Annotated in this window: 50 protein-coding genes, 1 rRNA gene and 2 pseudogenes; 24 read left to right on the top strand and 29 right to left on the bottom strand. The window is 69.9% G+C overall.

Going from position 1 to position 53,682, the window contains the following annotated elements; translation table 11 throughout:
* Positions 1-90, top strand: a 5S ribosomal RNA gene (gene rrf, locus ACFY0T_RS47400); the annotation flags it as partial.
* 406 nt (positions 91-496) lie between these two features.
* On the opposite strand, the gene ACFY0T_RS47395 is transcribed toward rrf, so the two are convergent.
* Complete coding sequence (locus ACFY0T_RS47395; protein ID WP_388884792.1) at positions 497-1,258, bottom strand: CDP-alcohol phosphatidyltransferase family protein; 762 nt, start codon at positions 1,256-1,258, stop codon at positions 497-499.
* Positions 1,259-1,381: 123 nt separating this feature from the next.
* Between ACFY0T_RS47395 and ACFY0T_RS47390 the strand changes: the two genes are divergently transcribed.
* On the top strand, positions 1,382-1,948 hold the full coding sequence (locus tag ACFY0T_RS47390) for a GNAT family N-acetyltransferase (protein WP_388884790.1): 567 nt from the start codon (positions 1,382-1,384) through the stop codon (positions 1,946-1,948).
* Here the strand turns inward: ACFY0T_RS47390 and ACFY0T_RS47385 are convergent.
* From ACFY0T_RS47385 to ACFY0T_RS47340, 10 genes are all read right to left on the bottom strand, one after another.
* On the bottom strand, positions 1,945-3,579 hold the full coding sequence (locus ACFY0T_RS47385; RefSeq protein ID WP_388884788.1) for a type VI secretion protein: 1,635 nt from the start codon (positions 3,577-3,579) through the stop codon (positions 1,945-1,947). The genes ACFY0T_RS47390 and ACFY0T_RS47385 overlap by 4 nt on opposite strands.
* Positions 3,580-3,592: 13 nt before the next feature.
* Positions 3,593-5,017, bottom strand: a complete 1,425-nt coding sequence (locus tag ACFY0T_RS47380) for an ATP-binding protein (protein WP_388884786.1) — start codon at positions 5,015-5,017, stop codon at positions 3,593-3,595.
* Between the two features lie 14 nt (positions 5,018-5,031).
* Positions 5,032-6,591, bottom strand: a complete 1,560-nt coding sequence (locus ACFY0T_RS47375; protein WP_388884784.1) for an SCO6880 family protein — start codon at positions 6,589-6,591, stop codon at positions 5,032-5,034.
* On the bottom strand, positions 6,588-7,901 hold the full coding sequence (locus ACFY0T_RS47370; RefSeq protein ID WP_388884782.1) for a hypothetical protein: 1,314 nt from the start codon (positions 7,899-7,901) through the stop codon (positions 6,588-6,590). Before ACFY0T_RS47370 ends, ACFY0T_RS47375 begins: the two co-directional genes overlap by 4 nt.
* Positions 7,891-8,742 carry a hypothetical protein gene (locus tag ACFY0T_RS47365; protein WP_388884780.1) on the bottom strand — a complete coding sequence of 284 codons (852 nt, stop codon included), beginning with the start codon at positions 8,740-8,742 and terminating at the stop codon, positions 7,891-7,893. Before ACFY0T_RS47365 ends, ACFY0T_RS47370 begins: the two co-directional genes overlap by 11 nt.
* Positions 8,743-8,918: 176 nt before the next feature.
* The gene (locus ACFY0T_RS47360) at positions 8,919-9,227 is read right to left on the bottom strand and encodes a hypothetical protein (RefSeq protein ID WP_028804304.1); all 309 of its coding nucleotides are present in this window, start codon (positions 9,225-9,227) and stop codon (positions 8,919-8,921) included.
* Positions 9,228-9,763: 536 nt separating this feature from the next.
* On the bottom strand, positions 9,764-11,113 hold the full coding sequence (locus ACFY0T_RS47355) for a peptidase S8 (protein WP_388884778.1): 1,350 nt from the start codon (positions 11,111-11,113) through the stop codon (positions 9,764-9,766).
* 318 nt (positions 11,114-11,431) lie between these two features.
* The gene (locus ACFY0T_RS47350) at positions 11,432-11,668 is read right to left on the bottom strand and encodes a DUF397 domain-containing protein (protein ID WP_388884777.1); all 237 of its coding nucleotides are present in this window, start codon (positions 11,666-11,668) and stop codon (positions 11,432-11,434) included.
* A complete protein-coding gene (locus tag ACFY0T_RS47345) occupies positions 11,661-11,855 on the bottom strand; it encodes a DUF397 domain-containing protein (RefSeq protein WP_388884776.1) in 195 nt (64 codons plus the stop codon). Before ACFY0T_RS47345 ends, ACFY0T_RS47350 begins: the two co-directional genes overlap by 8 nt.
* 11 nt (positions 11,856-11,866) lie before the next feature.
* Positions 11,867-12,712, bottom strand: a complete 846-nt coding sequence (locus ACFY0T_RS47340; protein ID WP_388884775.1) for a helix-turn-helix domain-containing protein — start codon at positions 12,710-12,712, stop codon at positions 11,867-11,869.
* Positions 12,713-12,945: 233 nt separating this feature from the next.
* Here ACFY0T_RS47340 and ACFY0T_RS47335 point away from each other — a divergent pair, with 233 nt between their 5' ends.
* The 3 genes from ACFY0T_RS47335 (at position 12,946) to ACFY0T_RS47325 (ending at position 15,028) form a co-directional block, all read left to right on the top strand.
* A complete protein-coding gene (locus ACFY0T_RS47335; RefSeq protein WP_388884774.1) occupies positions 12,946-13,386 on the top strand; it encodes an ATP-binding protein in 441 nt (146 codons plus the stop codon).
* Between the two features lie 207 nt (positions 13,387-13,593).
* Complete coding sequence (locus ACFY0T_RS47330) at positions 13,594-14,181, top strand: Uma2 family endonuclease (RefSeq protein WP_388884773.1); 588 nt, start codon at positions 13,594-13,596, stop codon at positions 14,179-14,181.
* 79 nt (positions 14,182-14,260) lie between these two features.
* Positions 14,261-15,028, top strand: a complete 768-nt coding sequence (locus ACFY0T_RS47325; protein WP_388884772.1) for a trypsin-like serine peptidase — start codon at positions 14,261-14,263, stop codon at positions 15,026-15,028.
* Here ACFY0T_RS47325 and ACFY0T_RS47320 read toward each other — a convergent pair.
* Complete coding sequence (locus ACFY0T_RS47320; RefSeq protein WP_388884771.1) at positions 15,012-15,686, bottom strand: hypothetical protein; 675 nt, start codon at positions 15,684-15,686, stop codon at positions 15,012-15,014. The two genes, ACFY0T_RS47325 and ACFY0T_RS47320, sit on opposite strands and share 17 nt — an antisense overlap.
* A gap of 89 nt (positions 15,687-15,775) precedes the next feature.
* Between ACFY0T_RS47320 and ACFY0T_RS47315 the strand changes: the two genes are divergently transcribed.
* The 4 genes from ACFY0T_RS47315 (at position 15,776) to ACFY0T_RS47300 (ending at position 20,212) form a co-directional block, all read left to right on the top strand.
* Positions 15,776-16,783, top strand: a complete 1,008-nt coding sequence (locus ACFY0T_RS47315) for an NlpC/P60 family protein (protein ID WP_388884770.1) — start codon at positions 15,776-15,778, stop codon at positions 16,781-16,783.
* A gap of 211 nt (positions 16,784-16,994) precedes the next feature.
* On the top strand, positions 16,995-17,696 hold the full coding sequence (locus ACFY0T_RS47310; protein ID WP_388884769.1) for a phosphatase PAP2 family protein: 702 nt from the start codon (positions 16,995-16,997) through the stop codon (positions 17,694-17,696).
* A 300-nt stretch (positions 17,697-17,996) separates the two neighbouring features.
* On the top strand, positions 17,997-19,007 hold the full coding sequence (locus ACFY0T_RS47305) for a DUF1259 domain-containing protein (RefSeq protein WP_388884768.1): 1,011 nt from the start codon (positions 17,997-17,999) through the stop codon (positions 19,005-19,007).
* Positions 19,007-20,212 (top strand): cytochrome P450, encoded by a 1,206-nt coding sequence (locus ACFY0T_RS47300; protein ID WP_388884767.1) that lies wholly within the window; start codon positions 19,007-19,009, stop codon positions 20,210-20,212. The genes ACFY0T_RS47305 and ACFY0T_RS47300 overlap by 1 nt, the downstream gene beginning before the upstream one ends.
* A 115-nt stretch (positions 20,213-20,327) precedes the next feature.
* On the opposite strand, the gene ACFY0T_RS47295 is transcribed toward ACFY0T_RS47300, so the two are convergent.
* Positions 20,328-21,890 (bottom strand): FAD-dependent oxidoreductase, encoded by a 1,563-nt coding sequence (locus tag ACFY0T_RS47295; protein ID WP_388884766.1) that lies wholly within the window; start codon positions 21,888-21,890, stop codon positions 20,328-20,330.
* 149 nt (positions 21,891-22,039) lie between these two features.
* Positions 22,040-22,210, bottom strand: a complete 171-nt coding sequence (locus ACFY0T_RS47290) for a hypothetical protein (RefSeq protein WP_388884765.1) — start codon at positions 22,208-22,210, stop codon at positions 22,040-22,042.
* Between the two features lie 119 nt (positions 22,211-22,329).
* Between ACFY0T_RS47290 and ACFY0T_RS47285 the strand changes: the two genes are divergently transcribed.
* Both ACFY0T_RS47285 and ACFY0T_RS47280 read left to right on the top strand, forming a co-directional pair.
* Positions 22,330-23,181 carry a hypothetical protein gene (locus tag ACFY0T_RS47285; protein ID WP_388884764.1) on the top strand — a complete coding sequence of 284 codons (852 nt, stop codon included), beginning with the start codon at positions 22,330-22,332 and terminating at the stop codon, positions 23,179-23,181.
* 93 nt (positions 23,182-23,274) lie between these two features.
* The gene (locus ACFY0T_RS47280) at positions 23,275-23,478 is read left to right on the top strand and encodes a hypothetical protein (protein ID WP_388884763.1); all 204 of its coding nucleotides are present in this window, start codon (positions 23,275-23,277) and stop codon (positions 23,476-23,478) included.
* 123 nt (positions 23,479-23,601) lie between these two features.
* On the opposite strand, the gene ACFY0T_RS47275 is transcribed toward ACFY0T_RS47280, so the two are convergent.
* Complete coding sequence (locus tag ACFY0T_RS47275) at positions 23,602-23,958, bottom strand: metal-sensitive transcriptional regulator (protein WP_388884762.1); 357 nt, start codon at positions 23,956-23,958, stop codon at positions 23,602-23,604.
* Positions 23,959-24,161: 203 nt separating this feature from the next.
* On the opposite strand from ACFY0T_RS47275, the gene ACFY0T_RS47270 reads away from it, so the two are divergent.
* A complete protein-coding gene (locus ACFY0T_RS47270) occupies positions 24,162-24,782 on the top strand; it encodes a DUF47 domain-containing protein (protein ID WP_388884761.1) in 621 nt (206 codons plus the stop codon).
* Positions 24,783-24,789: 7 nt separating this feature from the next.
* Positions 24,790-25,788: an anion permease gene (locus tag ACFY0T_RS47265; RefSeq protein WP_388884760.1), complete on the top strand. Its 999-nt coding sequence runs from the start codon at positions 24,790-24,792 to the stop codon at positions 25,786-25,788.
* Between the two features lie 264 nt (positions 25,789-26,052).
* On the opposite strand, the gene pstB is transcribed toward ACFY0T_RS47265, so the two are convergent.
* The 11 genes from pstB to ACFY0T_RS47210 form a co-directional block, all read right to left on the bottom strand.
* Positions 26,053-26,829, bottom strand: a complete 777-nt coding sequence (gene pstB / locus ACFY0T_RS47260) for a phosphate ABC transporter ATP-binding protein PstB (protein WP_388884759.1) — start codon at positions 26,827-26,829, stop codon at positions 26,053-26,055.
* Between the two features lie 38 nt (positions 26,830-26,867).
* Positions 26,868-27,932, bottom strand: a complete 1,065-nt coding sequence (gene pstA / locus ACFY0T_RS47255) for a phosphate ABC transporter permease PstA (protein WP_388884758.1) — start codon at positions 27,930-27,932, stop codon at positions 26,868-26,870.
* Entirely contained in the window at positions 27,929-28,936 is a 1,008-nt protein-coding gene (pstC, locus tag ACFY0T_RS47250) for a phosphate ABC transporter permease subunit PstC (RefSeq protein WP_388884757.1), read from the bottom strand. The genes pstA and pstC overlap by 4 nt, the downstream gene beginning before the upstream one ends.
* A gap of 108 nt (positions 28,937-29,044) precedes the next feature.
* Complete coding sequence (gene pstS, locus ACFY0T_RS47245) at positions 29,045-30,172, bottom strand: phosphate ABC transporter substrate-binding protein PstS (RefSeq protein ID WP_388884756.1); 1,128 nt, start codon at positions 30,170-30,172, stop codon at positions 29,045-29,047.
* Positions 30,173-30,578: 406 nt separating this feature from the next.
* Entirely contained in the window at positions 30,579-30,992 is a 414-nt protein-coding gene (locus tag ACFY0T_RS47240; RefSeq protein ID WP_388884794.1) for an NUDIX hydrolase, read from the bottom strand.
* A 34-nt stretch (positions 30,993-31,026) separates the two neighbouring features.
* Positions 31,027-32,232, bottom strand: a complete 1,206-nt coding sequence (locus tag ACFY0T_RS47235; RefSeq protein WP_388884755.1) for a CHAD domain-containing protein — start codon at positions 32,230-32,232, stop codon at positions 31,027-31,029.
* Entirely contained in the window at positions 32,213-34,444 is a 2,232-nt protein-coding gene (locus ACFY0T_RS47230; RefSeq protein ID WP_388884754.1) for an RNA degradosome polyphosphate kinase, read from the bottom strand. Before ACFY0T_RS47230 ends, ACFY0T_RS47235 begins: the two co-directional genes overlap by 20 nt.
* Before the next feature lie 319 nt (positions 34,445-34,763).
* Complete coding sequence (locus tag ACFY0T_RS47225) at positions 34,764-35,777, bottom strand: hypothetical protein (RefSeq protein WP_388884753.1); 1,014 nt, start codon at positions 35,775-35,777, stop codon at positions 34,764-34,766.
* Complete coding sequence (locus tag ACFY0T_RS47220) at positions 35,774-36,802, bottom strand: ABC transporter permease (protein ID WP_388884752.1); 1,029 nt, start codon at positions 36,800-36,802, stop codon at positions 35,774-35,776. The genes ACFY0T_RS47225 and ACFY0T_RS47220 overlap by 4 nt, the downstream gene beginning before the upstream one ends.
* Entirely contained in the window at positions 36,799-37,698 is a 900-nt protein-coding gene (locus ACFY0T_RS47215) for an ABC transporter ATP-binding protein (RefSeq protein ID WP_388884751.1), read from the bottom strand. The genes ACFY0T_RS47220 and ACFY0T_RS47215 overlap by 4 nt, the downstream gene beginning before the upstream one ends.
* Complete coding sequence (locus ACFY0T_RS47210; RefSeq protein WP_388884750.1) at positions 37,695-38,105, bottom strand: GntR family transcriptional regulator; 411 nt, start codon at positions 38,103-38,105, stop codon at positions 37,695-37,697. The genes ACFY0T_RS47215 and ACFY0T_RS47210 overlap by 4 nt, the downstream gene beginning before the upstream one ends.
* A gap of 126 nt (positions 38,106-38,231) precedes the next feature.
* Between ACFY0T_RS47210 and ACFY0T_RS47205 the strand changes: the two genes are divergently transcribed.
* The 5 genes from ACFY0T_RS47205 (at position 38,232) to ACFY0T_RS47185 (ending at position 43,179) form a co-directional block, all read left to right on the top strand.
* Positions 38,232-38,774, top strand: a complete 543-nt coding sequence (locus tag ACFY0T_RS47205; RefSeq protein WP_388884749.1) for an RNA polymerase sigma factor — start codon at positions 38,232-38,234, stop codon at positions 38,772-38,774.
* Between the two features lie 128 nt (positions 38,775-38,902).
* Positions 38,903-39,745 carry a zf-HC2 domain-containing protein gene (locus tag ACFY0T_RS47200; RefSeq protein ID WP_388884748.1) on the top strand — a complete coding sequence of 281 codons (843 nt, stop codon included), beginning with the start codon at positions 38,903-38,905 and terminating at the stop codon, positions 39,743-39,745.
* A gap of 328 nt (positions 39,746-40,073) precedes the next feature.
* Positions 40,074-40,934 (top strand): ABC transporter ATP-binding protein, encoded by an 861-nt coding sequence (locus ACFY0T_RS47195; protein ID WP_388884747.1) that lies wholly within the window; start codon positions 40,074-40,076, stop codon positions 40,932-40,934.
* Positions 40,931-42,502: an ABC transporter permease gene (locus ACFY0T_RS47190; RefSeq protein ID WP_388884746.1), complete on the top strand. Its 1,572-nt coding sequence runs from the start codon at positions 40,931-40,933 to the stop codon at positions 42,500-42,502. The genes ACFY0T_RS47195 and ACFY0T_RS47190 overlap by 4 nt, the downstream gene beginning before the upstream one ends.
* A complete protein-coding gene (locus ACFY0T_RS47185; RefSeq protein ID WP_388884745.1) occupies positions 42,499-43,179 on the top strand; it encodes an ABC transporter in 681 nt (226 codons plus the stop codon). The genes ACFY0T_RS47190 and ACFY0T_RS47185 overlap by 4 nt, the downstream gene beginning before the upstream one ends.
* Here ACFY0T_RS47185 and mshD read toward each other — a convergent pair.
* Positions 43,139-44,065 (bottom strand): mycothiol synthase, encoded by a 927-nt coding sequence (gene mshD / locus ACFY0T_RS47180; RefSeq protein ID WP_388884744.1) that lies wholly within the window; start codon positions 44,063-44,065, stop codon positions 43,139-43,141. The two genes, ACFY0T_RS47185 and mshD, sit on opposite strands and share 41 nt — an antisense overlap.
* A gap of 221 nt (positions 44,066-44,286) precedes the next feature.
* Here mshD and ACFY0T_RS47175 point away from each other — a divergent pair, with 221 nt between their 5' ends.
* The 4 genes from ACFY0T_RS47175 (at position 44,287) to ACFY0T_RS47160 (ending at position 49,589) form a co-directional block, all read left to right on the top strand.
* Positions 44,287-46,086: a bifunctional metallophosphatase/5'-nucleotidase gene (locus ACFY0T_RS47175; RefSeq protein WP_388884743.1), complete on the top strand. Its 1,800-nt coding sequence runs from the start codon at positions 44,287-44,289 to the stop codon at positions 46,084-46,086.
* Between the two features lie 58 nt (positions 46,087-46,144).
* Entirely contained in the window at positions 46,145-47,365 is a 1,221-nt protein-coding gene (locus ACFY0T_RS47170) for a DUF2993 domain-containing protein (protein ID WP_388884742.1), read from the top strand.
* Positions 47,366-47,600: 235 nt separating this feature from the next.
* A complete protein-coding gene (locus ACFY0T_RS47165) occupies positions 47,601-47,738 on the top strand; it encodes a hypothetical protein (protein WP_388884741.1) in 138 nt (45 codons plus the stop codon).
* A 93-nt stretch (positions 47,739-47,831) separates the two neighbouring features.
* Positions 47,832-49,589, top strand: a complete 1,758-nt coding sequence (locus ACFY0T_RS47160) for an ABC transporter ATP-binding protein (RefSeq protein WP_388884740.1) — start codon at positions 47,832-47,834, stop codon at positions 49,587-49,589.
* On the opposite strand, the pseudogene ACFY0T_RS47155 reads toward ACFY0T_RS47160, so the two are convergent.
* Together ACFY0T_RS47155 and ACFY0T_RS47150 are read right to left on the bottom strand one after the other, a co-directional pair.
* Positions 49,565-50,163: pseudogene (locus tag ACFY0T_RS47155) on the bottom strand (response regulator). The gene ACFY0T_RS47160 and the pseudogene ACFY0T_RS47155 overlap by 25 nt on opposite strands.
* Before the next feature lie 97 nt (positions 50,164-50,260).
* Positions 50,261-52,315 (bottom strand): pectinesterase family protein, encoded by a 2,055-nt coding sequence (locus tag ACFY0T_RS47150; RefSeq protein ID WP_388884739.1) that lies wholly within the window; start codon positions 52,313-52,315, stop codon positions 50,261-50,263.
* A gap of 175 nt (positions 52,316-52,490) precedes the next feature.
* On the opposite strand from ACFY0T_RS47150, the gene ACFY0T_RS47145 reads away from it, so the two are divergent.
* Both ACFY0T_RS47145 and ACFY0T_RS47140 read left to right on the top strand, forming a co-directional pair.
* Complete coding sequence (locus tag ACFY0T_RS47145; protein ID WP_388884738.1) at positions 52,491-53,147, top strand: RNA polymerase sigma factor; 657 nt, start codon at positions 52,491-52,493, stop codon at positions 53,145-53,147.
* Positions 53,144-53,682 (top strand): annotated as a pseudogene (locus ACFY0T_RS47140) (hypothetical protein); the annotation flags it as partial. The gene ACFY0T_RS47145 and the pseudogene ACFY0T_RS47140, both read left to right, overlap by 4 nt.

Raw genomic sequence — 53,682 nt, 5'->3', positions numbered from 1 at the left:
CCCGGTTACATTCCGAACCCGGAAGCTAAGCCTCACAGCGCCGATGGTACTGCAGGGGGGACCCTGTGGGAGAGTAGGACGCCGCCGAACTAATTTTGAGAAGAAGCCCCAATTCCTGGGTATGCACCAGGAATTGGGGCTTCTTCGCGTTCACTGTGCAGTCATGCCCACGTCAACAAGGGGTGTTGTCGCCCGACAAAGGACAGTCCGCGGGCGAGCGGGGCGGTCGTACCACGGCGGGTCGGGGAGAAGTCGCCGATCAAGCACGTCATTTACGTGGTCAAGGAGAACCGGACGTACGACCAGGAGTTCGGCTCGCTGAGCCAGGGCAATGGGGCCGCCACGCTCAACCTCCGTGCCGAATGATCAGGCGGAGGAACTGGATGACGACGACTGAGTGACGGGTGGCGGCCCCCTCCCCCGTGCGGGGAGGGGGCCTCTCAGCGAGTGGCTATTGCACCGGTAGCTACTGCACCAGTAGCTACCGCACCAGTGGCTACTTCAGGCGTGACGACGCGACGATCGAGACGATGTGGGCGGGGACGAGCAGCCAGACGATCGCCGTCACGCCCACCGTCGCGATCTTCGTCGCCGTCAGGTCGCCGAGCGCCACGTCGACGATCGCGGTCACCAGCAGCAGGATGGTGCACTCGATGCCGTTGACCAGGCGGTGGAGGCCGACGGCCGAGGTGAGGCGGCGGACCCGGGCCAGGCCGCTGGAGCGCGGGACGACGGACTGGTCGGTGGCCTTCTCCATACCGCTGTCGGAGCGGGCCACGTGGACCAGGTCGGAGGACGACTTCAGGAGCAGGACGCCGATGGCCGCGGCCAGGCCGGCCACCAGGTAGGGGTCCAGGCCGAGTTCGGAGGCGCGGATGCCCATGCCGACCATGACGGCGGCATCCGCGAGGTAGGCGCCGAGGCGGTCCAGGTAGACGCCGAGCGGGCTGAACTGCTTGCGCCAGCGGGCCACTTCGCCGTCCACGCAGTCCAGCAGCAGATACAGCTGCATGAAGAGGACGGAGAGTACGGCGCCGCCCAGGCCGGGGACGATCAGGGCCACTCCGGAGAGGACGCCCGCGAAGACCATCACCGTCGTGATCTGGTTCGGCGAGACGCGCGTGCCCAGCATCAGGCGGGTCACCCGCAGGGAGAGCGCACGCATGTAGAGGCGGCCGGCCCAGTGTTCCGCCCTGCTCTGCAGTTTGCCCGCAGGGTGGATGACCTCGCGGAGTTCCTCAAGTTGGACCTTGGTCATGCGGCTTTCTCCCCTGGGATCAATGTGCGTACAGGGAAGAGCATGACGGGGGCCCGGACGCAGGGCGTCGGCAGGGTGGATATCCGGTGGGGGATGTCGTACGCGCGTATTACGGTGGCCCGCATGAAACACGCGATCCGTTCCATACGTTCCGACGAGTGGGCCAAGGTGAAGGAGCTGCGGCTCGCGGCCTTGCGGGATCCGGTCGCGCATCTCGCGTTCCTGGAGACGTACGAGGATGCCGCCGCCAAGGCCGACGCGTTCTGGCAGGAGCGGGCGGCAGGAGCGGCCGAGGGGACTACCGAGCGGCAGCAGTTCGTCGCCGTGGGTGAGGGCGGGGCGTGGATCGGCTCCGTGACCGTGCTGGTCGAGAAGGCCGGGTCGCAGGACCCCTTCGGGAGCGTGGTCGAGCGGAACCAGGGGCATCTGGTGGGGGTCTTCGTACGGCCCGAGCACCGGGGGAGCGGGGCCGGGGTGACCGGGGCGCTCTTCGACGCCGCCCTCGAGTGGTCCTGGGGGATCGGGCTCGATCGCGTACGGCTGTTCGTGCACGAGAAGAACGGTCGCGCCGAGGCGTTCTACCGCAAGGCGGGGTTCGTGCCGACCGGCGGGACCGCGGAGGTGCCGGGGGCCCCGGGGGAGCGGGAGCTGGAGTTCGTGATCACTCGGGCGAGCACACAGCGGGCTTAGAGCGGGAGTTCGTACTGGGGCCAGCGGGACCTTGCCTGTTCGCGGGAGCGGAGCAGGGCCAGGGTTGGCAGGCCCCGGGCCGCTCCGGTGGTCAGGAGGTCCGGGAGCTGGGGGAGCGGGGCCACGGCCGCGACGTCGTCCAGGACGAGCGTGAGTGGTGGGTCGAGGCGACCGGAGGATGACCGTTCGGCCATGCGCCGGCCGCGCTCGACCACGCTTGAGGCGAGGGCCGTCAGGAGCGGCATCGCGCCGGGGTTCGCCTTGGGGTCCTCGATGGGTTCACCGACCACATAAAGCGTGCCCCCTTCGTTGACGAAGGAATCCAAGGCGAGGCTGTCATTTCGGTTCGGAGTGCAGGCTTCGCGGATGTTGACCGTGAAGAGGGAGGAGAGGGCGCGGGCCGTCAACTCCTGGGCGATATCGCGGCGTTCGGGGTGCGAGGTGAGGGCAGCCTCGAGTTCGCCGGCGGCGCCGGACGCGGCCTTGGGGTTCGTACGGAGGGCTCGTACGGCGTCCTGCACCTGGGTGCCCTGGGCCCAGCGGTGGACGTGGCGGAAGGGTTTGCCCTCCACGGCGGCGGCGTGCAGATAGCTGCGCAGGAGCGTTTCCGCTACGTCTGCCATCGGCTGGTCCACCTTGGCGGTGGGGCGTAGCGGGGCGAGGATCGCGGCCGCTCTTGCTGCTGCTGTGGGCTTGTCCTCGCAGCCGGAGGCCGGGGACCAGTGGAGGCGGGCCGGGGTGTCGCACAGGTGGGAGGGGTCGTAGAGGAGGACGGGGCCGAGCTTGGCTCGGGCGTCCTTGGTCTCCGACCAGGTTCTTGGGTTTGAGGTGACTACCAGGGCTGGGCCCTCCGCGTCCCGTACAGCTTGGGTTGCTGTGGTGTGGCGGGACTCGGCGGGGGCCAGGAGGACCGCGCCCGCGGTTTCCAGCGGCTGCGCCGCCACTGTCGGCAGGACCGCACCTGCGGTTCCCTGCGGCTGCGCCGCCACTGTCGGCAGAACCGCGCCTTCGGCGCGGATGTGTTCCCGCCCGCCCGTCCGTTCACCGTCAGCTGCCAAAGGAGCCGTCGGCATCGGCTGCTGCGCCGTTGTGGGCTCCGACGCCGCGGCTTCGGCGCGGATGTTTTCCCATCCGCCCGCCCGTTCATCGTCAACTGCCAAGGGAGCCCTCGAAGGGGCCGTCGTCGGCTGGGGTGCCGACGGCGTCTGCGGCTCTCTCCCCTGCCTCGGCACCTCCACCGCCCTGTCGGCCTGCGCCTTGCGTCTCGCCCTCCCCGCCCGCCACCGCGCCACTGTCCCCATCACGAACACCGTCAGGACCAGCAGGACCATCAGCTGCCCGATGAACAGGCCCCAGAAGAGGCCGTAGCCGGAGAGTTGGGTGGCGGGGGCGTCCGGCCAGGCTCCCGTGATGTCGTGCGGCTGTCCGATCAAATGCCGCATGGCCAACGGCGTGCGGGCGAAGGTGACCGCGTCCGGCCAGGTGCCGCGGGCGAACCAGGCCGCGAGTCCCGTGGCCGTCCACACCATGAGGGTCATACCGAGGAGGAAGGCCAGTACCCCGATCAACAGGCCGTCGGGGATACCGCCTTCCCCCTCGCGCCGGGGGGCTCTCTGATCGTCCTGTCTCATCTCAGGCCACCTCTCACGCCACCGTGGACTCGGAGGAGTCGTCGAGATCGCTGAGGTGTTGTTCCATGAAGGCCGCCGCCCGTTCCTCGGCCTCCAGCTCCGCGGCGCGCAGGGCGTCGTCGGAGAGGTGGTCGGCGGAGGACTCGGTCATCGCGCGGTCGGTGAAGACCAGCGGGCGTTCGGTCTCCGTGATCAGGTGTTTGACCACCTGGACGTTGCCGTTGACGTCCCACACCGCGATGCCGGGGGTCAACGTCGGGATGATCTCCACCGCCCACCTCGGCAGGCCCAGCACCCGTCCCGTCGAACGCGCCTCGTCCGCCTTCTGGGCGTAGATCGTCCTCGTCGACGCCATCTTCAGGATCGCCGCGGCCTCCTTCGCCGCCGCTCCGTCCACGACGTCCGACAAGTGGTGGACCACCGCCACGAACGACAGGCCGAGGCGTCGGCCGAACTTCAGCAGGCGCTGGAAGAGTTGGGCCACGAAGGGGCTGTTGATGATGTGCCACGCCTCCTCGACCAGGAAGATGCGCTTCTTCCGGTCGGGGCGGATCCATGTGTGCTCCAGCCACACACCCACGATCGCCATCAGGATCGGCATGGCGATCGAGTTGCGGTCGATGTGGGACAGGTCGAAGACGATCAGGGGGGCGTCCAAATCAATCCCCACCGTCGTGGGACCGTCGAACATGCCCCTCAGGTCGCCGTCGACCAGGCGGTCCAGGACCAGGGCCACGTCCAGGCCCCAGGCCCGTACGTCGTCCAGGGCGACGTTCATCGCCTCGGCCGACTCCGGTTCGGGGTGGCGTAGTTGCTCCACGATGTCGGTCAGCACCGGCTGGCGCTCGACGATCGTCTCGTTCACGTACGCGTGGGCGACCTTGAGCGCGAAGCCGGAGCGCTCGTCGAGGCCGTGGCCCATCGCGACCTCGATGATGGTCCGGAGCAGCGCCAGTTGACCCGTCGTGGTGATCGCCGGGTCGAGCGGGTTGAGCCGGATTCCCATGTCCAGGGCCGCTGTCGGGTCCAGGCGGATGGGAGTTATTCCCAGCTCCTCCGCGATGAGGTTCCATTCGCCGACGCCGTCCTCGCCCTGGGCGTCGAGGACGACGACCTGGCGGTCGCGGAACCTCAACTGACGTAGCACGTACGTCTTTTCCAGCGCCGACTTGCCGTTGCCGGACTCGCCGAGGACCAGCCAGTGCGGGGCCGGGAGCTGCTGCCCGTACAGCTGGAAGGGGTCGTAGATGTACCCCTTTCCGGAGTACACCTCGCGTCCGATGATGACGCCCGAGTCGCCGAGGCCGGGCGCGGCGGTCGGCAGGTAGACCGCCTGGGCCTGGCCCGTGGACGTGCGCACGGGGAGGCGGGTCGTCTCGACCTTGCCGAAGAGGAAGGACGTGAAGGCATCCGTGAGGACGGACAGCGGATCCCGCATCAGTGCATCAGCCCCTACCTGCGGATTCCGGTGGCGAACGGCAGTGTGTTGACGAAGGCCCGGTGGTGCTCGCGGTCGCACCACTCCAGCTTCAGATACGACTTGCCGGCCGAGGCGCGGATGGTGCGCTTGTCGCGCGCCAGGGCTTCGGGGGAGCGGGCGGAGACGGTGATGTAGCCGACGAGGTTCACACCTGCCGCGCCGCTCGCGAGGTCCTCGCCGCGCTGGTCGAGGCGGTTGTGGGAGGCGATGTCACGCGGGTCCACGGTCCGGTTCATCTTGGCGGCGCGGCTGGCCTCGGCCTCGTCGTTCGTCTTCTCGGTGAGCATGCGCTCGATGGCGACCTCGGTGGGTTCGAGGTCCATCGTGACGGCGACCGTGCGGATGACGTCCGGGGTGTGGACCAGGAGGGGCGCCAGGAAGTTGACGCCCACCGGGGTCATCGGCCACTCCTTGACCCAGGCCGTGGCGTGGCACCACGGCGCGCGGGTGGAGGACTCGCGGGTCTTCGCCTGGAGGTAGGTGGGCTCCATGGCGTCGAGCTCGGCGGGCCAGGCGTTGCGCTTGGTCATCGCCTGGATGTGGTCGATGGGGTGGTCGGGGTCGTACATCGAGTGCACGAGGGAGGCCAGTCGGCCCTGGCCCAGCGGCTGTCGTACGCGGATGTCGGCTTCCTGGAGACGGGAGCAGATGTCCGTGAGCTCGCGTGCCATGACGACGGCGAGGCCGGCGTCGCGGTCCAGCTTGCGGCCGCTCTGCGGGCGGGCCGCGCGCGCCATCGCCTGTGCCTCGGCGGCCAGTTCGCGCGAGTAGTGCATGCACGCGACGAGATACGCCCGGTGCTGCTCGCTGCTCGTGGACACCATGGACTGCAGCTGGTCGTACGACTGCTGCAGCCAGCCGGGGGCTCGCTCGTCCCCTCGTACGGCGACGTCCTTGGCGTGGGCGTCCGGGTCGGCGGGGAGGGTGCGCGCGAGCATCTGCAGGCGGGTCACGAAGCCGTCGCCGTTCGCGACGTGCTTGAGGAGCGTGCCGAAGCGGTCGACGAGGGCCTCCTGGTCCTCGCTGTCGCGCAGGCCGACGCCGGGGCCCTCGATCTCGATCGCGGCCGTCACCGTGCGGCGGTCCGCGTGCAGGAGTACGGCGATCTCGTCGGGGCCGAAGGGCGCCGCGAGCCAGGAGATCCGGCCGATACCGGGGGGCGGACCGATCTCGACCTCACGGCCGTCGAGGCGCGTACCGGCCTCCATGACGTTCGACCGGTACGTGGTCCCCTGGCGCAGGGTCCGCTTGTAACTGCGGTTGATCTCGAACCACTTGTAGAACGTACGGCGCTTGTACGGGACGTACACCGCCGCCAGCGCCAGCAGCGGGAAGCCCATCAGCAGCACGATCCGCAGGGACAGGACGGGGACGAGCAGGCCGCACATCATGCCGAGGAACGCGCCGGCGATGATCAGCGCGATCTCACCGGATTCGCGGTTCCGGCCGACGATCGCGTTCGGCCGGGCGCGGCCGATCAGATATGTACGGCGGGGCGTGACCGGATGGGACACATGGGACTCGGTCGTCAACGCCCTTCACCTCCCGTGCGGTTGGTACTGCTGTTGCGGGTGCTGCTCGCGTGCGGGGTGTTGGCCGGGCTCGTCCGCGGTGGGGGCGCGGAGGGGACGGATCCGCCGCCTCCGTTCGACGTACGGGTGCTGTGCGCGGCCACACCGCCGGACGCGGGGTTGGCGGGGCGGGGCTGGTTGCCTCCGCCTCCGCCGCCGTTGTTGTCGGCGCGGGAGCTGTGGGTCTTGATGCCCTGCGCGACCAGGGTCGCCGGGGAGCTGATCACGGCCGCGGCCTTGCTCTCGGCGCCCTGCATGATGCGGTTGTTGCGGGAGCCCGCGATCTCATCGCCGAAGCCCGGGACGAAGCGGTAGATCATCGCGCTCGCGAAGATGGCGAGCAGGATGATCGCGAGGCCGGAGACGACGGCGGAGAATGCGTCCGGGCCGTTGTCGGTCGACAGCGCGCCCGCCAGGCCCAGCACGATCACGATCACCGGCTTGACCAGGATCACCGCGATCATGATGCCCGCCCAGCGGCGGACGTGGCCCCACAGGTTCTTGTCGACGAGGCCCGCGTAGACGACGGTGCCGAGGAGGGCGCCGACGTAGAGCAGGGCGGCGCGGATGACGAGCTCCAGCCACAGGATGCCCGCCGCCAGGATCGACACCAGCGACACGACGATCAGCATGATCGGGCCGCCGCCGATGTCCTCGCCCTTGCTCAGCGCGCCGGAGAACGTCCCGAAGAACGTGTCGGTCTGATTGCCGGTGGTCTTGGCGAGGACCTCGGTGACGCCGTCCGTCGCCGAGACGACGGTGTACAGGATCAGCGGGGTGAACGCCGACGCCAGCACCGTCAGCCACAGGAACCCGATCGCCTCCGACAGCGCGGTGGTGAGCGGGACACCCCGCACCGCCCTCTTCGCCACCGCCAGCAGCCAGAGCAGGAGGGTCAGGATGGTCGACGCCGCGAAGACGACCGCGTACTGCTGCAGGAACTTGGGGTTCGTGAAGTCGACGTTCGCCGTGTCCTTCACGGCCGCGCTCAGCTTGTCGATGGTCCAGGAGGCGGCGTCGGCGCAGCCCTTGGCCAGGGAGGAGAGGGGGTCGAGGGTGGAGGTGGGGTCGAGGGATCCTCCTCCGCTTCCCTTGTTGCTGTTGGTGCCGCTTTCGCAGTACTTCCTGGCGGGACCACGGACGAGTGAGCACGGGTCGCTGCTCGGGGAGGGGCTGGGGGCCGCGACGGCCTTGGTTGCGAGCAGGACGGCAGCCGACTGCACCGTGGCCACGGCGGCGGTCAGCTTGAGTACGCGATGGTTAGCGGGCATACGTGAACCCTCCGTACTCCTCGACAGCCTTGGTCATGTCGTCGGCGGTGGAGGCCGTCTGGTCTCGGCCGACGGGCACCGGCCCGTCCTTCTGCGTGAAGTCGGTGACCTTCCAGTCCCCGTTGATCCACTTCATCTGGTACGTGGTCGTGTACCAGCTCTCGGAGACGGGGTTCGTGGACCCGTCACCGGATAGGCCGAAGAGCGACGTGTACCAGAGCTCGACCGTGGCGCTGTCAGCGGTGGAGGCCGCGACCTTGGTGCCCACGGGGATGATCCGCGAGATGAAGGTCTGGCCGGCGGGCGCCGAGCCGTCCTTGTTCAGCCCGATGTTGGTCAGGAACTTCTCGCTGGAGTACGCCTTGTCCAGGTCCGGCTGCCGCGCGGCGGCGACGTCGGGCGCGTACACGGCGTTGACGATCGCGTGACGCTGCTCGGTGCTGAACATGCCGGTCGAGCCCAGCGCGACCCCATAGTTGGTCGCCGCGCTCTGCGCCCCCTGCTCACTGTGCCCGAAGCCTGACGGAATCCCCGCCGTCTTCGACTCCACCGGTCGTGAGCCCGAGGCCGCCGTAGGTGAGGTCTTCGCCTTGTCGCTGTCCCCGTTGCCCGAAGAGGGATCGTCGCCGCCACGGTTCGCGAAGGCGATCGCGGCGATGAGGAGGACGACGACGCCGACGACCGTGACCAGGCTCCGGGAGGAGGAACGGCCGCGGCGGGCGCCGCCGTAGACGTCGCCCGGGCGGTCGGGGAGGCGGGTGCGGGTCTGGCCGGAGCCGCCGTACCCCCCGTCCTCGCCGCGCGAGGCGTCGCCGTAGCCGGGTTCGTCACCGAGACTCATGTCGCGTACGCCCCCTCAACCTCTCGCTGAACCAAGTAGTACGACGGTAGCCGTGCTGGTTCCCGCGCGGGCGCGGTGTGGTGACTCGACATCAGGGAAACGCAACCTCAGCCGGTGGGCACGACGGACGGGTGGGTCGGAGGGGGGACAGGATCCGGGTGCGCGCCCGGCCGGGCCTAGACGGCCATGCCGTACACGATGGTGAAGAGCGTGCCGAGGGATCCGATGATGAAGACTCCGGTGAGGCCCGCGATGATGAGGCCCTTGCCCTGTTCGGCGCTGAAGGTGTCGCGGAGGGCGGTCGCGCCGATGCGTTGCTTGGCCGCGCCCCAGATCGCGATGCCGAGGCAGAGCAGGATGGCGACCGCCATCACGACCTCGATCATCACCTTCGCCTCGTTGCCCAGGCTGCCGAAGGGACCCCAGTCCGGAGCGATCCCGCCGATGATCGTGGTGATGTCGCCCTTATCGGCTGCGAAAAGCATGTAAGTCACCGCCCCTAGTGGGTAGTTCTGCACCCCCTGCCACTGCGCGCAGAGGTCGGGCCCATTCTCGCCGACAATGACGCTGTCGTATGTCGACTTGACGTCATTGATTGGCGGGTTTCGTACGAATACCTTGCCACCGGCCCGTGCGGGACCCTCACGGAGGTGTGGGGCGGCGAACAAAGAGTCGCACGGTCACTCTGTGTATCACGGCCGGTCACGCCGGGCAATGAAGCCGATGCGGAACCTGTCGTGTGGTTCCGTCGTTAACCCCTTCTACGAAGCGCACGCCCCGCCCGCCTCGTATGTACGCCGTGCCAGCGTCCCGTTTCTGACGGGCCGTCGAGCCGATGTTCTCCGGGTCGCCGCGTCTGCGGGATGTGGACGCTGACCACGGATCAGAAGGCTAACCCCGGCACTGCGCGGCATGGAAACGGGCCGCGGCTGGTTGCCGCGGCCCGTTTCGGACGCCGCCGGTGGATCCCCACTGACACTCCACTGACCAGCGACATCCGCTGTGCGCCCGGAGGCCGATGTCAGCCGGTGAAGGCGTCGATCCCCTCCGGGGTGCCCCAGCCGGTCGGGCCGTCGTAGCCCGACTTCGCGGTGCAGAAGTAGCTCGTGGTGCAGGAGCCGTTGCTGCCGCTGGTCACGTCGTTGAGGGCCGAGGTGCCGGCGGCCGCGTACGGGTACTTCGCCGGGTAGTCGCTGGAGCCCGGGGTGCCGGCGAGGGCGTAGACGCCCGCGATGATGGGTGCCGAGGCGCTGGTGCCGCCGTAGGTGGCCCAGCCGGTGCCGTCGCCGTACGTGTCGTAGACCGAGACGCCGGTCGCCGGGTCCGCGACCGCCGAGACGTCCGCGATCATGCGCTTCGAGCAGCCCGTGTCGGTCTGCCAGGAGGGCTTCACGTCGTACGAGGAGCAGCCGGAGCCGGTGCCCTCGGTGCTGCTGGTGTTCCACACCTTCTCGGTCCAGCCACGGCTGTTGGAGCTGGTGGACAGGGCGGTGCCGCCGACGGAGGTCACGTACTGGGAGGCCGCCGGGTACTCGGCGCCGTAGCCCTCGTCGCCGGCGGAGACGGTGATGGCGACGCCGGGGTGCTTGAAGTACGAGGTGTCGTACGTCGAGTCGGAGGAGGACTCGGAGCCGCCGTAGCTGTTGGAGACGTACTGGGCGCCGAGCTTGACGGCCTCGTTGACGGCCTTGCCGAGGTTCGCCATGGAGGAGGATTTGGCCTCGACCAGCGTGATGTTGCAGTTCGGGCAGATGGCGCTGGCCATGTCGAGGTCGAGCGAGATCTCACCGGCCCAGCCGCTGTCGGCGGTGGGGAGGGAGGTCGTCGAGCCGGTCTGGCTGACCTTGGTGAAGCAGCCGTTGTCGGTGGTGCAGTCCGAGAGGCCGTAGTACGAGCGGTAGGTGGCGAGGTCGGACTCGGCGTTCGGGTCGTCGTACGCGTCGACGATCGCGATGGTCTCGCCGGAGCCGTTGGAGGCGGCGGCGTCGGCCAGGCCGTAGGCGCTCTGCAGGTCGCTCGGGCCGTAGCCGGAGGGGCTGCTGGCGTCGGCGGCCTTGGGGGTGACGGCGTCCGCGTGGGCGTTGGCCTTCTGGAAGGCGGTGATGCCGCCCGTCACGCGGAGCGCGTTGCAGGCCATCTGCCCCTTCTTCTTGGGCGTGGCACAGGAGCGGGCCCAAGTGACCTTGGCCGACGTCGACTTGGCGGCCTTCGCGGTGGTGGCGGGCGCGGCACTCGCGTGGACGGCGGTGCCGAGACCGGCGAACACGAGGGTGGCGGTGGCGAACGCCGAGGCCCCTATTCGCCGCCAACTGGTCCTCAGGGATGGTCTGTTGGTGGCGGTTTCGGGTGATGTGGGGGGTGCGGTACGCAACGTACAGCCTCCTGAGAGTGGTTGACAGAGGCAGTGCGGGTGCTGCGCGCCGTCGGTGCGGTGTCCCCGGCGGCGGGGTCGTGTGACCCGCGTAGAACGATTGCGTTGTTGAGTACGTGACAACAAGAGAGATCAGGAATCCTGACCTCCGCCTTACCGAACCGAGGTGATCGACTTACCGCTCATTGGTCCCTCGATGGCCGGAAGCTGACGGGGGCTTGACTTGGCTCATGGGGGAGGGGGTGCCAGGCGCTCTGTTTGGCGAGGTGTCGCCGGCCAAGAAGTGGGCGGTCCCGACGGTCACTCCTAGCGGGACGTTCAGGGGGCCTCGTCCTCCAGGCCCTCTACAAAGTGGTCGAACTCTCCCGCCTGTACGCCCAGTACGAACGCGTCCCACTTCTTCTGGGTGGTCGTGACGACGTTCTCGGGGTCGCTGGTCTCGCGGATGTAGACCAGGTCGTTGTCACCGAAGGCGAGCTCGATCCAGGGGCCGGGGCCTGTGGCGTCAGGTGGGGCGGCGCGTTCCCAGGTGAGGTTCGGGGGGACTTCAGCCACGGTGTGCCTCGTTCTCCTTCAGTACGTGGATGAGGGCGGCGAAGGCCTTGGGGGTGGCCCCGAGTATGGATCGGCGCGGGTCGCTGCTTTCCATGAGATGGATCGTTCCGGCGGTGTCTATGGCGACGTTTACGCAGGAGTTGCCTTCCGGGCAGTACGACGACTTCTGCCAGGTGAGCGTAGGCATCCCGGGCTCCTTCACAGGTCCTTGGTGATGTTGTGGATGAAGTTCTGCGACTCCTCGGGGGTGAGGGCCGCTGCCTCCATACGGTCGAGCAGTACGCGGTATTTGTTCAGCTGGGCCTCGGCGTCGAGGAACACAGGACCATGCGACTGGTCGAGGTTCACAGTGTCGAGCTGCGGTACGGAACCCTCGGCGTAGTAGATCGACTGACCCGAGCCGGGGAAGACGCTGGCGTCGAATGGGATGACCTGGATCGCGACATGCTCTCGCTCGTTCATGTCGAGCAGGTACTTGAGCTGATCGCGGGTCACGCGAGGGCCACCGAACTTCATGCGCAGGGCGGCTTCGTGGACGATGACCTGGTGCGGGGTCGGCGGATCTCGGAAGAGGATGGCCTGCCGTCTGACCCGGAATGACACCCGGTGCTCCACGTCCGGGGCCGGTAGCTCCGGTACGGCCTGGCGGAAGATCTCGCGAGCGTAGTCCGTGGTCTGGAAAAGGCCTGGGATGTGAACGGTCACGGCAGTTCGCAGCCGCGTAGCGTGATGTTCGAGCTCGGCGAGGTCCAGCATCCCGGTCGGCAGAATCTCGCGGTACTCCTCCCACCAGCCTCGCTTGCGATCGGGGGTCATGGCGGCGAGCGCTTCGACAAGGGGCTTGTCCGAGCAGTCGTAGTGGCAGGCGATGGTGCGCAGACGATCGGGGCTCACCCCGTGGCGGCCGGCCTCCATGTTGCTGACCTGGTTCTGCTTGATGCCGAGGAGCTGTGCGGCCTGCGTGGACGTCAGGCCTGCACGCTCACGCAGCTTGCGCAGTTCGGCCCCCAGCCGTAGTTGACGCCCGGTGGGGTTGTTTCTCATGGCCAACGTCTGTCTCCTTCGGCACCGCCGTCTCACCCACACGCGTGAAAGATGAAGAACTTCGACCATCTAGGTCTAACAACTTACAACTTCACGCTAGCTTCTCCTCAGGCGCCCCGCCCAGAAGCACCCCGCTCGACGGAGCGGCCGCGGTCACTGGGCAACGCAACACCGCACAACACACCGTAACGACTCGACACCAATCAACTCCCCTCCGTGATCGGAGACTTCTCATGGCAACCGTATCCCCGCCCTGGTCCTACACCCTCCAACTCCCGCACGATCCCCGCGCCCCGGGCATCGCCCGGGCCACCCTCCGTACCGTCCTGGCCGCGCACGGCCTCGACGAACTCACCCCCACCGCCGAGCTGTTGGCGTCCGAGCTGCTCACCAACGCCCACCTGCACACGCAAGGTCCGTACGCCCTCCGTATCCGCTCCTCCGACCCGGATCGGCTCATGGTCGGGGTGTGGGACACCGACCCGAGAGTCCCGCCCGGTTTCAGGGAGGGTGCCCCCGTCGGCGTACCGCCGGAAGATGCCGAACGCGGTCGCGGGCTGCATCTCGTGCGGGCCTGCGCGAACGCGTGGGGCGTGTCCGTGCTGCGGGAGCTGGGGGCGTCGAAGGGCGGGAAGCTGCTCTGGGCGGAATGTCAGTGGGGTGGCTTACGGTGATGTCGTGTGACCGGAGTGTGATGGAGGGGTGGCATGACAGAGGTTGAACAGCGTCTCAGGGGGGCTGCGTGCACACGTACGGGCCGTGAAGCCGAGGCGGGGGCGGAGAGCGCACAGTACGGTGGATTCACCGCTGAGCGGGGTGTCGGACCTCCCAACGACCCCGCTCGCGCAGCCGCAGAGCTGGAAGGACGGAGGCAGCGAGCCATGTCCGTATCGCCGGGCTCCTGGATGTATCCGCGCCCCCGTCCGGGGAATCTGCGTGAGGTCGCCGAGAAGATCGAGAAAGCGACGGGTCTGCGGGTGCAGATCGTGGGAGGAAAGCTCGTGATGTCCCCGACTCCGCGTGGTAAGCACGCGGGTGTGGTGGTGAGGGTGCGTCAGCAGCTCTGCGAGGCGCTTCCGGAAGGACTGCGAGCGTACGAAGTGTCCTCGATCGCGTTGCCGGAAGACCCGGACGACTACGTGACGCCGGATCTGATCGTTCTGCCCATGCAGTGGGAGGAGGACGACGGCTGGCTGGCCGATCCTGAGGATGCGGCATTCGCGCTGGAGGTGATTTCCAGCTCGGAGAAATCCAGGGAGATCAGAGACAAGGCCGACTGGTACGCCGTCGCGGGCGTGCCCGTTCTCCTCGTCGTCGACCCCCGTAAGGGCACTTGGGCGCTGCACACCCGCCCTGACAACGGGGCCTACCAGGACGTGCTGCCCGGCAAGTACGGAGAGCCCGTGCCCTTGCCCGAGCCGCTCGGGTTCGAGGTCGCCACGGATGGATTCCCGGTGTACGGGGGCTGACGCCGCACCAGTGGTTCACAGCGGATTCTTAGCGTGCCCCCAGGGTTTTTCTCACCCGGGCGCGGCAATGTGACGGGTGATGAAGCGCACCACCCGTCCCCCCGGCCCCCGCGGGCACGCACTGCTCGGTGCGGTCGTGCTGGTGGCAGCCGTCACGTCCTCCTCCGTGGCGGCCGCGGACGCCGGTCCCGGGCCGTTCGGCGTGACCGTCCAGGCCGCCGCGACCAAGGAGACCGCCCGTGTGGGCGCGCTGTTCCACGGGAGCGGCGGGCATTTCTGTACCGCGTCCGTCGTGCACAGCGCGGGGCGGGATCTGATCGTGACCGCCGCGCACTGTGTGGACGGGGGCGGGGCCATGCGCTTCGCGCCCGGATACCGGGACGGCAAGGCGCCGTACGGGTTCTGGGAGGTCGCGGGGACCTTCGTTCCCGAGGGGTGGACGGACGAGCAGGACGAGGACACCGATGTCGCCTTCGCTGTGCTCGCCGACAAGGACGGGAAGGGGGTCGAGGATGTCGTCGGGGGCGGGAACGCGTTCGCGACGGGGCGTGCCACCGGGTCCACGGCCGTCACCGTCACCGGCTATCCCAACACCCTCGACACGCCCATCACCTGCACCAACAAGCCCACCGTCCACAGCCGTACGCAACAGCGCATCGAATGCCCCGAGTTCGCCGGGGGGACGAGCGGCAGTCCCTGGGTGAACGGGGACGGGGAGGTCGTCGGCGTCATCGGCGGGCACCAGCAGGGCGGGGAGACCGACGACGTCTCGTACAGCGTCGTCTTCGGGGGCGAGGTCGCGGCGCTCTATCGCGAGGCGGTCACGGTGTTCAGTACGAGCTCGTGACCTCGTTGGAGATGTACGCGGCGAGCCACAGCAACGGCAGAAGCAGGAACACGTACGCCAGCGGGCGCTGGAGGATCGGCTTGCCCTGGTCCATGACCACCCCCGTCGGGGACGGCGTCGTCGGCTGCGGGAGCTTCCTGATCTTCGTGCGGACGTAGAGGTTCCAGAGCAGGGTGAGGGGGGTGAAGAGGACCAGTGACACCGGGCTCCACCAGCCACCCGCCAGGGTCTTCGTCGTCATTTCCCGGTGGATCGCGGTGGCGCAGGAGCGGCAGAACGGGCCCTCCATCTTGGAGAAGCGCATCGCGACCAGCAGCCCCGTGTGCTGACGGATGGTCATGTCGCCCGCCGGCTGCGCGGCGCATATGCGGCAGGGGGGCGTGAGGGGCGGCGGGGCGGCCGCGTGGGCGTAACCGCCCGCGGGGGCATACGCGCCTGCGGGGGCGTACGGATTCTCGCCGTGCGCGGGGTTCTGGCCGTGCGCGGGGGCCTGACCGTACGCGGTGCTCTGGCCGTACGCCGGGCTCTGGGGCGGGGCCGCCGGGCTCTGCGCGTACGGATTCCGGTCATGCGTCGGCGCCCCGTTTGGCGCGTAACCGCCTTGCGGGGCAAAGGGGTTGCCCTGGGGCGCGTTCGGGTGCGGGGGCGGGGTCGCCACGTGCGGTTTCTCCTTGTGCGTGATCGTCCCGCCGCGCGAGGGCCGCCTCTACACTGACGGTCGGCGGACTCCTGGGCGGCGAGGGGCGGTTGACGGTGCGTAAGGCCTGGATCGTAGCGACCGCTGCCGTCGGGGCGGGGGTCAGCTTTGTGATGCTGCTCGTCGTCGGCGTCTACATGGTCGCCGGGAACCTCGCCAACGGGATCGGCGGGGGGTCGGTCGCTCTCGCCAAGGGCGCCGTACCCGCCGCGTACCAGACGCTCGTACAGAAATGGGGAAATCTGTGCAGCGCCATCAACCCCGCGCTGCTGGCGGCCCAGCTGTATCAGGAGAGCGGGTTCAACCCGAATGCCAGGAGCCCGGCGAAAGCGGAAGGGATAGCGCAATTCATCCCGGGGACGTGGGCCACGCACGGAGTCGACGGCGACGGGGACGGCGACCGCGACGTCTGGGATCCGAATGACGCGATTCCGTCGGCCGCTTCGTACGACTGCCAGCTCGCGTCGTATGTGAAGGACGCACCGGGGAACGTGACGGAGAACATGCTCGCCGCCTATAACGCGGGGGCCTACGCGGTCATCAAGTACGGGGGCGTGCCGCCGTACAAGGAGACCCAGAACTACGTGAAGACGATCACGACGCTCTCGAAGAGCTTCGCCGCGCCGGTGACCCGGGTGGATCCCTCCAAGCAGGCCGCGGCGGCGATCACGTACGCGCAGAAGAAGCTCGGCACGCCCTACCTGTGGGGCGGGAACGGCACCGCTGACCAGGGCGGGCGCTTCGACTGCTCGGGGCTGACGAAGGCCGCGTACGAGAGTGTGGGGGTCGGGCTGCCGCGGGTCGCCAACGACCAGTACAACGCCGGGCCGCATCCGAAGAGGGAAGAACTGCTGCCGGGCGATCTGGTCTTCTTCTCCGACGACCTCACCAACTCCCGGGCCATCCGGCACGTGGGGATCTATGTGGGCGGCGGGTACATGATCGACGCTCCGAAGCCGGGGGCCGTGATTCGCTTCGACCCCGTCGACACCCCCGACTACTTCGGCGCGACCCGCGTGACCGAAGATGGCGCGAAAGCATTGCCCACCTCTGTGTGAACCCACCCCCTGAGCTGCGGCGATGTGTCTCTCTTCGATAACGTCTGAGTGATCATTCCGTGGAGGGTGGAACGTATGACAGAGGACTGTGCGTTCCTTTGATGTAGCACGCAGCGCGGGTCGGTGACGCGGTTCTACGACCACGGGGGTGGATCGAGCGGCACACGAAAGGGTGTGCCCGCAGGAGAGACGACGAAGGGGCCGCAGCACCATGGCTGGACTCGCCGAATCCGGTTCGAACCCCGACGTCGACCTGCTCTACGACATCAATGGCCTGGCCAAGGACGCGCCGCACTGGTTCGACCGGGGCATGGAGTTCGTGGGCGAGTACGGGCTGCTGCTCGCCATGGTTCTGCTGGTGGTGTGGTGCTGGTGGAGTGTGCGGCGGCGGGGTGGCGGGGATGCCGCGTCTTCCGTGGCCGCGTTGGTGTGGGCGCCGCTCGCCGCCGGCATCGCGGTGCTGGTGAACGTGCCGATACGGGGCTTTGTGGAGAGACCCCGCCCCTTCGTCGACCACCAAGAGCTGGACGTCCTGGTGTCCGGCAAGACCGACTTCTCGTTTGTGAGCGACCACGCGACGCTCACCATGGCGATGGGGGTCGGGCTGTTCGTGGCGAACCGGAAGTTCGGGCTCGCGGGGATAGGGCTCGCACTGCTTGAAGGCTTCTGCCGGGTCTATATGGGTGTGCACTACCCGACGGATGTCGTCGGGGGGTTCGCGCTCGGTACGGCGGTTGCCCTGCTGCTGTCGCCGCTTGCCATGGCGCTGCTGACACCTGTCATGAAGGCGGTGGAGCGGTCGCCTCGGGGCGGGTGGCTGATTCGGGCGCGCGGGGTGGTTCCCGCGGCGCAGGACGCGGTGATCCCGGGGGCTCGGGCGGAGCGGCCGGAGGACCGGGATCTGGCGGCCTAGAAAGCCCGGCCCGTGTCAACAACGCTCGTGATCGATACACCTGGAGCCTGTTCCTGGTGGAGATCACTCCCGTAATCGCGGCTCCAGCGCCACCTACAGTGGCGGCAATCCGCGCCAGCGTGCGCGCGAGGCGCCGGTTCTCCCTACGGTCCAGCCGGTACCTCCCGACGTTCCAGCCGGTACCTCCCGTCGGGCTCACCCGACAGCCCAGCCTCCTTAGCCCACCTGGCCCCGCATCCCGGTGGAGATCACGGGTCCGCGAGATCTCCCGTGCTTCCATCGCGCCAGGAGGCATACGAAATGGTTGATGACCTACGGCAGGACACCCAAGCCCGACTCGCCACGTCCCGACGCCGCGTGCTGGCCACCGCCGCACTGGCGCCCGTACTGACCGGGGTGACCAGCCCCGCCCACGCCCGGACCGGCGGCGCGACGAACGCGCCGCGCCCCGCGATGGTCAAGCCCGTGAAGACCGCACTGGCCGACTGGGGAGACGTGGGCGCGGCCCTCGGCGCACCGGGCGACATGAGGCGGTACATGTACCACACGGGCCTGCCCCGCCGGGACCTCGTGGTGTTCTCCCGAGGCATCAGGGTCAAGCCCGCGCTCGCCCTGGGCACCCACGTGTCCTTCGTCCGGTACGCCGATGGCAGCTCGCTCCTCATGGGCGACGCGGTGGTCACCGAGCACGAACTCCAGCCGTTCAGCGACGCCCTGCACGAGCACGGGATCGGGCAGACCGCGATCCACAAGCACCTGCTCGCCCAGAGGCCCGACATCTGGTGGGTCCACCTCCACGCCCACGGCACCGACCCGGTGGCCGTCGCCCGCGGCCTGCGCGTCGCGCTCGACCGCACGGGCACCCCGCTCCCGGAGCCGGCCACGGCTTCCGCCAAACCCGTCGACCTGGACACCGCCGGCATCGACGCCGCGATCGGGGTGAAGGGCTCGGTCGACGGTGGGATCTACAAGAGCACCTTCGTCCGCAAGGAGACCATCACCGAAGGCCACCTGGTCCTGCCCCAGGGCCTTGGATCGACCACCTCGATCAACTTCCAGCCGCTCGGCGCCGGCCTGGCCGCGATCAACGGCGACTTCGTCATGATCGCCAAGGAGGTCCAGGACGTCCTCATTGGGCTGCGGCGCGGCGGGGTCGACCTCGTCGAGGTGCACCACCACAACCTGGCCGACGAACCCCGCCTGTTCTTCGTCCACTACTGGGCGGTCGGCGACGCCGTGCGGCTCGCCAAGGGCCTGCGCCCCGTCGTGGACGCCACCAATGTCGTACCGATGCCCGGAGTGAGCGGCTGATGACCACGAAAAACGATGCGATCACCTGCCCGTTCGGCTTCAGTGAGGCCCTGGAGTTCGATCCCACGCTCGCCGCACTCATGGAGCGCGAGTCCCTCACCCGTATCCGGTTGCCGTACGGCGAGGCCGATGCATGGCTCGTCACCGGCTTCGACTTGATCCAGCAGGTGACCACGGACCAGCGCTTCAGCCGGGCGGGGATCATGGACCACGACTACCCCCGCCTGACTCCCGAGCCCATCGTCTCCCCCGAGTCCATCAACGTCATGGACCCCCCGCACAGCAGCCGCGTACGGCACCTGGCCTCCCAGGCCTTCACCCAGCAGCAGGTCGACGGCATGCGGCCGCGGATCACGCTGCTCGCGGACTCGCTGCTGGATGAGATGGCCGAGCAGGGGCCGCCGGCGGATTTGGTACGGCACCTGTCGGACCCGTTTCCCCAGCAAACGATCCAGGACCTGCTCGGGATTCCCAGGGACGAGTGGCCTCGGGTGCTTGAGTACGTCCGCCAGCTCCTCGTCACCGGCCGGGACAACAAGGAGACGGCGGCGAGGGTGAAGAGCGAACTGACGGCCTACTTCGCCGACCTGGTCGAACAGCGCCGCCGCACCCCCGGCACGGACCTCATCAGCGCGCTGGCCGCCGCGCGGGACGGCGAGGACCAGTTCGACGACAAGGAACTGGCGGTCATGGCCCTGACGCTGATGCTCAGCGGGCAGGACACGGCGACCTGCCAGATCAGCAACATCGCGTATCTGCTGCTGACCCGGCCGGAGTTGGTGGAGCATCTTCGGCGCCGTCCGGAGACGTTGACGGACGTCCTCCACGAGATGCTCCGGTACATCCCCTTCCGTAAGGGCGTCGGCATTCCCCGGGTGGCGTTGGAGGACGTCGAGATGGACGGCGCACGGATCCGGGCCGGCGACTTCGTCCACGTGTCGTACCTGACGGCCAACCGCGACCCGGCACGCTTCCAGGACCCGCACGTCATCGACCCCGACCGGCCCCAGGTGCCCCACATGACCTTCGGCTGGGGCGGCCATCGCTGCATCGCGGTGCCCTTGGCCATGGCAGAGCTGGAGGTGGCCGTCGGACGGCTCCTGGAGCGCTTCCCCGGGCTGCGGTTGGCGGTGCCGCCGGAGGAGGTGCGGTGGGACACCGAGACGATCCGACGGTTTCCTCTTGAGTTGCCGGTGGCTTGGTGAGGGGAGGACGGCGGACCAGGCGGTGGGGGAGAGGGTGATGGGGGCTCCGCCCCCAGACCCCCCGTATCGCGTTCGCGCTCGTCCTCAAACGCCGGACCGGCTGAGAATCAGCCCCCTACAGCGCCTGGGGGAACGTGAAGAAGCGGTTCGGGTCGTACTGGTTCTTCAGGGTGGTGAGGCGGGTGGCCGCGTCGCCGTAGTACGCCTTGCGCCAGTTGGCGAGGGTGGGGTCCGTGTAGTTCTGGTAGGCGGCGCCCGAGGCATGGCGGGACATGGCCGTGTGGGCCGTGGTCAGCCAGGACTGGGCGGTGGTGCCGGAGGTGCCCGCCTGCCAGGAGGCGATGTACTGGGCGAGCATGCGGGAGCGGCGGTGGACGAAGGCCGTGGAGGTGGGGGCCACGCGGTTGATCGCGCCGCCGAGAGCCGTCAGGGCGATGCTGCCCGCGCCGCCGCGGACCGAGGAGATCTGGTTGAGGAGCGTCTGGACGCCGGCCGTCGAGATCGAGCGGTCGAAGAAGTCCGAGCGGGCCGCGTAGGTCTCGCGGCCGAGGGCGCCTTGCGGGCTGCGGCCCGGGGTGGAGCCCGGGAGGTGGCACTGGGCGTCCGTCGGGAAGGACGAGCAGCCCGCGTACACCTCCATCGAGTCCTCGTACGAGCGCTTCTTGAGGGAGACGCTGCGCGCGGGGGAGCCGATTTTGTCCGCCAGGCGGTCCACGGCGTTCTGGAGTTCGCCGTACGTGCCGAGGGAGAAGGCCGCGATGGAGACGGTGGGGGTGCCCCCGGCCGCGTTCGCGAGGTGGCACGACGACCAGATCTCGTCCGGCTGGTCCGGGCCCCACTCCTGCCAGGCCTTCACCACGGCCGCGGCCTTGGCCCAGGGCCAGGTCATGTACGCCGAGACGGCCTGCGGGGCGGGGTGGGTCTTGAAGCGCAGCTCGGTGACGACACCGAAGTTGCCGTTGCCGGCGCCGCGCAGCGCCCAGAAGAGGTCCTTGTGGTCGGTGGCGTTCGCGGTGAGTACCTTGCCGTCCGCCGTAATCAGCGTGGCTTGCGTGAGGCTGTCGCAGGTCAGCCCGTACGCCCGTGACACGACCCCGTGGCCGCCGCCGAGGGTCAGGCCGGAGACGCCGACGGTCGGGCAGGAACCGGCCGGGATGGTCACGCCCTTCGCGGCGAGGGTGCGGTAGACGTCGATCAGTTTGGAACCGGCGCCGACCACCGCTTCGTTGGCGCTCGCCCGGATCTTGTTCAGCTTGGAGACGTCGATGACCAGACGGCCGTTGCCGGAGGACCAACCGGCGTAGGAGTGGCCGCCGTTGCGGATCGACACCTTGATGCCGTGCGCGCGGGCGTAGTCCATGGTGGTGCGGATGTCGGCGGCGTGGGCGACGTACGCGACGGCGGCGGGCTTCAGGTTGTCGAAGCGCGTGTTGTACAGCTGGTGGGCGGCAGGCCAGCTGCGGTCGCCGGGGCGGACCAACGCGCCGTCCAGTTCCCTGGACAGAGCGGCCCAGTTCGCGGCGGCGCGGGTGCTGGTGGTGGCCGTGCGTATCGGGGTGTCCGTCGGCGCCGCTGTCGCGGTGCCCGAGGACTTCGTGTCGCCGCCGCCGTCGCACGCGGACGTCGCCGCCGCCGCGAGTGCGGCGGTCGCTCCGCCGATGAACGTACGCCGTTGCATGTGCGCCTCCTGTGGGTTCCGTGGAACGAGACGGGCCCCCGGGCCCAGGGGTTCCACGGGCGCATGCCACAGAACCGCTACAGCACCGCGATCCCCAGCATGCGCGCTGCCCGTGCGGGGCGGAACACCGGCCCCACCCGCGCCGAGACCTACGCGAGCATGCCGTCGGCGTGCGCCTGCGCGTCCGCGCGGGCCAGGCTGCGGGCGCGGCGGGCCGGGCCTCTCCAGCCGCAGGTGCAGCGGGCCAGGCAGAAGCGGCCCTGTTCGACCGTAGTCGTGCGGTGTTCCGGGGAGGAGTTGGTCTCGTCCTGCTGCGCCACGCCGACAACGTTACCCAAGGCAAGTGAATGGATCGTCGCCGCGTGACGGGCGCTCCTACTCGTCGTTAACCGGAACGACAGGGAGGGCCTGGGACGGACCGGCTGGGGGTCGGCAGGAGATGGTGGCGCTGGAGGAGGAAGGGCGGGCCGGCTGGGCGGTCGTCGCGGGCGCGGCGGCCTGGGCGGTGGGGTTGATGGTCGGTGCCACGGGGTGCTCGGGCGGTGGGGCCGCCGCCGAGAGCGCCCGTGCCGGTGACGACTCCGTCGAGGTGCTGCACCAGGCCGCCGCCACGCTGCAGCGCGCGGGCAGCGCGAAGGCTCGTACGTCCATGGAGATGGCCACCGGCGGGACCCGGGTCACCATCCGCGGTGAGGGCGTGTACGACTTCAAGGACCAGATGGGGCGGCTGAAGGTGCTGCTGCCGGAGGATCCGGCCGGCACCGACGAGCACCGGCCGATCACCGAACTTCTCGCCCCGGGCGCCCTGTTCATGAAGAACCGCGGCGCCGGCGTCCCCGCCGACAAGTGGGTCCGCGTCGACACGGCCGGCCTCTCCGACGGGAATCTGGTGACGGGCGGCGCCACCGATCCGTACGCGGCGGCCGAACTGCTGCGCGGGGCGCGGACAGCGACGTATGTGGGGAAGACCGAGGTGGCCGGGACCCCGGTGCGGCACTATCGCGGGACCGCCGATCTGGACGTCGCCGCGGGCAGTGCGTCGAAGGGGCAGCGGTCGGCGCTGAAGGCGGCGGCGAAAGGGTTCGCCACCGCCGAGGTCCCGTTCGACGCCTACCTCGACGACGAGGGGCGGCTGCGCAAGGTCCGCCACCGGTTCAGCTTCGTCAACGGGCAGCGGAAGGGCACCGTCGCGGTCGCCTCGACGACCCTGCTGTACGACTTCGGGGTCCCCGCCGACGTACGGCTTCCGGAATCCGGGGACATCTTCGCCGGGAAGATCGCGGAACAGTAGCTTCACGGGAGGGCTGGAAATGGCCCTTCCGTGCCATGCGCGGTGTGTAGGCCGCTCCCTACTCTAGGAAGTCGGTGACGGCAGGAAGAGGTGATGCACGTGGCTCCGGTCGGCGGTACGGCAGTTCAGGACCACGTGGCCCTCGCCGAGATCGAGCTGTGCGGTGACCTGATCATCGCGGCCTCGGCCGCCCACGAGGACCGGCTCAGTCTTGAGAGCATCGACGAGGTGCTGAAAGTGGCCGAAGAACGTACCCATGATGCGGATGATGCGCATGAGCGGGGTGCTGGGGAGTAGGTCTGCTCCCGCTCCCTTGGAACCCGGGCGTGGCCCGGTCCCTGCCACGCCTCACCTCACGTGACGCCGTATCTCGGCTGTGCCCCACGTGACACCTGTCTCATACGACGCCGACGCCTTACCTCACGTACGCAGCAGTCGGCCGATCGCCTTCGTCGCTTCTTCGACCTTCGCGTCGATCTCGTCGCCGCCCTTGAGGGCCGCGTCCGCGACGCAGTGGCGCAGGTGCTCCTCGAGGAGCTGGAGGGCGAAGGACTGCAGGGCCTTCGTGGAGGCGGAGACCTGGGTGAGTATGTCGATGCAGTAGACGTCCTCGTCGACCATCCGCTGCAGACCGCGGATCTGGCCCTCGATGCGGCGCAGGCGCTTGAGGTGCTCGTCCTTCTGCTTGTGGTAGCCGTGGATTCCGCGGTCGTGGTCGGTCACGATCTCCTGCGCGTCGTCGGCGGGCGTCGTCGCGCCGGCCTCGGTGGTCGTCATCGCGTCCTCCCGCTAACTGATACCCCTGGTGGGTATATGGTATCGAACTTCGCTGGGTATGGAGCCCTTGCCCGATACCGGGACCGGACCCTGTGCTGATCACTGTGCCCGATGGGCGACACTGGTGGACGGCCCATTAGCCGTGGCCGGATGATGCGCCTAGCATCAGCCTGACCGAACCGAAGCACCCCGAGGACCCCAACGTGCGCTTTCGTCTGACCCCCAGGGAGACGAGCTTCTACGACATGTTCTCCGCATCCGCGGACAACATCGTCACGGGCTCGAAACTCCTGATGGAACTGCTCGGGGCGGACGCTTCCGCCCGGGCCGAGATCGCAGAGCGTATGCGGGCCGCGGAACACGCAGGTGACGATGCCACGCACGCGATCTTCCACCAGCTGAACTCCTCGTTCATCACGCCGTTCGACCGCGAGGACATCTACTCCCTCGCGTCGTCCCTCGACGACATCATGGACTTCATGGAGGAGGCCGTCGACCTGGTCGTCCTCTACAACATCGAGGAACTGCCCAAGGGTGTCGAGCAGCAGATCGAGGTGCTGGCGCGGGCCGCCGACCTGACGGCGGAGGCGATGCCGAATCTCCGCACGATGGACAACCTCACCGAGTACTGGATCGAGGTCAACCGGCTCGAGAACCAGGCCGACCAGATCCACCGCAAGCTGCTGGCTCATCTCTTCAATGGCAAGTACGACGCCATCGAGGTGCTGAAGCTCAAGCAGATCGTGGATGTGCTGGAGGAAGCGGCCGACGCGTTCGAGCACGTGGCGAACACGGTGGAGACCATCGCCGTCAAGGAGTCCTGACCCGGTCATGGACACCTTTGCTTTGGTCGTGACCATTGGGGTCGCGCTCGGATTCACGTATACGAACGGTTTCCACGACTCGGCGAACGCCATCGCCACGTCGGTGTCCACGCGGGCGCTGACTCCGCGGGCGGCGCTTGCCATGGCGGCGGTGATGAACCTCGCCGGTGCGTTCCTCGGCAGCGGGGTCGCGCACACCGTCAGCAGCGGGCTGATCGAGACGCCCGAGGGCGGCAAGGGGATGGGAATCCTCTTCGCGGCGCTCATCGGTGCGATCGTCTGGAACCTGGTCACCTGGTACTTCGGGCTTCCGTCGTCCTCGTCGCACGCGTTGTTCGGGGGGCTGGTCGGGGCGGCGCTCGCGGGCGGTACGACCGTGCTGTGGTCCGGGGTGGTGGACAAGATCATCATCCCGATGTTCCTGTCGCCGGTCGTCGGTCTGATCGGCGGCTATCTGGTCATGTGCGCCATCATGTGGATCTTCCGCAAGGCCAATCCGTCCAAGGCCAAGCGGGGATTCCGTATAGCTCAGACCGTGTCGGCGGCCGGGATGGCGCTCGGGCACGGTCTTCAGGACGCCCAGAAGACGATGGGTGTCGTGGTGATGGCGCTGGTCATCGGTGGCGTCCAGGGACCCGATGACGCGATTCCGGTGTGGGTGAAGATCGCCTGTGCGGTGATGCTGTCGCTGGGGACGTACGCGGGTGGGTGGCGCATTATGCGGACGCTCGGGCGGAAGATCATTGAGTTGGATCCGCCGCAGGGGTTTGCCGCGGAGACGACGGGGGCGTCGATCATGTTCGCCACGGCGTTCCTCTTCAAGGCGCCGATTTCCACGACTCATGTCATCACGTCGGCGATCATGGGTGTCGGGGCGACGAAGCGGGTGAACGCCGTTCGCTGGGGGGTCGCCAAGAACATCGTCCTTGGCTGGTTCATCACCATGCCGGCGGCTGCGCTGGTGGCCGCGGGCAGCTTCTGGGTCGTGAACCTGGCGTTTCTGTAGGGGGCGGGGGGCCGGGGGCGCGGGCGCGGGAAGGGTTTTTCGCCCCCTCCGCCCCTACCCGTCCCGTGCCCGGGGCTCCGCCCCAGACCCCGCCAAGGGGCTCCGCCCCCTGGACCCCCATCGGCCTTGACGGCCTCGTCCTCAAACGCCGGACGGGCTGAGATAAAACGAGCGGGCCCGCCCCCGGGAGCCAGGGGCGGGCCCTTCTCGTCCTCGCGGTGGCACCGCCATGCAGCACCGCGAGGGGTTCTTGTGGGCGACGGCTCAGCCGAAGCGGCCCGAGATGTAGTCCTCCGTCGCCTGGACCGACGGGTTGGAGAAGATGCGCTCCGTGTCGTCGATCTCGATGAGGCGGCCGGGCTGGCCCACCGCGGACAGGTTGAAGAACGCGGTGCGGTCGGAGACACGGGCGGCCTGCTGCATGTTGTGCGTCACGATGACGATCGTGAAGCGCTCCTTCAGCTCGCCGATCAGGTCCTCGATGGCCAGGGTGGAGATGGGGTCCAGGGCCGAGCACGGCTCGTCCATGAGGAGGACCTGCGGCTCCACCGCGATCGCCCGCGCGATGCACAGGCGCTGCTGCTGGCCACCCGACAGGCCCGAACCGGGCTTGTTGAGGCGGTCCTTGACCTCGTTCCAGAGGTTCGCGCCCTTGAGGGACTTCTCGACGATGTCGCTCAGTTCCGACTTCTTGTAGGAGCCGTTGAGCTTCAGACCCGCCGCCACGTTGTCGAAGATCGACATCGTGGGGAAGGGGTTGGGGCGCTGGAAGACCATGCCGATCGTGCGGCGCACGGCGACGGGGTCGATCCCGCTGCCGTACAGGTCCTCGTCGTCAAGGAGCACCTTGCCCTCGACGCGGCCACCGGGGGTGACCTCGTGCATCCGGTTGAGGGTGCGCAGGAAGGTCGACTTGCCGCAGCCGGAGGGGCCGATGAAGGCCGTCACCGAGCGGGGCTCGACCGTCATGGAGATGTCTTCGATCGCCTTGTGGGCGCCGTAGTAGGCGGTCAGACCGCTTACGTCGATTCGCTTGGCCATGGTGGTTAGTTCACTTCCGTACGTCGCTGATGGCCGCGTCAGCGACCGGTCTTCGGGGCCTTCCAGCGGGCGATGCCGCGGGCCGCCAGGTTGAGGATCATGATGAAGGCGATGAGCACGAGCGCCGCCGCCCAGGCCCGGTCGTACGCCGCCGGGCTGCCGCCGCTGTTCTGGTACTGCTGGTAGATGTACAGCGGGAGCGAGGACTGCGGGCCGTTGAACGGGTCCGTGTTGATGAGCGGGTTGCCCCAGACGAGGAGCAGCACGGGCGCGGTCTCACCGGCGATACGGGCGACGGCCAGCATCACACCGGTCGTGATGCCGCCGAGCGATGTCGGCAGGACGACCTTGAGGATGGTGCGCCACTTCGGGATGCCCAGCGCGAGCGATGCCTCGCGCAGCTCGTTCGGGACGAGCTTGAGCATCTCCTCGGTGGAGCGGACCACGACCGGGATCATCAGGATGGACAGGGCCATCGCCCCGGCGAAGCCGGAGTAGCTGAAGCCGAGGATCAGGATCCAGAAGCTGAGGATGAACAGACCCGCGACGATCGACGGGACACCCGTCATGACGTCGACGAAGAAGGTGACCGCCCTGGCGAGATGGCCCCGGCCGTACTCGACCAGGTAGATCGCGGTGAGCAGGCCGATCGGCACGGAGATCACGGTGGCGAGGCCGACCTGCTCCAGGGTGCCGATGATGGCGTGGTAGATACCGCCGCCGGTCTCCTGGTCGGCGACCACGCCCATGGAGTGGCTCAGGAAGTAGAAGTCGAGGACCTTCACGCCCTTGCTGACGGTCTCCCAGACGAGGGAGGCCAGCGGGATCACGGCGAGCAGGAAGGCGACCCAGACGACGCTGGTCGCGACCCGGTCCTTGGCCTGGCGCCGGCCCTCGACGCGGGCGGCGATGACGTACGTACCGAGGACGAAGAGCAGTGCGGCGATCAGGCCCCACTGGATCTTGCTGCTGAGGTCGGCGCCCAGGCCGATGCCGACGGCGACGGCGATCGAGCCCCCGGCGATCGCCCAGGGCGACCAGTTGGGCAGGCTGGCGCCGCGCAGGGTGCTGGGGCGCTGGACAGTGGCGGCTGCGTGGCTCATGCGTTGGCCCCCGAGTACTCCTTGCGGCGGGCGATGATCGCGCGGGCCGCGCCGTTCACCAGCAGCGTGATGACGAAGAGAACGAGACCGGAGGCGATGAGCGCGTCACGGCCCTGCTCGCTCGCCTCGCTGAACTTGGCGGCGATGTTCTGGGCGAAGGTGCCGCCGCCCGGGTCGAGCAGGCTGGCGTTGATCGCGAAGCTGGGGGACAGGACGGTGGCGACGGCCATCGTCTCGCCGAGCGCGCGGCCCAGGCCCAGCATGGAGGCGGAGATGACTCCGGAGCGGCCGAAGGGGAGCACCGACATGCGGATGACTTCCCAGCGGGTGGCGCCGAGCGCGAGGGCGGCCTCCTGGTGCATCAGGGGCGCCTGGCGGAAGACTTCGCGGCTCACGTTGGTGACGATCGGCAGGATCATGATCGCCAGCAGGATGCCGACGGCGAGGAGGGTGCGCGGGGCGCCGCCCTGCCACTCGAGGAAGCCGGTCCACCCGAAGTAGTCGTTGAGCCAGCTGTAGAAGCCGGTGAGGTTCGGCACCAGGAAGAGGGCGCCCCACAGGCCGTACACGATCGACGGCACGGCGGCCAGCAGGTCGATGACGTAGGCGATGGGGCCGCCGAGCTTGCGCGGCGCGTAGTGAGTGATGAACAGCGCGATGCCGACGGCGACGGGGACCGCGATGGCCATGGCGATGATCGAGGAGATGATCGTGCCGAAGGCGAGGACCGCGATGCCGAAGACCGGCGGGGTGGCGTTGGCGTTCCACTCGAACGTCGTGAGGAAGTTGCCCTCGTCCTTGCTCAGGACGAGTGAGGCGCGGTAGGTGAGGAAGGCCGCGATGGCGGCCATGATCACCAGCAGCAGGATGCCGGAGCCTCGGGAGAGTCCGAGGAAGATCCGGTCACCGGGGCGGGTGGCGCCTCGGGCCGCGCGCTTCTGCTCCGCCGGGGTCGGCCGGTCGGAGGGGGTGGGGGGTGCGGATGATTGCGTAGATATGTCCATTGGGGTTCTCCGGTCTGCGGAGCCACGATCGAGGATACGGGCTCCAGGCGGCGGTGCACCGGACGGTGCGGCCCACTCCCCCGAGGGGGGAGTGGGCCGCACGCTGGGTCAGCTGAGGTTCGCGACGGTCTCGCGGACCTTGGCGTTGATCTCGGTCGGGATCGGCGCGTAGTCCAGGGCCTTCAGGGAGTCCTGGCCGTCCTGGCTCGCGGTGTAGGTGAGGAAGGACTTGACGGCGGGCAGGGTGTCCGCCTTGTTGCCCTTCTCGCAGACGATCTCGTACGTGACCAGGGTGATCGGGTAGGCACCCTCGGCCTTGGTCGTGTAGTCGAGCTTAAGGGAGAGGTCCTTGCCGGTGCCGACGACCTGGGCCGCGGCGATGGCCTTGGTGGCGTTGTCGATCGTGGCCTTGACCGGCGCGGCGGCACCCGTGTCCAGGGAGACCGTGCTGATGCCGTCCTTGGCGTAGGAGAGCTCGAAGTAGGAGATGGCGCCCGGGGTGGACTTCACGTTCTGGGCCAGGCCGGAGGAGCCCTGGGCGGACTGGCCGTCCTTGGCCTGCCAGGCCTTGCCGCCCGAGTACTTCCAGTCGGACGGGGCGGCGGCGATCAGGTACTTGGTGAAGTTGTCCGTGGTGCCGGAGTCGTCCGAGCGGTGGAAGGGCTGGATCTTGGTGCTCGGAAGCTTCGCGTCGGGGTTCAGCTTCTGGATCGCCTTGTCGTCCCACGTCTTGATCTTGCTGTCGAAGATCTTCGCGAGGGTGGACGCGTCCAGGACGAGGTTGTCGACACCCGGGAGGTTGTAGCCGATCGCGATCGGGCCGCCGACCATCGGGAGGTCGATGGCCTGGCTGTTCTTGCAGACCGACTTCGACTGGGTGACCTCTTCGGGCTTCAGCGCGGAGTCCGAGCCGGCGAAGGCGACCTGGCCCTGGAGGAACGCGGTGACACCGGCACCGGAACCCTCGGGCTTGTAGTTGATCTGCACGTCCTTGCACTCGCTCGTGTAGGCCTTGGTCCAGGCCTGGATCGCGTTGGCCTGCGCGGACGAGCCGTTGGCGAGGAGCTGGCCCTTGGCGTCACCGCAGTCGATGTTGCCGGCCTTGGCGGTGGCACCCGTGGTGGCCTTGGTGTCGCTGCTCGTGTCGTCAGAGCCGCACGCCGTGAGGGCCAGGGCGCCGGAGACGGCGAGAGCACCGAGGGTGAGGGCCCGCCGGTTCATGCGCTGAAGCTTCACTTTCGGGAGTTCCTTCCAGGAGCCGCCGTCTGGTGGCGGCGTGCGAGTCTGTGAAATGCGGAGGAGACATCCAGGACGCGCCTCGCACCGTGTAAGGCCGAAATTAGGCAGATCAGGTGAAGCCGCCGATGGCCGTAAGTGAACGGGGGGTGAACCCCTGCGGACGGTGCGGTGAGGTCACGGAACGCTTACGTCGAGGACACAGGGAGATTCCGGACCAGGGGGTCGGAAGGGAAACTCTACGTAATCACACGGGTACGCACACGTTTCAGCGGTACTAACGGCTCCCCCATGTCCCGTACGCCACTCCTTTCCCACGCGCACCATCGATCGGAGATCCGCGGCGAGTACGGCGAGGGGGCCGCTCCGGATGCCGGGGCGACCCCCTTCGTCGTACGAGATCCCCTTACGCCAGGTGCAGCGCGCTGAGCAGTGCGTCCACCAGATCGCGGTCGCGGGGCATGGTGAGGCGGTCGCGGGCCGCGTCCGGGGGCAGCCAGCGGACGCGGTCGACCTCGCGGTTGGGGGTGAAGTGGCCGTCCGTCGCCTCGGCGGCCCAGTAGCAGACCTCCTTGGGGCGGCCGCCGGCGATGTACCGGAGCGTGGGCAGGGCGGCACCCGGGACGGAGGTGAACCCCGTCTCCTCCTCGACCTCCCGCAACGCCCCCGCCAGCGGGTCCTCGCCGCGCTTCAGCTTGCCCTTCGGATGCGACCAGTCGTCGTACTTCGGCCGATGGACGAGGCAGATCTCCAGCTCGCCGTCGACCGGGGAGCGCCGCCACAGGACGCAGCCCGCCGCCTGGATGGTGCCGTCCGCCATGGGGCCTCCCTCGTCGTCAGCCATCGGGCCTCCCTCAGGGGGTGCGTACCGCTTCCTTCTGCCATGCCTGCTGGAACGCGAACCGTGCGGCCTCCACCTCGTGCCGCTGGTCGGCGTGGAGCACACCGAGCGCGTACGCCGTCGCCGGGGCGATCCGCGGGGTGCGCGCCGCCGATGCCGCGGCCGCGGCCGCCTCCGCCGCGTCGCGGTGCCGGTTGAGGGCCTGTCCCGCGCCGAGGAGTCGTACGTCCACCGCGCACTCCTCGCCGTACAGGCACTCGCGGGCGTAGCGGTGCAGGCGCAGCAGCAGGCGGACCTGGTGCCAGGGGGCGTCCTGCGGCTGTGGTGCGGTGTCGGCGGAGAGACCGTGCACGAGCGCCTGCGCGTTGTAGGGGTGGCCCGCGGTGACCAGCGGCAGCGCGTTGACGGCGTCGGTCAGGCGGTCCTGCGCGGCGGCGGCCAGGGGGCGCAGGTCGGTGGTGGTGGCCGCGGGGGTCAGCGGGACCTCGCTGGCCAGGACCGCGACGCTGTCGGCTACCGCGTGGAAGCGGCTCGAGCCCAATGCTTGGAGCGCGGCCGAGTGGGCCCTGGTGCGGGCGAGGGTCAGTTGGCGGTCCAGGAGGGCGCCTGCCTTTGCCGCGCCCACCGTCAGGTTGCCGGTGGGTTGGGTGCGCGGGCCGGAGGTGCCGGGTTCCTCCCCCAGTGCCTTAAAGGCCTGGGAGGTGCCCCCAGTGCCCACCCTCCCCCGAGAACCTCCGACAGGCTCCGGTTCAGGGGGGACCCCCATCGCCCCAGCGGAACGACTGCCCACAGCGGAAGCGGCAGCCGAGGCGGACGACTGGCCCACGGTCGCGCCCGCCGATTGTGCGGGGAACGCCGACGAACCCGACAGGCGGTTCAGGGCGCCCAACAGGCGTTCCAGGCGCGCCGCGTACGCGTGTTCACGGGCCAACGTGCCCGAGAGCCAGGCCAGTTCGGGGCGCATGCCCTCCGACCAGTCCGGGTCGAGCAGGGGCCGGAAGGTGTGGAGGCTGCCGCTGATGCGGCGGGCCGAGCGGCGCAGGGCGCGCGCCGCGTCGACGGACTCCGCCGAGCCGCTCGCCGCGCCGCCGGTCTCCCGGTGCTGGCGCAGCGAACGGAGGAACTCCGTGGCCTGGGCCCGCAGATAGCCCGCGAGGGCATCGCAGGAGACCGGCCCGGCCGCGGGGTCGGTCGGGGGATCAAGGTGCTGCTGTGCCACGCCGGCGCCTCCGGGCGTCTATGAGCATCTCCTGGACGTTCCGCAGGGGCTGGCCATCCGAGTCGGTCGCCTGTCGCGTCCACTCGCCGTCGGGGCCCAGGTGCCAGGAGGAGGTGGTGTCGGACATGCCGGTCTCGAGGAGCCGGTTGAGCGCGGCACGATGAGCCGGGTCGGTGACCCTGACGAGGGCCTCGATCCGCCGGTCGAGGTTGCGGTGCATCATGTCGGCGCTGCCGATCCACACCTCGGGCTCGCCGCCGTTGCCGAAGGCGAAGATCCGGGAGTGTTCGAGGAAGCGGCCGAGGATCGAGCGGACCCGTATGTTTTCGGACAGGCCGGTGACGCCCGGCCGGACCGCGCAGATGCCGCGCACCCATACGTCGACCGGCACGCCGGCCTGCGACGCCCGGTACAGCGCGTCGATGATCGCCTCGTCGACCATCGAGTTGACCTTGACGCGGACGAACGCGGGGTGGCCGGAGAGGTGGTGCTGGACTTCCTTGTTGATCCGCGAGATCAGGCCGTCGCGCAGGGACTTGGGGGCGACGAGCAGCCGGCGGTAGGTCTCGCGGCGCGAGTAGCCCGAGAGCCGGTTGAAGAGGTCGGAGAGGTCCGCGCCGACCTGCGGGTCGGAGGTGAGCAGTCCGAGGTCCTCGTACAGGCGGGCCGTCTTCGGGTGGTAGTTGCCCGTGCCGACGTGGGAGTAGCGGCGCAGGGTCTCGCCCTCCTGCCGGACGACGAGCGACAGCTTGCAGTGGGTCTTCAGACCGACCAGGCCGTACACGACATGGCAGCCCGCCTCCTCCAGCTTGCGGGCCCACTTGATGTTGGCCTGCTCGTCGAAGCGGGCCTTGATCTCGACGAGGACGAGGACCTGCTTGCCGGATTCGGCGGCGTCGATGAGCGCGTCGACTATCGGGGAGGTCTCCGAGGTCCGGTACAGCGTCTGCTTGATGGCGAGCACGTCCGGATCGGCCGCGGCCTGCTCCAGGAAGGACTGCACGGAGGTGGAGAAGGAGTCGTACGGGTGGTGCAGCAGGACGTCGCGCTCGCGCAGGGCGGCGAAGATGTCCGGCGCGGACGCCGACTCGACCTCCGCGAGGTCGCGGTGGACGCCCGCGATGAACTTGGGGTACTTCAGCTCGGGCCGGTCGAGGCCGCTGATGCCGAAGAGGCCCGTGAGGTCCAGCGGACCTGGCAGCGGGTACACCTCGGCCTCGGAGATCTTCAGCTCCCGTACGAGGAGATCGAGGACGTACCGGTCGATGGACTCCTCGACCTCCAGGCGCACCGGCGGACCGAAGCGGCGCCGCATGAGCTCCTTCTCCAGGGCCTGGAGCAGGTTCTCGGCGTCGTCCTCCTCGACCTCCAGGTCCTCGTTCCGGGTGAGGCGGAAGGTGTGGTGCTCCAACACCTCCATGCCCGGGAAGAGCTCCTCCAGGTGGGCCGCGATCACGTCCTCGATGGGGACGTAGCGGTTCGGGGAGGCTTCCAGGAAGCGGGAGAGCAGCGGCGGGACCTTGACGCGCGCGAAGTGGCGGTGGCCGCTGACCGGGTTCCGTACGACGACGGCCAGGTTCAGGGACAGGCCGGAGATGTACGGGAAGGGGTGCGCGGGGTCGACCGCCAGCGGGGTGAGGACCGGGAAGATCTGGTGCCGGAAGAGCGTGAAGAGGCGGGCCTGCTCCTTCTCGGTCAGCTCGCTCCAGCGGACCAGGTGGATGCCCTCCTCCGCGAGCGCGGGGGCGACGTCCTCCTGGTAGCAGGCCGCGTGCCGGGCCATGAGCTCGCGCGAGCGGGCCCAGATCATCTCCAGGACCTCGCGGGGCTGCAGCCCGGAGGCGGACTTGGTGGCCACGCCGGTCGCGATACGGCGCTTCAGGCCGGCCACCCGGACCATGAAGAACTCGTCCAGGTTGCTGGCGAAGATCGCCAGGAAGTTGGCGCGCTCCAGCAGGGGCGTGTTCGGGTCCTCGGCAAGCTCCAGGACCCGCTCGTTGAAGCCGAGCCAGCTGCGCTCCCGGTCGAGGAAGCGTCCCTGGGGCAGGGTGATGCCGTCCTGCACCGAGTCCTCGTACGCGTCGAGGTCGGCGTCGATGTCCGGCTCGAGATCGGAGACTGCCGCCGACACGGTGTGCGGGCGGTGAGCGGCTATGGAGCCGACGGAGGGCTGCGGGTGCTGGACCGGTGCCTGGGCGCTGGGCTGGTTCATAAACCCATTCTTCCGCGCCGGGAGCGAGACCGGCGCGTCGGAGAGGGCGCGCGGCAGCGGGGTGATGCGGAAATTCCCGTTCCGCATCACTGGCGTACGCTCACTCCCCGTCGTCGGCGAGGACTTGTTCTCCGGCGGAGGCGAAGGCTCGGGCACGGCGGGATTCATTGCTTGAGCGTCGCAAGGTCACCTGAATCGACGGTTAAGACGACATGACGTGCGGGATAGCGGGGAGCGGCTCCCGGACGTCTACATGTCCGGGAGCCGCGTACGCGCCCACCCCCGTGAGGTGCGTACGTATCAGGGGGTGCCCGGCGGCCTAAGGAGTCCGGCGGCGCAGCAGCCGGAAGGCGATCACGGTCGCGAGGCCCGCGACGGCGAGGAGCACGCCGCTCTCCATGAGCTGGAGGGGCCAGAAGTGGGACTCCGGGTGGTGCGTGGCCCAGAAGTCGGTCAGCCCTGAGCGGGTCATGCAGGCCTTGATGTCGGCGGCGCTGTCGGAGTCGATGCAGGCCAGGTTGTTGCCGACGCGCTCGCCGGTGTCGGTGACGGCGCCGTGCTCGAGGACCAGGGAAGAGCGTGGGAGGTGCAGTGCGGCCCGTCCGGTGACGGTGTCGGCGGGCCACAGGCTCGGCCGGTACCAGTCGAGCACGTTGTAGAGGACCAGCGTCGCCGCGAAGGCCACGCCCGCCGCGGGCAGGGTCTTTTTGACGGCCAGGCCCGCGAGCGCGCCGAGGGCGAGGCCTGCGAGGACCGAGGCGACGGCGACCGGGCCGGTGGAGACGAAGACGCTGGAGTTGTACCAGTCGCCGACCAGGTTCGGGTTGTCGTCCCGGCGGGCCCAGACGTTGAGGAGGACCAGCAGGGTGGCGCCGGTGGTGAGCAGGGCCGCCGGGACGGCGAGCTTGGCGGTGAGCCAGCGCATCGGAGTGACGGACTGGGTCCAGGCCAGCTGCGCGGTCCCGCTCTCCAGCTCGCGGCCGATCAGCGCGGCGCCCGCCCAGGCGGCGACCGGGAACATCAGGCACGAGAGGGCGATGCCGGTGAGGCCGAGGCCGATTCCATAGGTCTCGTCGGCGTTGAGCGCCTCGAGCGTCGAGCAGCTCGGCAGGGTGTCGGTGGCCGGCATGGCGCAGGGGCCGAGGCCCGCCTGGGCGTCGGCGCCGATGGCGTACATCCAGATCAGGACGCCCACGCCGGCGAGCAGGACGGCGGCCCAGAGCAGCAGGGCCGTGCGGTGCAGGCGCAGGACGGTCCAGGGGAGGCCGCCGAACGCGCCGCCGTCGCTCTTGCGCCTGCGGGCGACCGTGTCTCTGACGGTGAGGGTGCTCATGCGGCGGCTCCCTTCGTGGCGGCGCCGGTGCGGTGCCCCAGCAGCCGGAAGGCGACGAGGACCGCGAGCGCGGTGACGGCGAGCAGCAGGGCGGTCGCCACGAGCTGGAGCGGCCCGTAATGGGAGAAGGGATGGGAGTCGCTGTAGTAGCTGACCGCGTCGAGCTCGTCGTAGACGGCGCGGCACGCGGGGGCGTTGCTGGTGCCGCAGTTCGGGTTGGGGATGCGGGCGCCGGTGGAGGTGAGCACACCCTCGTCGGCGGTGAAGCCGAGGCTCCTGGGGCCCGCGTGGGTGAGGTCGGTGAGGGTCGTCACCGACGGCCACAGGTAAGGCAGCGCCAGGGTGACGCCGGCCCAGGCGGCTGCCGTCCCCAGCGCGGAGAGGAGCAGCGCGGCCAGCGAGCGGCGCAGCACCAGGCCCACGAGGGCGCCGCTGCCCAGCCCGAACAGGGCGAAGGCGACGGTGGTCGGGCCGTTGGTGTGGAAGGTGAACACGTCGGTCCAGGGCTTGGCGGTGTCGATCCTGCCGCGGCCCTTGAACCACACCAGGCGGTGCAGCAGCACCAGCACGCTCGTCCCCGCGGTGATCAGCACGGCCGGGACCGCCAGCTTGACCGCCAGCCAGCGCGCCGGGGAGACCGACTGGGTCCAGGCGAGCGCGGCGGTGCCGTTCTCCATTTCGCGTCCGACCAGGGCGGCGCCCGCCCAGGCGGCGACGGCGAACGGCAGGTAGGTCAACACGAGGGTGGCGTTCTGGTAGACCGACTTGTACGTGGTGATCGCGTCCTGGTCGTACGCGCAGGTGGCCGCCTGGCAGCGGTCGTACTGCCGCCATGCCGTGGCCGCCGCGTCGGTGAGCGGGCCGTACAGCCACAGCAGCACGGCCGCGAGCGCGACGAACACGCCGACGCCGAGGTACAGGGCCGGGCGGTGCAGCCGCAGCACCGTACGGACCAGGCCGCGCGTGGCCGACGGAGGGTGGTGGGCGGGCGCCGCCGGGGTGCCGGTGGTGGCGAGGGCGGTCATACGGCGGGCTCCTGGGCGGGGGTGCGGGCGGGGTCGAGGAGCAGCGCGGGGGCCTCGGGATTGCGCAGGTGCGCGAGGACCAGTTCCTCCAGCGAGGGCGCGGTGTCCTCGCCGTCCGCGGGGAGCGGGCCCTGACGGCGGATCAGAGCGGTCAACTGCCGCCCTGTGGTGCGGGATTCGACCACCATGTGCGGGGCGAGGTCGCGGACCGGACCGGTGGTCAGGGTGTGCGCGGCCAGCAGGTCGTCCAGGTCGCCCGCCAGGCGCACCCGGCCGCCGCCGATCAGCAGCAAGTAGTCGCAGGAGCCCTCCAGTTCGGCGATGACGTGCGAGGACATCACCACCGTGGTGCCGTACTGCGCGGCCTCGGCCATCAGCACGCCCATCAGCTCGTGGCGGGCGAGCGGGTCGAGGTCGGCCATCGGCTCGTCCAGGAGCAGGAGTTCGGGCCGCTTGCCGAGCGCGAGAGCGAGCGCGACACGGGTGCGCTGGCCTCCGGAGAGGGAACGGATCCTCGCCTTCGGGTCCAGGCCGCCGGCGTCGTACGTGATCCGCTCGGCGACCGAGGCGTCCCAGCGGGCCGGGTTGAGCTCGTGGCCCAGGCGCAGCGTGTCGGCGACGGTGAGCTGCGGATACAGGGGCTTGTCCTGGGCGACGTACGCCACGCGCTCGCGGGCGGCGGCCGGGTGGCTGCCGAGCACGGTGAGGGAGCCCTCGGTGGGGGCGAGCAGTCCGGCCGCGTGGGCCAGCAGGGTCGACTTGCCCGCGCCGTTGGGACCCACGACGGCGCAGACCCGTCCGGCCGGGAGCCGGAAGGCGCACTCGCGCAGCGCCCAGCCCCCTCGGCGCCCGAACCGCTTGCCCAACGCGGCCGCCGCTATGGCGGTGTCGGTCATTCCTGGTCTCCCTTGTCTCCCGTGAGGGGCTGTCGCGTGAACTGGTCATCGAGTACGGCGGTGAAGAGCGCCGCCACGTCGTCGCGGTCGAGTCCGGCCTCGCGGGCCTTGGCGGCCCAGGCATCCAGCTCCGCGCGCAGCGGGGAGTCGGCCGGGGCGGCGCCCAGTGCGCGCTTCACGAAGGTGCCGAGGCCGCGTCGGGCCTCGACCAGACCCTCGCGCTCCAGCTCGCGGTAGGCCTTGAGGACGGTGTTCGGGTTGATGGCGGTGGCTTCCACGACCTCGCGGGCCGTGGGGAGCTTGTCGCCCGGTTCAAGCAGGCCCAGGCGAAGGGCCTGCTTGGTCTGCTGGACGATCTGGACGTAGGTGGCGACGCCGCTGCGCCGGTCGATGCGGTACTCGACCACTCGGACAACCACCCTTTCACTAATTGAGTAGTGAAAGGGTGGTGCATCATGGTGGCCGCAGTCAAGACCGAAAAAATCGTGGGCGGATGCGTGAACCGATCGGCGGGGCCCGTCCGATGAGGGGGTGTGAGGGAAACGAGAAGCGACGGGGAGCTGCTGCGGGCCATCGCGGCGGACGGGGATCGTCGTGCCTTCGAGGAGCTGTACCGGCGGTACGCGCCGTGGCTGACCGCGCGGCTGCGCGGCCGGTGCGCCGACGCCGGGGTCGTCGACGACGTCGTGCAGGAGACCTTCCTCGCCGTGTGGCGCGGCACCGCCCGCTACCGCGAGGAGGGCGACGCGGCCGGCTGGCTGTGGCGCATCGGCTCGCGACGGCTGATCGACACCCTGCGCGGCGACGGCGCCCGCGGCCGGCTCCGGCAGGCACTGGCCCGCCTCCGGCACCGCGATGAGGCGTCGGCGGAGGAGCGCGTGCTGGCCGGGGTCGAGCACGGCGACCTCGCGGGCGCGCTGACCCGGCTCTCGCCCGAACTCCGCGCGGTCCTCCAGGCCACGGTGATCGACGGCCTCACCACCCGGGAAGCGGCCGTCCTGCTCGGCATCCCGCCGGGCACGGTCAAGACACGGGCCCTGCGGGCCCGGAAGCAGTTGCGGGAGGAGTTGGCATGAGCGAGAGGAATCAGCCCCTCCGGCGTTCGAGGAGCGGAGGTTTGGGGGCGGAGCCCCCAAGGACGGGACGGGAAGGGGCGGAGGGGGCGAAAACCGCAGGTTCGGTCACCCCCGACGGCCGCTGGCACGTGGACGAAGCCGACCTCCGAGCCTACGTACAGGGCGAGTTGACCCCACCCCGGCTCTGGTCCGCAGACACCCACCTCGCCTCCTGCGCACAGTGCCGCGAGACCCTGGCCACGGTGAGCGACCCGGCCGCACTGGACGCAGGCTGGGAGCGCCTCGACGCCGAGCTGGACGCCCCCCGCCGGGGGCCGGTCGAGTCGCTGCTCACCCGCATCGGCGTCGCCGACCACACGGCACGCCTCCTCGCGGCCACCCCCGTGCTGCGCCGCTCCTGGCTGGGCGCGGTCACCGCCGTGCTCGTGATGACCGTGGTGGCGACCAACGCGCTGCGGTCCGCGGCCACCCCCACCCTGTTCCTGGCTCTCGCACCGCTGCTCCCGCTCGCCGGGGTCGCGCTGTCGTACGGACGCGCGCTCGACCCGACGTACGAGATGGCCGTGGTCTCGCCGATGCACGGCTTCCGGCTGCTGATGATCCGCACGGTCGCCGTACTGACCGTAGGCCTGGGCCTGAACGGACTCGCGACCCTCGCCCTCCCCTCGTACGGGCTGCGCGCGCTGGCCTGGCTGCTGCCCGCGCTCGCCCTCACCGGGACCGGACTCGCGCTGATGCCCCGGCTGGGGTCGGTCCTCGCGCCCTCGCTCGTCGGCGGGGCGTGGATCGCGCTGCTGGTGGCGGCGCAGGCGAGGACCGGAACCGGCGGGACACTCGCGCCGTTCACGGCGGCCGGACAGGGTGTCGCCGGGGCCGTCGCGGCACTGGCCGCCGGGCTCCTCTATCTCCTACGGGACCGGTTCGACTCTTCACCCACTCATGACCCCTTCTCCGAGCGGGGCGCGGGGTAGTGACCGACGCCTCCGCCCCACCGGGCGCCACGTCCCCACCCACAGAAGGGGCCGTGTGCCGGTACGTCACATGCCCGTCGCGTACGGCTCCCTCCGGACACCTCCACCTCCACCAGCACCGGGCCGTATGTCCGGCGGCGACGGGCGGACGTACCGGCACACGGCCCCGACCCACCCACCGGCCGAGGCGCGGCACAGCACCCCTCCGTCCGGCGGCGACGCGCGGACGTACCGGTACACGGCTTCGACCCACCCACCGGACGGAGGCGCGGCACACCACCCCTCCGGCCACCCCTCCGTCCACCTCTCCGACAGGAGCACCACACGCATGACCCCCACCGTCTCCGCCTCCGGACTGACCCTCCGCTACGGCGGAACCGTCGCCCTGGACGACGTCTCGCTGCGGCTGACCGAGGGCGTCACCGGGCTGCTCGGGCCCAACGGGGCCGGCAAGACCACCCTGTTGCGGGTGCTCGCCACCGCCGTGCCCGCCGACCGCGGGGCCTTCACGGTGCTCGGGCACGACCCGACCACCGCGGCCGGCCGCCTGAACGTGCGACGCGCGCTCGGCTATCTGCCGCAGACCCCCGGGTTCCACCCGGACTTCTCGGCCTTCGAGTTCGTCGACTACGTGGCGATCCTGAAGGAGCTGACGGATCGCGCCGCCCGGCACCGGGAGGTGCGGCGCGTGCTCGACGCCGTCGACCTGTCCGACGTACGGAGCAAGCGCATCAAGAAGCTGTCCGGCGGCATGCGCCAGCGGGTCGCGCTGGCCGCCGCCCTCGTCGGCGACCCCGGTTTCCTCGTCCTCGACGAGCCGACCGTCGGCCTCGACCCCGAACAGCGCATGCGCTTCCGGGAGTTGATCGCCCAGGCGGGCGAAGGGCGGACGGTGCTCCTGTCCACCCACCAGACCGAGGACGTCGCGATGCTCTGCCACCGCGTGATCGTCATGGCCCGCGGGAGCGTCCGCTTCGAGGGCACGCCCGCCGATCTGACCGCGCGGGCGGTGGGCCGGGTGTGGAGCAGTACGGAACGCGACCCGGGCGCGCGAGCGGGATGGCGTACGGGCACGGGCTCCTTCCGCAACGTCGGCGACCCACCCCAGGGCGCCGACCTCCTCGAACCGACCCTGGAAGACGGCTACTTGCTCACCCTCGACGGTGAGAGCGCGGAGGTGACGGCATGAACGACGTGGTGACCCGCACGGTTGCGGAGAAGGCGGCCCCCACGGGGGTGGGGCCGATCGCTCCGGTCCGGCAGCAGACCAGGACGGCCGCCGTCCTCGCACTCGCCCGCTTCGAGGCACGCGAACTCCTCCTCCAGATATCAGTGTTCGCCTTCCTCGTCCTGTACGTCGCCTACGTCGGCTGGGAGTTGTTCAACGGCCGCGAGGGCATGGACGACTACCCGGCCCTCCAGGACGTCGACCGCTCCACCCAGACCGGCCCCCTGCTCCTCGCCATCGCGCTGCTCGTCTGCGTCAACCGGGCCGCCCTGCGCTCCCGCCGACGCGGCACCGACCGGCACTTCGACGTGCTGGTCATGGAACCGTGGCGGCGCACGGTCGCACACGCGCTGTCCGTCGTGCCGTACGCGATGTTCACCGCGCTGGTCGTCGCCTTCCAGTTCACCTGGGCGGCGCTGAAGCCGGGCGCGGTCGGCCACGGCTCACCCGCCGAACTGGCCGTGGGCCCGCTGGTGATCCTCCTCTCCGGAGTCCTCGGCGTCCTGCTCGCCCGGCTGGTCCCCTCCTCGCTGTTCGCCCCGCTCTTCGTGGTCGGCGCCTATGTCGTCACCGTCCTCGCGAACACGGCCACGAACGGCGCGCACTGGGTGCACTGGCTGTTCCCGGCCGTCTCCGAGGAGGGGGCCGACCCGTTCCCCTCCGACCTGATCGGCCGCCCGGCCGCCTGGCACGCGATGTATCTGGTGGGGCTCGTGGTGTTCCTGCTCGGCGTCGCGGTCCTGCGCGCCGGAGGCCGCACGCGCACCATCAAGGCGGTGACCGCGATCGCTCTCGCCGCGACGGTCGCCGGTGTCGCCGGGCAGTCCCCGGGCGACTCGGCCGGGCTGACCGTGGCCCGCGCGAAGGCGTCCGACACCCCGGAGAAGGTCCAGTCGTGCGTCGCGCACGGCAGGTCGACGTACTGCGCCTACCCCGAGTGGACCGGTCTGGCCGACGACTGGGCCGAGGTCGTCGACCGCGTCCAGTCCCTCGCGGGCGGCGCCGCCGGGAGCGAGCGGCTGACCGTACGGCAGCGGGTCGACGCCCGCTACGGACTGGACGGCGACGCCGCGCTCGACCCGTCCACCACGCCGGGCGTGGTGACCGTCGGCACCCGGTGGGGCGGCAACCGGATCCCGGAGTTCGCGGTCGGCGTCGCCTCGGTGCTGGTGGCGGGCGACGAGGAATCCAGTGACGAAGGGTGCGACGCCCGCGCGGTGACCATCATGTGGCTGGCCCTGGCCTCGGAGTCCGACCCGATGACGGTGTTCCGCAACGTCCGCCTCGACGACAGCGTCAAGGGCTCCGGGATCGCCCTCGCGCCCACGAACCCGGTCTATCTGACCGCCGAACAGACCAGGATCGTACGGGAGTTGCTTCACAAGCCCCGTTACAGCGTGATCCCCAAGGTGAAGGCCCACTGGGCGGAACTCACCTCGCCGAAGACGTCGACGGCCCGGGTGGCCGAGCTGCTGGGAGCGTCGGCGCCGCGCGCGGGCGCCGAGGACGCCAAGAGGTGCGAGGGGTGACGGCACGTGTGATCCGGGCTCTGCTGCGGCCCATGTGGCGCACGCTGCCTTGGTCGGTCCTCGTGGCGGGTGCCGGGCTGGGGCTGCTGCTGACCGGCATCCCGCGGATGCTGTCCAGCGCCCCGGACGCCCGGCTCTGCCTCGGCCTCCTGCGTGCCGCCGCGCTCGCCCTCGGCCTGGGCCTGGCCTTCCTGCTGGACGACCCGGCCCGGCACACCACGGCCGCGGTGCCGACCCGGCGCCCGGTGCGCGTCGGTCTGCGGGTGGCGCTCGTCGTCCCGTTCGCCGTGCTCTGGTGGACGGCCGTCCTGTTCCTCGTACCGGAGGAGGCCCGGCCCCCGGTGGGCGCGATCACCCTGGAGGCGGCCGCCACCGCCGTGCTGGCCCTGGCCGCCGCGGCCGTGGCCGTGCGGTGCACGGACGTGGCCGAGCCGGGGGCGGCGGTGTCGGCCGGGCTGCTGGGCACGGTGTTCGCCTCGGCCCTGCTGCTGCCCGGCCGGTGGGCGCTGTTCGTGACGGCGGACGACCCGCGCTGGGACGGCGCCCACGAACGGTGGGCGGGGCTGCTGGTCACGGCGGCCCTGGTGGGGGCCTACGCCCTCACGGAGCCCACGCGCCGGCGCCGCCCGGGATGGGCTACGACTCCGTCCGGTACATCAGGTCCGTCTCGTGGGTGATGAAGCCGAGCCGCTCGTACACGGTCACCGCCGCCTTGTTGTCGGCGTCGACGTACAGCATCGCGGTGGGCAGGCCCTGGGCGGCGAGGTGATGGAGCCCGATCATGGTGAGGGCCTTGCCGAGGCCGCCGCCCTGGGCGCCGGGGTGCACCCCCAGGACGTACACCTCGCCGAGCTGCTCCTCGGCGTGGACCTTGGTCCAGTGGAAGCCGACGAGCCGGCCGCCGCGGAAGGCGAGGAAGAACCCGGCCGGGTCGAACCACGGCTCGGCCATCCGGTCGTCCAGATCGCGCTGGGTGAGAGAGCCCTGCTCGGGGTGATGGGCGAACGCCTCGGCGTTCACCGCGAGCCATTCGGCGTCGTCCCGCCCCGGCACGAAGGAGCGGACGTGCACACCGTCCGGGAGCTTCGGCTGGGGCAGGTCGAGGCCCGCCAACGGCCGCCGCATCTGGCGCAGTTCGCGGAAGAGGGTGAGCCCGAGGACCTGCGCGAGGTGCCGGGCGGCCGAGTGCCCGCCGTGCGCCCACACCCGCAGCCGCTTCCCGGACTCCGCGAGCAGCGCCGAGCCCAGCGCCCGCCCGTGCCCGTGCCCGCGGTACGCCGGGTGCACGACCAGCTCGGCGGCCGGCGCCTCCACCGGGTCGGTGTCCTCCAGCTGCGCGTACCCGACCAGCTGGTCGCCGACGGTCAGCAGCAGATGCCGTACGCCTTCACGGGCCCCGCCCTTCAGCTGGAGCCGCCCCTGCTCGGACACCGCCTGCTGCCCGTCGGCCCGGGCGGCCTCCGTGAGCAGCCGGATCACGTCCTCGGCCTGGTCCGGGGAGAGCGCGGAGTAGGTCTCGATGGAGCGGGAGAGGGCGGGCAGGGCGCTGTCGTCGCTGGTCATGGCTAGAGAGTAAGGCCTGCCCGTTTGATGGCGAAGTGCCCTCGACCGCAACCTGTTGGTAACCCTCAACCCCCTGTTGCGCTACGCGCGTTGATTCTAAAGTGCGCGCCAAGCCTTCAGTCGTCCCACGGCTCCGAGGGCTTCCACGGCTCTTCCAGCGTCTCCAGCTCATCAGCTCTTCCAGCTCTTCCAGCTTCCACGGATCCCACAGGGGGGAACCCATGTCGCCGACTCCCCGGCACAGACGTACCCATCGCCTCCTCGCGGCCGCCGCCGGCCTTGCCACCGTCGGCGCGCTGGCCGCGGCGATGCCCGCGAGCGCGGGCCAGGACAAGGCCACGCCGCTGCACCACCAGGGCAGCGGCCGCTACCAGGACGTACAGCTGCTGTCCTTCAACGACCTGCACGGCAATCTGGAGCCGCCGTCCGGCTCCTCGGGCCGTGTCACGGAGCGGCAGGCGGACGGCACGACGAAGACCATCGACGCGGGCGGTGTGGAGTACCTGGCCACGCATCTGCGCGAGGCTCGCAAGGACAACGGGTACTCGATCACGGCCGCCGCCGGTGACATGGTCGGCGCCTCCCCGCTGATCTCCGGCCTCTTCCACGACGAGCCGACGATCGACGCGCTGAACGCCCTCGACCTCGATGTCACCTCGGTCGGCAACCACGAGTTCGACGAGGGTGCCAAGGAACTGGCCCGCCTGCAGAACGGCGGCTGCCACCCGACGGACGGCTGTTACGACGACAGCGAAGAGTTCACCGGCGCCAATTTCCCCTACCTCGCGGCGAACGTCACCGACGAGAAGACCGGCAAGCCGATCCTCAAGCCCTACTGGGTGTGGAAGAAGAACGGCGTCAAGGTCGGCTTCATCGGCGTGACCCTGGAGGGCACCCCGAACATCGTCTCCGCCGACGGCGTCAAGGGCCTGAAGTTCGGCGACGAGGTCGAGACGATCAACAAGTACGCCAAGGTGCTCCAGTACCAGGGCGTGAAGTCGATCGTCGCGCTGATCCACGAGGGCGGCGCCCCCGCCTCGACGGCGTACAACTACGACTGCGACAGCCCCGGCGCCGGCGACGGCATCTCCGGCCCGATCGTCGACATCGCCAAGAACATCACCCCGGCCGTGGACGCGCTGGTCACCGGCCACACCCACCAGGCGTACGCCTGCACCATCCCCGACCCGGCGGGCAACCCCCGCATGGTCACCTCGGCCTCGTCCTTCGGCCGCCTCTACACGGACACGACGCTGACGTACGACCGCTGGACCGGCGACATCGCCCGTACGGCGGTGAAGTCCGCGAACCACGTCGTCACCCGTGACGTCGCGAAGGCCGCCGACATGACGGCCCTGATCACCAAGTGGAAGACCCTCGCCGCCCCGGTCGCCTCGCGCCCCATCGGCCACATCGCGGGCGAGATCGGCAACACCGGCACCGAGTCCCCGCTCGGCGACCTGATCGCCGACGCGCAGCTCGCGTACGCCAAGTCCGTGGACCCCGAGGCCGACCTCGCGGTGATGAACCCGGGCGGCATCCGTGCCGGGCTCACCTACACGGCGAGCGGCAGTGAAGGCGACGGCGTGGTGACGTACGGCGAGGCGTACACGGTCCAGCCCTTCTCCAACACGGTCAACCTGGTGAACCTCACCGGTGCCCAGCTGCTCACCGCCCTCCAGCAGCAGGTCAGCGGCGCGAACGAGGCGGCTCCGAAGATCCTCCAGATCTCGAGCGGCCTGACCTACACCCTGGACCTGACGAAGACGGGCGCCGCGCGAGTCGTGGCGGACTCCGTCAAGCTCAACGGCACGGCCATCGACCCCACCGCCACCTACCGCGTCGCGATGAACTCCTTCCTCGCGGGCGGCGGCGACGGCTTCGCCGAACTCGGCAAGGGCGCGAACATGGTCGTCGGCGGCGACGACCTGGCGGCCTTCGAGTCCTACCTGACGGCCAACTCATCGGCTGCGACGCCGTATCCGGTGCCGACTGCGGACCGGATCACGATCGTGAAGTAGATCGCATACGGGCGGTAGCGGTTGCGGACAGGGGCGGTACGCATGGTCGGATGAGACGATGCGTACCCCCCACCGCATAACAACGCATCCCTATACAAACCCCTATGAAGAACTCGCCGCTCTGGACGACGGTCCGCTGGAGGAGTTCCTCCACGAGGACGAGGACGAGGACGAGTACGACGACGAGCCCGGGAACGAGCAGGACGACGCGTGGGCCCCGCCCAACCACCGCCGGGGCAGCCGGCGCCGCCGAAAACGCTTCGCCGGACTGCCGTTCGCGACGAAGGCGGCCGTCCTCGTCCTGTCCCTCGCCGCCTTCGTCACCCTCGCCGACCGCTGGGCGCTGCTGTACGCCGAGCACCAGGCGGGGGAGCGGCTCAAGGACCAGCTGCACCTGACCGCCGCTCCCGAGGTCGAGATCGGTGGCTTCCCCTTCCTCACCCAACTCGCGGACGACCGGCTGGACTCCGTGAAGGTGACCGTGCCGGACGTGGCCGCCGACCGGGTCTCGCTGGCGAAGGTGTCGGCGACGGCGACGGGCATACGGCTCGACAGCGACGGCCTGACCGCCTTACGCGGCGCCCGTATCCCCGAGCTGCACGGCGAGGTGCTGCTCTCCTTCGACGATCTGCACCGCGAACTCGGCGCGTCCCAGGTGACGTTCACGGGTCATGGCCATGATCGGGTCCGGGCGCGCGGCACGTTGCCGGTGGCCGGGCACGAAGTGAGGGTGCGGGCCGATGCCCGGATCCGCCGCGACGGTGAGCGTGGGATCTCGACGCGGATCGGCGGAATGCGCCTGGACATCGGAGACGTGGCGACGTACCGCCCGGGCGTCCGTGCCTCCGAGGGGCTCCACCTCACCCAGCGGGGGGCTGCCCGCCTCACGAAGGAAACCGCCAAGGCGAAGGCTCTGCTGTCCGTCCCGTCGATCGTGCGGCGCCTCGGCGTCCCGGACGCCACGCTCCAGGAGGCTCTGCGTGACGACACCAGGCTCGCGGCGCTGACGGGTTCCGCGGACTTCGCCCGCCAGGCGATGCGCCTGAACCTCATCGACCTGGCGGCCGGCCACCCGGAGCTCCTGAAGCTCCTCGGCTACGACCCGGCCCTCCTCGCAGGCCTCTCCTCCCTCACCCGCCCCGTCCTCGCGGACCAGCTCTCCCTCGGCTTCCGCCTCCCGCACCCGCAGGACGGCGAGCTGCGGCTGCGCGACGTCCGGGTGGAGAAGGACGGGATCCGGGTGCGGGTGACGGGGGCGTCCCTGGCCATCGGGCGCTGAGCATGAATGAGGCTGGCAATTCCCTAGGTAATTTCCAGGTGAGGCCCGTCATAAATTCTGTGTAAGCGGTGGATTGGTTCCCCGGATCGCCTGAAATTCGGTTTCAGCCGCAATTCATTGAGGTCTAAGCCGAATGGGCGATTTCCGGGTCCGGAGTCCCGTAGTGTTTTCCATGTCGAAAGCGAACAGTGCGAACGACAAAGGGAATTCACCCACTGGGAAGAAGGAGAACCCCATGAGCTTCCACAAGATCGCCCCCGTCAAGAAGCACCACAAGGCCGCTCCCAAGCACCTCGGCAAGCCCGCGCCCAAGCCCGCCGCCAAGAAGGCCGCCGCTCCGAAGCCGCGCCCGGTGGGCCGTCAGGGCCGCTAAGCGACCCCGCTTAGCAGCCGCTGCGAGGCGGGGCCCCGGAATTCTTCCGGTGGCCCCGCCTCGGCCGTGTTCCGGAGGGAAAAGGGAGTTGACATGCGGGAAGTGAAGGAAGCGTTCGCGCGCTTCTGGCCGCTCACGCGCGGGGACCGTAAGTGGCTCGTGCTGATCACCGGCTGCGTGGTCATCGCCGCGCTCGCCGAGACGGCGTCCATCCTGCTCTTCGCGGAACTCACCGACCATGCCCTGAAAGCAGGGTCGCTTTCCGCGTTCTGGGGGCCCGCAGGGGCCTGGCTCGGCGTCGCCGTGCTCGGCGCGCTGGTCGGGTATCTCGGCAACTCCCTCGCCGTCTGGACCGCGGAGAGATTCGTGCTGCGGCTGCGCGCGGGAGTGTTCCGGCACGTTCAGGATCTGCCGCCCGACTTCTTCCAGAAGCACCGGCAAGGTGATCTCGTCGAACGGCTCACCGGTGATGTCGAGGCCATCGAGCAGATGGTCGTGTCGGGGGTCGTCGGAACGGTCTCCGCCGCCTTCTCGGCGGTCTTCTATGCCACCGCCGCTCTCTGGCTGCGCTGGGATCTCGCCCTCGTCACCTTCGTCCTCGCTCCCCTCTTCCTCGTCGCCGCCCGGCGTTTCTCCGGGCGGATCAGGACCGCTTCCCAGGAGGAGCGGGCCGCCGACGGCGCGATCACCTCCGTCGTCGAGGAGTCGCTCGGCAATGTGGTGCTGACGCAGGCGTACAACCGTCGGCGGGCCGAGGAGAGGCGGCTCGACCGGGAGGCGCGCGCCTGGATGCGGGCGTCCGTGCGCGGGGCGCGGGCGAGCGAGATGTACGAGCAGTTCGTCGAGGTCGTCGAGACGGTGTGCGTGCTCGCGGTGATCGGCCTCGGCGCCTGGGAGATCTCTCAAGGGCGCATGTCGCTGGGGCAGCTGCTCGCCTTCGCCGCCTTCCTCGGGTATCTGTATCCGCCGATCCGCAACCTCGGACAGCTCGGCCTCACCCTCACCGCCGCCACCGCCGGCGCCGAGCGGCTCCAGGAGATCCTGGACGCCGAGCCCGCCGTCACCGACCCCGCCGACCCGGTGCGGGAGTGGCCCGTACGCGGCTGGGTCAGCTTCCACGGCGCGTCGTTCCGCTACCCGGGCGGCGCCGAGCGCGACTGTCTGCACGACGTGACCTTCACGGCGGGCCCCGGTGAACTCGTCATCGTCACCGGCCCCAGCGGCGCCGGAAAGTCCACGCTCGCCAAGCTCCTCACCCGCTTCTACGACCCCACGGCCGGCGTGATCTGCCTCGACGGCGTCCCGCTCACCGACGTACCCCTGGAGTTCCTGCGCGAGAACGTCGCGCTGCTGCCGCAGGAGACCCTCATCCTGCGCGGCACGATCCGCGAGAACATCGAGTGCGGACGGCCGGGGGCTTCCCAGGGCGACATCGAGCGGGCCGCGCGGGACGCCGTCGCGCACGAGTTCATCAGCGCGCTTCCGGAGGGGTACGACACCGAGATCGCGCCCGGCACGGCCACGCTCTCCGGCGGTCAGCTCCAGCGGATCGCCATCGCCCGCGCCATGCTGCGCGGCGCCCCCGTCCTCGTCCTCGACGAGCCGACGGCCGGGCTCGACTCGGTCGCCGCGCGCCGGGTGGTGCAGCCGCTGCGCCGGCTGATGGCGGGCCGTACGACCATCATGATCACGCACGATCTGTCGCTGGCCCCCGACGCCGACCGCATCCTGGTCGTGGACGGCGGACGCCTGGTGGAGGCGGGCACGCACGACGAACTGATGGCGTACGGCGGGGCGTACGCGCGCCTCGCGACGCCCGAGCTCGACTATGTCGCGGCGCGGAGCGTGTAGCCGAGGCCCCGCACGGTGTGGATGAGCCGCGGTCCGCCGTGGCTCTCCGTCTTCCGGCGCGGATACCTGCTGCGGCACCCGGCCTGGCGAGGGCGAGGGGGTGGCCGGCGCGGGTGACCGCCCGGGTGCGCGGGTCCATGGCGATGTCCTCGAAGGAGAGCAGGTCGCCGGGGGCCGGGGCCGCGTCCGTGGGCTCCCGCCGCCGACTGCGGCGCGGCAACGCCCGTACCCGTGCGAGGAGTTCCTCGCTCGCGAACGGTTTCATCAGGTAGCCGTCGGCGCCGTTGTCGAGCGCGACGATACGGTCGCCGACGGCGTCCCGACCGGTGATCACGAGGATCGGGACGGTGGACCCGGAGGCCCGGACTCGCCGGGTGGCGGCCGGCCCGTCGAGCCCGGACATGGTGACGTCCATCAGCACCAGGTCGGGGCGCTCGTCCGGCCCGGCCACCAGGTCGAGGGCCTCGTGCCCGTCCCCGGCGAGGACGGTCTCGTATCCCTCGGACCTGAGCAGCCGGCCGAGCCCCTCACGTACGGCCACGTCGTCGTCGGCCGGCAGGATCTTCCGCGCCATGCCACCCACGTGTCACGGGGGCTGTGGCGCGGCTTGGAGACGGGTGTGGGGAGGCTGGGGGCCCAGCCTCCCCACCGGTGCCGTTTGGTGCCGTGCGTCATGAGGCGGTGGGCGTCCAGTCGCCCAGCCACGCCGAGACCGTCTGGCCGGCGGCCTGCGCGTCGGTCAGCTGCGGACGGTCGCTGCTCGCGGCGCCCGCGCCCGCGCCGGTGTTCTTGTACTCGGCGAAACGGTCGTCCTTCCACGAGAAGCCGCCCATGTCGGACCACGGGGTCGACTTGATCGCGGCGCTGAGCGTGGAGTTGCGGACGGTGGCCTGCGGGTCGACCGTGGTGCTGCCGCTCGGGTGCCAGTTGCGGCCGAGGAAGAAGCTCTTCGCGTCCACGTCGCCGGTCACCGCCGAGCGATTGATCAGGATGCCCTTGCGGTCCGCGGGAGTGCTCGGCGCGGTGATGTAGCCGGCCGAGGTGCCGTTCCAGCGCTTCTTCAGGGTGATCACCGACTTGTCGACCACGGCGGTGGCGCGGCCGAAGATGAAGTCGACGTTGCCCGTGATGTAGGAGTTGGTGACGTAGACGCGCCCGAGCTTGTCCGCGGCGGCGGTCTCCATTTCCAGGGTGTCCTGGTCACCGGTCACGATCACTCCGTCGAGGAGGACCTTGTCGGCGGCGGTGAGCAGCGCCACCGCCTGGTTGGCGATGTCCTGGTGCTTCGCTTCGTCGAAGTCGTTGGAGATGGTCAGGTTGCGGGCCTGGAAGTCATCGGCCTGGACGGCGACGGTGGCGCTGCCCGGGGTGCCGTACGTCGTGCCGTCCGGCTTCTTCGTACCGGCCGCGTTGTCGAAGACGATCACCGTGTCCTTACGGCTGCCGCCCGCGCCCTGGAGGGTGACGTGCGGCTTGTTGGCGGGGATCTTGACCGTCTCGCGGTACGTTCCCGGCTTGACGGAGATCACCACGCGCGAGGTGTTGTTGGCGGGCACGGCGTCGACGGCGGCCTGGACGGTCTTGTACTGGCCGGTGCCGTCCTTGGCCACGGTGAGGGTGGTGGCGGCTGCCGTGGTGCTCGCCGTGCCGAGTGAACTCTGCGGCCCGGCGGCGGTCTTGAGTAGCGCGGGCAGGTCCGCCGCCTTGTCGAGCGTGTAGCCGTAGTACGTCTTCGGGTCGAACGCCGTACCGCCGCCGCTCTCGTTGCGGCCGCTGGTGCCGGAGAAGACGCTGCCGCGCTGCACGAGGGTGGCCGTGCTGTCGCGGATGACGGGGTTGTTCATGCCGGAGAAGTAGGAGTTCTCCAGGACCATCTTGGTGTTGCCGCGCGCGTAGTTGCCGTACGAGGACTTGATGGCGGTGCCCGGCTCGTCCTCGAGGTAGTTGTTGTAGAGGTGTGCGTGGGCGACGTTGTCGGTGGACGGGTTGCGCTGCTCGGTCTCGCGGATCCAGTTGTGGTGGATCGTGATGTCGGCGGTGGTGTTGTCGGTCCAGCCGATGCCGAAGGCTTTGTTCTCATTGCTCAGCTTGTTGTAGGACACCGTGAGGTAGGTGGTGTCCTTGCGGCTGTCGATGAGCCCGTCGGCCATGTGGCGAATGTCGTTGTGGTCGATCCACACATGATGGGCGCCGTCCATCTGGATGCCGTCGTAGTCGTGCTCCTTGTCGTTCCAGACACCCTGGTAGGCGTCCCGGATCGTCAGGTTGCGAATGATGACGTTGTGCACGCCCTGGCCGAGGAAGAAGCCGCCGCCGTCGATCTGCCCGGCGGTGCCGGAGCCGATGATGGTCTTGTTCGACTGGACCTTGATCTCCTTGCCGACGGGGTTCATCTTGATCGTCGCGGCGACGACGATGACGTACGGGTCGGACGCCGTCGCGTACTTCTCCAGGTCGGCGAGCGTCTTCACGGTGACGGTCTTGCCGTCGCGGCCGCCGTACGTCCCGTTCTGCCCCAGGGCGTTGACCGACGCGAACCCGTCGGCGGCGGCCGTGGCCCACGCGGGGGCGGCGGTCGCGGCAGACGCCTTCGGCTTCGCGTCCTCGCCGAAGATGCCGAAGACGGCGCCGTAGGCCATGGCTCCTGCGGCGGTCAGGGCCAGGGGGACACCGACGTACAGCGCGGTCTTGCGCCTGCGGTGGCGTGCTCTGCGTATGTCACTCACGAGTTCGTCCCGTTCAACGTCTGTGGAGGGGAGGGTCGTTGGGTGGTCGCCGCCGGTGGAGGAAAGGTTGCCGCGACGGAGAAAGCGGACGCGGGGGAGGGGCCGTGTGGCATGTGACGCAGGTCACGGGAAGTCGGTGTGGGGTGCCGGACAGCTCATTGAGGTGAGCACTCATATGCGAACCCGGGTACGGGCCGGGGAATCGAGCGCGTTCGCGGAGCTCTACGACAGCTACGCCCGCGCGGTCTACAACCATGCCTTCCGGCTGACCGTCGACTGGTCGACGGCCGAGGACGTGATGGCCGCGACCTTCCTGGAGGCGTGGCGGCTGCGCGGCAAGGTCGACCCCGAGGGCGGCTCCCTGCGGCCCTGGCTGCTGGGCATCGCCACCAACACCGCGCGCAACCAGTACCGGAGCAACCGGCGCTACCGGGCGGCCGCCAACGCGGCCGCCGCGGCCGAGCTGTCGGTGCCCGACCACGCCGACGAGGTGGCCGACCGGGTCGACGACCGGCGGCGCCTCGCGACGGCGCTCACCGCCCTCGCCGCGCTGCGCAGACCGGAGCGTGAGGTCATCGCGCTCTGCCTGGGGGAGGGCCTGGACTACGAGGCCGCGGCGGAGTCGCTCGGGATTCCGGTGGGCACGGTCGCCTCCCGGCTCTCCCGGGCCCGCAAGAAGCTACGGGCGCTCGCCGACGTCGAACTGGCCCACCACGCAAGGGAGTTGGCGCTCAAAAAAGATCGCGGAAAACGGGAAGGCGGCCGCCCGGGCCGACAGATAAGAGGCGATCACACAAACGCGATCCGGCCCGCACAGGAAGGAAACCGATGAACGCGAACACGTCCCGGCAGAGCCCTGCCGAGTGGGAAGAGGGCGCACAGCTCTTCGCTCAGACGGCGCGTGACCTGCCGACGGGCCGTCATCAGTTCCACAAGGAGCGCCTGATGGCCCAGATTCACGAGATGCAGCAGAACGAGCGGGAAGAGCGTACGGCGGCGACGCCGGGCACGGCCCCGGTGTCCGCGTCGGCGAAGACCCGGCGCTTCCGGCTGCCGCGCCCGTCGATCGCGCTGCCGGCGATGGCCGCCGCCCTGGCCGCGGCAGTCGTCGCCGGGGTGGCGACGTCCGGCGGTGACGGCGGGGTCGAGGCGAGCGGCGGTGTCGCCACCGGACCGGCCCTGACCACTCAGGTCGGTACGGCGACCACCAAGGGCGTGCCGCAGCTGCTCGACCAGATCTCGCTGGCGGCCGCCGACGGGTCCCACCCGGCTGTCGAGCCCGGCCAGTACCTCTACATCGAGTCCAAGACGGCCGACACCTTCCTGAAGACCGTCGACGACAAGACCACCCTGGCCAGCCACGCGCT

The sequence above is a fragment of the Streptomyces sp. NPDC001530 genome, from assembly GCF_042894545.1.
Classification (GTDB): Bacteria; Actinomycetota; Actinomycetes; order Streptomycetales; family Streptomycetaceae; genus Streptomyces.
This window is presented reverse-complemented; position numbering and strand designations above follow the sequence as displayed.

Bases quoted from the DNA above. Each gene is read 5' to 3' on its own strand.
- ACFY0T_RS47285 (WP_388884764.1), top strand. From the start codon at position 22,330: ATGGTGGCGCTGGAGGAGGAAGGGCGGGCCGGCTGGGCGGTCGTCGCG.
- ACFY0T_RS47280 (WP_388884763.1), top strand. From the start codon at position 23,275: ATGCACGTGGCTCCGGTCGGCGGTACGGCAGTTCAGGACCACGTGGCC.
- ACFY0T_RS47240 (WP_388884794.1), bottom strand. From the start codon at position 30,992: ATGGCGGACGGCACCATCCAGGCGGCGGGCTGCGTCCTGTGGCGGCGC.
- pstB (WP_388884759.1), bottom strand. From the start codon at position 26,829: ATGGCCAAGCGAATCGACGTAAGCGGTCTGACCGCCTACTACGGCGCC.
- ACFY0T_RS47340 (WP_388884775.1), bottom strand. From the start codon at position 12,712: ATGAGAAACAACCCCACCGGGCGTCAACTACGGCTGGGGGCCGAACTG.
- ACFY0T_RS47195 (WP_388884747.1), top strand. From the start codon at position 40,074: ATGACCCCCACCGTCTCCGCCTCCGGACTGACCCTCCGCTACGGCGGA.
- ACFY0T_RS47190 (WP_388884746.1), top strand. From the start codon at position 40,931: ATGAACGACGTGGTGACCCGCACGGTTGCGGAGAAGGCGGCCCCCACG.
- ACFY0T_RS47385 (WP_388884788.1), bottom strand. From the start codon at position 3,579: ATGAGACAGGACGATCAGAGAGCCCCCCGGCGCGAGGGGGAAGGCGGT.
- ACFY0T_RS47215 (WP_388884751.1), bottom strand. From the start codon at position 37,698: ATGACCGACACCGCCATAGCGGCGGCCGCGTTGGGCAAGCGGTTCGGG.
- ACFY0T_RS47145 (WP_388884738.1), top strand. From the start codon at position 52,491: ATGCGAACCCGGGTACGGGCCGGGGAATCGAGCGCGTTCGCGGAGCTC.
- ACFY0T_RS47165 (WP_388884741.1), top strand. From the start codon at position 47,601: ATGAGCTTCCACAAGATCGCCCCCGTCAAGAAGCACCACAAGGCCGCT.
- ACFY0T_RS47325 (WP_388884772.1), top strand. From the start codon at position 14,261: ATGAAGCGCACCACCCGTCCCCCCGGCCCCCGCGGGCACGCACTGCTC.
- ACFY0T_RS47370 (WP_388884782.1), bottom strand. From the start codon at position 7,901: ATGCCCGCTAACCATCGCGTACTCAAGCTGACCGCCGCCGTGGCCACG.
- ACFY0T_RS47380 (WP_388884786.1), bottom strand. From the start codon at position 5,017: ATGCGGGATCCGCTGTCCGTCCTCACGGATGCCTTCACGTCCTTCCTC.
- ACFY0T_RS47330 (WP_388884773.1), top strand. From the start codon at position 13,594: ATGTCCGTATCGCCGGGCTCCTGGATGTATCCGCGCCCCCGTCCGGGG.
- ACFY0T_RS47365 (WP_388884780.1), bottom strand. From the start codon at position 8,742: ATGAGTCTCGGTGACGAACCCGGCTACGGCGACGCCTCGCGCGGCGAG.
- ACFY0T_RS47310 (WP_388884769.1), top strand. From the start codon at position 16,995: ATGGCTGGACTCGCCGAATCCGGTTCGAACCCCGACGTCGACCTGCTC.
- ACFY0T_RS47295 (WP_388884766.1), bottom strand. From the start codon at position 21,890: ATGCAACGGCGTACGTTCATCGGCGGAGCGACCGCCGCACTCGCGGCG.
- ACFY0T_RS47230 (WP_388884754.1), bottom strand. From the start codon at position 34,444: ATGAACCAGCCCAGCGCCCAGGCACCGGTCCAGCACCCGCAGCCCTCC.
- ACFY0T_RS47225 (WP_388884753.1), bottom strand. From the start codon at position 35,777: ATGAGCACCCTCACCGTCAGAGACACGGTCGCCCGCAGGCGCAAGAGC.
- ACFY0T_RS47220 (WP_388884752.1), bottom strand. From the start codon at position 36,802: ATGACCGCCCTCGCCACCACCGGCACCCCGGCGGCGCCCGCCCACCAC.
- ACFY0T_RS47360 (WP_028804304.1), bottom strand. From the start codon at position 9,227: ATGCTTTTCGCAGCCGATAAGGGCGACATCACCACGATCATCGGCGGG.
- ACFY0T_RS47305 (WP_388884768.1), top strand. From the start codon at position 17,997: ATGGTTGATGACCTACGGCAGGACACCCAAGCCCGACTCGCCACGTCC.
- ACFY0T_RS47265 (WP_388884760.1), top strand. From the start codon at position 24,790: ATGGACACCTTTGCTTTGGTCGTGACCATTGGGGTCGCGCTCGGATTC.
- ACFY0T_RS47175 (WP_388884743.1), top strand. From the start codon at position 44,287: ATGTCGCCGACTCCCCGGCACAGACGTACCCATCGCCTCCTCGCGGCC.
- ACFY0T_RS47170 (WP_388884742.1), top strand. From the start codon at position 46,145: ATGCGTACCCCCCACCGCATAACAACGCATCCCTATACAAACCCCTAT.
- ACFY0T_RS47335 (WP_388884774.1), top strand. From the start codon at position 12,946: ATGGCAACCGTATCCCCGCCCTGGTCCTACACCCTCCAACTCCCGCAC.
- pstC (WP_388884757.1), bottom strand. From the start codon at position 28,936: ATGGACATATCTACGCAATCATCCGCACCCCCCACCCCCTCCGACCGG.
- pstA (WP_388884758.1), bottom strand. From the start codon at position 27,932: ATGAGCCACGCAGCCGCCACTGTCCAGCGCCCCAGCACCCTGCGCGGC.
- ACFY0T_RS47395 (WP_388884792.1), bottom strand. From the start codon at position 1,258: ATGACCAAGGTCCAACTTGAGGAACTCCGCGAGGTCATCCACCCTGCG.
- ACFY0T_RS47345 (WP_388884776.1), bottom strand. From the start codon at position 11,855: ATGCCTACGCTCACCTGGCAGAAGTCGTCGTACTGCCCGGAAGGCAAC.
- ACFY0T_RS47390 (WP_388884790.1), top strand. From the start codon at position 1,382: ATGAAACACGCGATCCGTTCCATACGTTCCGACGAGTGGGCCAAGGTG.
- ACFY0T_RS47160 (WP_388884740.1), top strand. From the start codon at position 47,832: ATGCGGGAAGTGAAGGAAGCGTTCGCGCGCTTCTGGCCGCTCACGCGC.
- ACFY0T_RS47275 (WP_388884762.1), bottom strand. From the start codon at position 23,958: ATGACGACCACCGAGGCCGGCGCGACGACGCCCGCCGACGACGCGCAG.
- mshD (WP_388884744.1), bottom strand. From the start codon at position 44,065: ATGACCAGCGACGACAGCGCCCTGCCCGCCCTCTCCCGCTCCATCGAG.
- ACFY0T_RS47300 (WP_388884767.1), top strand. From the start codon at position 19,007: ATGACCACGAAAAACGATGCGATCACCTGCCCGTTCGGCTTCAGTGAG.